The organism is Clostridium sp. (assembly GCF_051650885.1).
GTDB lineage: Bacteria > Bacillota > Clostridia > Clostridiales > Clostridiaceae > Clostridium.
Genome location: NZ_JBOFRG010000268.1, coordinates 1 through 56,002, shown reverse-complemented (window position 1 = coordinate 56,002; position 56,002 = coordinate 1). Strand labels below are relative to the sequence as shown.

The window sequence follows — 56,002 nt, the reverse complement described above, 5'->3', positions numbered from 1 at the left end:
CCTCTTCACTTGAATGAGATTTTAATCCTTTTTTATAAGTTATAGAATATTCTTCATTAAATAAATTTTTTAAAAAATTAGTACTTCTTTTATTTATTTCATTTGTAGACCTATAATTTTCATCAAAAGAAATTTTGATTGGATTAAAGCTTTCAAAGTCTTCTAATATTTCCTTTGGCTTTGCACCTCTAAATCCATAAATACTTTGGAAAAAGTCGCCGCATAAAAGTACATTGTTTCCATAAAAAAGCTTTTTCACTATTTTATACTCAAACATTCCTGTGTCTTGCATTTCATCTATGGAAATATATTTAAATTTCTTTCTATATTTTTCAACAAGTTCTTTATTATCAAAAAGCAATTTAGCATTTAACAACAAATCATTAAAGTCTAACGCCCTGTTGTTTATTAAGACATTATTATAAATAAATACAATTTCATGACCTTTTTTTAAAATCATATTTCTTAAAGTCTGATCATACTCAGTATTATATCCATCCCTATATTCTATTGCCTTTTCCAAATCTTTTCTTAACTCTATATCTTTTTTTATAAGCTCTATAACTTTTTTCAAATCACTTTTACTGTCATCTGTTATAAACTCTTTTTCAACTCTTATTTTTTTTATAAGTTCTATACATTTATAAAGTCTTTCAACATTCAGCTCAACTACATTGCCACTTGAATCTTTCCATATAGTTATTCTTTTTACAAGCTCCATACAATCATCTTTATCAAAAACCAAGAAATCACTAAAAATGTCAGTCTTCTTTTTTGCATGTTCTTTTATTATAGAAAGACAAAAGCTATGAAAAGTTTTTACCGTAATATTTTTCCCTTTTCCTTTTGTTCTATCTAAAACTCTTTCCTTTAGTTCAGTACATGCTTTATTTGTAAAAGTTATACATAAAATATTTTTACTCTCTACTCCTAAATCAAGCATTCTTTTTATTCTTTCTGAAAGAACCATAGTTTTTCCTGTTCCTGCTGGTGCTGTTAAATATATATTTTTATCTAATTCATTAATGACTTTTAATTGATTTTCATTAAATCCCATAATTATTTCCTCCACCATTTTAATCTATATTCTAATTTTATATTTTTATAAAAGAAAAATACAGACAAATTTATTATTGCCTGCATTTTCATATTTTAATTTAAATTTTCTAATATTTTTTCTAATCCTATTAATGCAGCTCCTAAAGCTCCACAGATTTGAGGTTCCTTTGCTATAAATAATTTAGAATTTAACTTCCCTTCTATTTCTTTTATAACTCCCTCATTTTTAGCAACTCCACCTGTCATCATATACTTTTCATTTTTTCCAACTCTGTCTACTAAAGCTACTGTTTTAGTTGCTATTGATTTATTTACTCCATGAATTATATCACGTCTCTCTTTATTATCTGCAATTAATGATACAACTTCTGATTCTGCAAAAACTGAGCATACACTTGTTATTGTAATATCTTCATTAAAGCTTAAACCTTCTTTTGACATTTCCTTTAAATCAATTTCTAAGGTCTTTGCTATCATTTCCAAAAATCTTCCTGTTCCTGCTGCACATTTATCATTCATTACAAAGCTTTTTACATTTCCATTTTCATCAATAGATATTGCTTTACTATCTTGTCCACCAATATCTATAATAGTTCTTACATCAGTGTTAAAGAAATGTGCTCCTTTTCCATGGCAAGTTATCTCTGTTACATTTTCATCTACAAAATCAATATTATATCTTCCATATCCTGTTCCAACAATTAAAGATAAATCTTCTTTTTTAAGATTTGCTTCTTTTAATGCCTCTTCAAAAGCTTTATTTGCAGAATCCATAGCACGAGCTCCAGTTCTAACTATTACACTACTTAAAACATTTTTATCTTTATCTAATATAATTATATTCGTTGAAGTAGAACCGCTATCTATTCCCATAGTATAGATTTTATCTTTATTTTCTATAGCTTTCATTTTAAACTTTCCTCCATTTAATTGCTCATTAAAGGCTTCTATTCTAGTTTTTATCTGTCCATTACTTTGATTTGTTAAATCTGACTCTATCTTTATTATTGGGATATTTCCTTTATTAAGGCCCATATACTCAAATGAATAATGATCACAAAACTTAACTGTATGATAAATTATTCCTTTTAAATTTGGATCTTCTATAAGTTCCCTTCTGTTAGTTGTATCAGCCATTCTCATACATGGAGTTCTACTTAAAATTTGGTCTGAGTAATATTCTGCAATACCTTCTATATTATCAAATGCTCTTACATTATCTACATAATGCTCTTTTGAGCAGGTTTCATTTATTAATGGATAATCTAAATTATCTTCTATTTTATGAATTAAATCTAAAGATGCCTTTGCACCAAGTAGCATTATATAATCTTTTTTATCTTCTCTCTTTGGATTTTGGTATTTATATAATCCCTTATTAAAATCTTCAACACTAAACTTTATTCCCTTATATTTTTCATAAGCTTCTATAAATTTTAATATTTCTTTTTTTAGCATTTCCTTAGAACAGCAACTATTTTTTCTAGGTAAATCCATCATATAAACAAAGTCTATTTCATCCATTTTTTCTAAAGTATCTTTCAATCTTCTTATAGAATCACAACAATTCACTAAAAATACTTCTTTTATTCCTTTTAAAACCAATGTATCTAATAAAACTTTACTATAAGAACACATTGTAGGATGCAAAAGAGTTTCTGATTTACTAAAACCATCTATATCACTATTTATTATTTTCCCCGTTTCTTTAAATCCTTCAAATACTCCAAAAGGGCTATATTTACACATACATCCTATCATTAGTTTCTCTCTCCTCTGCTTTCTAACATTTCAATAAAAGCTTCTAATCTTGTTTTATTTTGTCCCTCTTGACTGTTTCTTCTATCTACTGCATCACCATCTAAGCTAAGCATTGGAATATTATTTTTCTCTAAGATATCCTTTAAAATTAATGAACCACCACTAGACTGCTTGCATCCGAAGTGACAAAAGTTAACTACTCCATCTGCTTTTAAATCTTTAGCTAATTTTAAAATATTATTTCCACGTCTTTCATAAGGTCCATTATATGTATTTAAAATAAGCTTTTTCGCTATACTTCTATAAATATTTCCCTCGTCAATTTCTTCTAGTGAATCTGCATTCATATCTGACATTAATAACTGATATTCCTCATTTTTATCTAAATATTCTCTTAATGAATCACTATAAAAAGGAAGTAAGTGAGCCCATAATATTTTTTTCTTTGGCTCCTTATAAGGATAATTTTTAATATCTTCTAAAAGCATTTCATAAAACTTTAAAGTATCTTCTCTCCCTATGAATGGATGGGTAACAAAAACCTTAAACATCTCTAAAGTCAGTGTATTCGGAAAATATTTTTTTCCAAGTAATTTTAAATATTCTTTATAAAGTCTTAAAGATTTATTTTCTCTTTTTACGGCTTCTTTTAATTTTTCATTATCAAGCTTTCTATCTAAATGCTTTTCCATAAAGCCTACCATTTCATGTAATTGATTTTCTACATAGTCAATCCCTTCCTCAGAACATTCATAAGGTATATCTAAAACAAATGAATCTATTCCATATATACTAGAAACAAGCTTAAATGTATTTACATTTCCATCACAGGCTGTAGATGTTGTAATTGCAAATCTTGGTTTCTCTAAAACATTTGATATAGCTCCTCCAATAAATGTTTTATGATAAGAACATAAGCTATCAGATATTCCATTGCTTTCTGCAATATCTATCAACGTATCTTCACATCTTGTTCCTGATATATATGAAGAAAAAGCTTCTATAAGTTGTGGATGCACTCCAAATGCATGAAGAAAAGCACCTGGTACAAATACATTTATAAAAACTGTATTTTCTGGTTCTTTCAAAGGATTTAATGTGAATTTCATACAAAGTTCAGAAAGATAATTAAGTGATTTTGGAATATCTTTTTCTCCTACAAGCTTAAGTCTTAAATATTCAAAATTATATCCAACCTTAAGCATCTTTCTAAACTTTTCTGGCTTCTCTATTCTATTTTTTATCATGTCACTATAAATTTTTATAATATCCATAAAATTACCCCTATTTTTTATTTCCCTTTTTTCAAGGTGTTTTTCTATTATACATTAAATATTCTTTCCTATTTTTGATTTTTTGTAGCTATATAATTAATAATTTGAAAATATTACTTTATGAATATATCCTTTTTCTTTTGGAATACTATCTTTTGTAAAGGAGGTTTTTTTATGAATCAAATTTTTATATTATCAGCAGCTGCTGTTAGTAATTTTGCATCCCATTTATTAAAAATAGTTGTTGCACTTATTCTTTTATGGATTGGTTTTAAAATTATTAAAAAACTTACAAAAATGCAATTTAAAGTTTTAGATAAACATGGCGTTGATGGAACTGTTAATAATTATTTAAGCCACGCTTCTAAAATTTCTCTTAAAATAATTCTTATTATAGTTCTTTTAAGCTATGTTGGGATTTCAGATGCTACTCTTGCAGCCCTTTTAGGTGCTTGTGTTTTAGCAATTGGATTATCCTTAAAGGGAAGCCTATCTAACTTAGCTGGTGGTGTAGTTATATTACTTTTCAGGCCTTTTAAAATAGGAGATATTATAAGAACATCAGAAGGTGATGGGCAAGTTGAAAATATTACTCTTTTTTATACCTACATAATAACTGCTGATAACAAAGTAATTTATGCCCCTAACGGTAAGCTTTCTAGTTCTAGTATTACAAATCTTTCAACTAAAAATTTCAGACGTGTTGATTTAGATATTCCTATAGCTTCAACACAAAATACAGAAAAAATCAAAGGTATTTTACATACAATAATATTAAGCTCTGAAGAGATATCAAATGATTATCCTATATTTTACGGTGTAGTAGCACAAACTGGTGCCACTACAACTTATGGAATAAGAGTGTGGTGTGATGCAAATAATTATTCTAAGCTAAGAAATAATCTTTTAGAAAACATCTCCAAATCCTTTGATAGTGGTAATTTCATCTAAAAATAGGCAAGGTCTAAGACCTTGCCTACTTTCTATATTATAATTTTATAATTTCTAAAAATTTCTTTCTTTTAATAAGCATTCTGTAAAGTGGATATCCAATTACAGTAACTGCAATAAATTCTCCTAAACAGAATCCAAGTAAGCTAAGCCAGAATGGTAAGCCTGAAAATATGTGTAAAAACCAAACTACTGGTAAACAAAATATTGTTGGCCAAAGGCTTGCAATAAACATATTTTTACTTTTACTTGCACAGTAAGTTGAAAATAATGTTCCAAGTGTTCCAAATATAACATCTGCTGGACCAAACGGACTCATTAAGTTAGCTATAAGACATCCTAATGTTAAGCTTATTACATATCTTCTATCAAAAAATGCAAGAAGAACTAGAACCTCTGATAGTCTTATTTGAAAAATTCCATATCCAATAGGTGCAAGCCCTATTGTAAGTCCTGCATATAATGCACAAACAATAGCAAGCTTTGTTATAAGAAGTGTTCTACTTTCCCTCATTTTCTTCACTCCCTACCCCTAAGTCTGTGTTATGGAATAAAACTTCGATATTTGGATTATTCTCTAAATATCTATATTTTTCTTCAAACCATTTTACAAGCTCTTCATCCCTTTTTAAACTTGTTGTATTTTCAACATATACATTTATACATCCAAGTTTAAAATGATTTTCTACAATTTGAACATCTCTTTTTATCATCTCTTTAGTTTGTCCTTTTACTCCAACTAAAAGACAGATAGAATCGAAATATTTGTTCACTTCTGTATAGTCTTTAAAATTTGCCCCTTTATTAAAGAAATTCATTCTAAAATCATTATCAAATGTTTCTATTCCACATCTAAAAACAATTTCAATTCCAAAGAAATCTCTCATTTCTTGAAGTCTATTTTTATAAATCCAATGACATTCAACAAATAATTTTTCAATTCCTTTTTCTAAAATAATCTCCTTAATTTCTCTAAGGGTTTCGTCTGGTACTTCAAATATGCTTCCAGAATTTATAACGTCTAAAACCTTATATTCTCCTGTTACATTTTTAAGTACTTCTTTGTTAAACTTAACAATTTCCTCTTCGTTTTTTGAGTTATCTTCGATGTAATCACAAAAAGTACATCTTCCCCATTTACATGGAAAACCTTTAAGCATTACCATCTCTCTTTCATTTTTACCAGATATTTTACTATATCTTTGCATAAAAAATTCATCTCCTTAATTAAAGGCAACAAATTAAACTTTCGTTTAAAATGCCTTAGTTTTTTTTATAGACAGGAGGCTTTCGAACTGTCTATTTTTTTACTTTCCTATTATACAAGGTATCCTATATTAAAATCAAGCTTTCAATTTAGTATATACTTATTTTTTTATGCTATACTTTTATAATGTTTTATTAATCAAATACAAAAGTAAACATTTTCATTGTTTTATGTAAACATTTTCTATATTTATATTTTTTTAATTTTATTCATCTTTTTTTAACTTTAAAGCGTATAACATACTCTTTTATTTGGAAAACTGTACTTATGTAAATAGTTTCTGTACTTTTTTATTAACTATTTATTCATTTTACCATTATTAACATACTCTATTTTTCTTTAAATTACTTTTTTGTATTTATATTACATTGTTTTATAGATAATTTCACTATAAACTAAGGTCATCAAATAATAAAAACTCACATTTTTATATCTCAGGAGGTATTATATGATTAACGCATTTAAAAAGTTTTCAACCTTCCACAAAATATATTTTATATTCTTTTTTGTGGTTAATATAATCTTTTTCTTTAGTCCACTTTATACTGGAGGTTCTTTAAGTCAAAGTTTATCTTTACTTGCTATAGCAGGTTTAATTTCAACATTAACTGGTCTTTTTGCAGCAATTTATACTGCTCGTGCTGAAGCTGCTGCTTATGCTTGGGGAGTTGCAAACACAATTTTCTATATTTTTGTTTCTCTTTCTAGACATATGTATGCAGAGGTTATACTTTACACTTTATATATGTTACCTATGAATATTTATGGTTTCTTCGCTTGGACAAAAAGTGCCAAAGAAGCTCATCAAAAAGATTCTTCAACTTCTACAATTGAAGTTAGAAGTTTAAAAGCAAAACAATGGATTGGAATAATAGTATTTATAGTTGTAGTTTGGTTATGCTACTCACAATTTGTACATCACTTACCAAACATTTTATTCGATTTATTCGGACTTAAAATACCTTATGATACTGCTTACTTAATAGATTCCTTTACAGCGACTGTAACAATTTGTGCTGTAATAGTTTCTACTCAAAGATTTAAAGAAACTTGGTATTTCTGGATTTTATCAGATGCAGTTGGAATATTCCTATATCTTCACTCTTTACTTGCAGCACCTGAATTCTCACTTGCAGCTTTATCCGGAGCTTTAATGTGGGTTCAATTCACAGTAAATGCTGTATATGGATTGATAACTTGGAAGAAAATTGAGAAAAAAGAAGAAGCAATTGATGCCGCTCTCGAAAGGTAATCTAGTTTTTTAATTCTCTTATAGATAATACAATGCTGAGGAAACTTGGCATTGTTTTTTTATTTTCATCACTCTAAAAACTTTCAATTTTTATTATTATAATATGGTATTATAATAATAAGAAAAAAATTAAACAAAGGATGTGAAAAAATGAAAAAATTTATAATTGGTATAATAATCTTTTTAGCCGTTGCATTACTAGGAATTTTTGCTGTTTATGAAATTTCCTTTAAACCAGAAGTTCCCGTTACTCCTATCAATTCTACTATTTCATTAACAGAATGGAATTTAACTAAAAAGTTTTTACCTAAAGATATTGATTTATCTTTATCTCAATTATCTGCTACATCGGATACTAACTTCTCTAGTGGAGAATTAACTGAATTATTTATCGCTGTTGTTCAAAAAAATCCTGAACTTTCAAAATACGTAACTGGACTTAGCGTTAAAGTAAATTCTAATAATACTATTGATTTATATGTAAATTTAGTTTATAAAAATATTCCAGTACAAGCACACTTACTATTCTCTTGTATTGCTGTTAACGGGCAAGGAATTTTACATTATACTTCAGGTAATGTTGGATTTATTTCTATCCCTAAAGAATTATTATTTAAGTATGCTGAAAATAATGATATCTTCCAATTCAATAAATCTGAAGGAGATATTATTTTAAGCTTTCCTTCTATAAAATATTTAGATGTACAGGCACTATCAACTTCTGATGATACTTTAAATATTAAATTTAATCTAACAGTTCGTTTTTGGGATTGGCTTAAGAAAAATTAAAAAGTGTTGCTTCAAACTTTGAAGCAACACTTTTTAATTTTTAAAATCTTTTATAACATCTTCATCTATTTCTATTTCATCTAGATTTATCTTATCAGGATTTTGTAATAGCTCATACTCTCTAAGCCACAAATTGCCTTCATGCTTTATTGGTTCTGTTATTTTCTTATCTTTATCAAATTCATTTACTTCTTCAAGCTCTTTGTACGGTGTTAACACTAGGATTCGTCTACAAGCTTCTTCATATTCACTATATATATTAAAAAATCTATTATAATTATCAAACTCTCCCATTGAAACTACCATTTTTAAATATAGTCCATACTTTTTTTCAATTTCTGCTTTTTTCATTTCTCCACTTCCTTAATAAATAAAAAACTTCCCTACATTAAGGAAGTCTTTTATATGTATTATCTTTCTGCATGTATGTTGTCTATTATAGCTTTTCTTTCTTCACCTAATACAGTTTGAAGCTTTACTGGCATATGTCCTTCTTTATCATAAATAGCATCACCATTTGCATCTATCATCTTAACTACTCTAAGCTTTAATTTTTCTTCTGTCATTAAATCATCTAGATATAAATCTACTAAGTCCTTTAAGCAGCTCGCTAATTCTTTTGGGTTTTTATAAACTGATTTCATCTCTAAACTCCTTTAGTATAAAAATTATTTTACATACGTATATTATATATTCTTATGTCACTTTATACAAATATTTATTCTAAAGAATATTTTTTTTCATTTAGTTTAAACTATTTCATATAATTATTTAGTTTAGGAGCAATATTTTATGATAAAAAAACTTATAGCACATTCAAATCTTAATGTAAAAAATATGCTTAAATATGGTACAATTGCTACAGTTTCAATGATAACTATAATCTTCTTTTTTGGTATTGAAAATGGAATGCTTGCCTTTCCTATTGCCTTAACAGCAATCTCTTTAGCCTTTGAAGATATTCATGTTAAAACCCTTAGAAAAACTGTAAAACTTCTTTTTTTAGATACTCTTATTGTTACTTCTGCTTATTTAGCTTCATTAAACCCTTACACTGGAATTTTAATTAATTTCATAACAGTTTTTTTAATAGCCTATTTTCTTACTGCTAAGTTTAACCCTAAAATTTATAAACCATTTATGATGCTTTTTGTTTTTACAAGCTTTTCTCCAACAGATTTCCCCGATTTTATAACTAGAATAGAATCTGTTATATTTGGTGTTCTCTTTGTAATAATTTTAACCTTTATAACCTCTAGAAAAACATATAAGTCTCTTATTAAAGAAGATATTTATATGCCCTTTTCCATATTGAGTCACAATTTAGATTCATTATTAAAAGGTGAAGACTTTAAAAAAGGCTATAAAAGCTTTTCAAAATCAATGAGAGCCCTTTGCTATAAAATTTATGTTACTCGCTACAGAAGTTATCTAGCTACACATATTGGTAAGGTTGAATTTGATATTTTTCTTTCTCTAGAAAGGCTTAATATTCATCTTAATGATTTAGCCTCTAAAAAAGATTTAAGAAATAATAAAACAATTCTTTATTTAAAACATGCTATAGACCATAGCTTAGAAATATTAAAAACTAGCAATAATACAGACGAAGTAATATTCTCCCTTCATTCCTTTGTGGCTTTAACTTCAAATGAAGAAGAATTTAAAACTCTTATAGAAATAATCCATCTTCTTTCCATTTCTATATCTAAATTAACTAAAATTAAACCTAAAGAAATAAATAAGCCCTATGAATCTTGGCATATGCCTAAAGTTAAAGGTCCTTTTAGTTTCAATAGAGAACATTTAACCTTTAGCTCCATTAAAGTAAGATTTGCATTAAGAATTTCTATAGCTCTTACATTAACTGTATTTTTAGGTCATATAATTTCTCTTTATAAATTTATTTGGGTAGCTATAACCGTCATGTCTGTTATGCAACCCTATTATGAAGAAACTCTCTCTAAAGCAAAAGAAAGAATTATTGGGAACTTAATTGGTGTTACAATAATAATAACACTTCTACATATTACTAAAGATCCAAATGTTGCAATAGTGGCTTTAGTAATCGCTCTTTATTTTACATATGGATTTAAAGAATATTACAAGCTTTCTATTTTCACTTCAATCGCCTCAATTTCTATGGCTTCATTAACAACTGGACTTACCGAAATAACTATTTCAAGAATTTCTTTTATAGGTATTGGTATAATAGTAGTTTTTCTCTTTAATAAATTTATCTTTCCATACAATATACAATCCGGTATTAAAACATTAACAGGAAAGCTTTTAAAATATAATACTACACTCTTAACTGAATATATAAGCTTTAAAGAAAAAAAGCCAAACTTTGATTCATTAGCTTTTAGAGATTTAGTTATTTTAACTACCTTAAATGCTGAAAAATTAGTTCTTAGAAATAGTATTTTAAAATCAAAATATATTGATAACATTGTAGAACTCAACAATAACTTTACTATAAATTTAGCTTTTAATACGTTAATTAAAGATATTGAATAATAGGGTATATCCATCTTGGGTATACCCTATTTAACAAAACTTTTCTTTATATTCTTCAAGATTTCTAATTACATCTAACTCGCTATCCTTTTTCATATACTCTATAAAAAAGTCATTTAGTTCTATAGCCTTTAGTACATCTTTTAGTGCTTTCTCCTTTTCCCCTATAAGTGCATAAAAGCATCCTCTATTGTAATATAGAAAACCTTCCTCTTTATTGTTTTCTATCCCTTCTGTTATAACTTCAATCGCCTTTTTATAATTTTCTTTTTCTCTATAAATCACACCTAAATTAAGATAACTATACGGATACTTTTCATTTTCCTCTATTGATTTTTCATAATATTTTTTGCTTTCTTCAATCTTACCAAGTGCTTTTTTTATTACTCCTGCATTAAAAAGAACCTTATATTCACTATCACTTAATTTTAATGCTTCTTCTATAAAGCCTTCTGCCTTCTCATATTCTTTTTTCTCTTCATAAATACAAGCCAAGTTTACAAAAGCAAAAAGATATTGATTGTTTATTTCTATTACCTTCTCATAAGTTTTTATAGCCTCTTCTACATTCCCTTCCTCATCATATATGTTTGCTAGAAAGAAATAAGCATTATCATATTTTTCATCTAATAATATAGCCCTTTTATAAAACTGCTTTGCATTCTCATATTCTTTTTCTTCATCATATATAGTTGCAAGCCCATAATACCCCCTAGCATCTTTATTATCTAAAGAGATACTATATGTGTACATTTGCTTTGCCATAGAATACTGTTCTATTTCATGGTAAATAAGTGCCATATCTAAGACTAACTCTATATCCTTTTTCCCTTCTTCAGTGTTAAAAGCCCTTTTAAAAAAGCTTATTGCCTTTAACTTATTACCATGGATTTTAAATTCTTTACCTAAATTTAAATAATTATTATATGTATATTCTTCCATCTTATCACCCTTCATTTTTCTCTAAAAAGATTCAGATCTTTAATATTTGATCTGAATCTTTTTTTTATCTTCTATGCTTTCTTTTATGTTTTCTACTGCTTCTACTTCCATCCTCGAATTCATCGTATCCATTATACCCATTATTCATGCCATTCATATTATTCATGTTATTCATATTATTCATGTTATTCATATTATTCATGTTATTCATATTGTTAATGTTATTCCCACTATTCATGTTGTTGCCATTATTCATAGCCATTAACACTCTATTTAAATCTTCATTACTAATATTATTTAAATTATTTCTATCTATCCCTAGATTATCTAATGTTCTCATCAAATGATTCATTTTTTCATTTATTTCATTCATATTTCCATTATTCATAAACTCTTGTGGGTTCATATTATTTAAATTTCTATTATTTCCTCCATTCATGTTATTTAACAACATACTCATTAATGGATTTCCATTCATGTTTCCCATATTCCCCATATTCATATTATTTATATTAGGATTATTTAAATCATTTACGTTCATTCCCATATTGTTTAATAGCATATTAAAAATTGGATTATTATTCATTCCATTACTTCCTGAAAGTTTACTCATTAAAATAGACATTAAAGGATTCATTCCATTCATATAACACATTCCTTTATATTATTATTTATTATATTCTATTTTACACCTTTCATTTTGTGACTACCTTTTTAAAATTTTCTATTTATACTCTATATTATTTTTTATACACCATTCTTCTGCTATTCTTTTTTCCCTCTCTTCTCTATAATCATACCAACTTATAAGCATTCCCATATCTTCAATTTTTTCTTTTAATCTTCTTAAATCTAAATCATTAAATTCTTCTTTATTAGCTTTGTTTACTTCTAGAAATTCTCTCATCATCTTTTCTTCATCAATTTCTTTTCCTGTTGGCAGACTAACATATTTTTCTCTATTTTCCTTGAAGTCTTTTAAAACTAAAAATAATTCTTTTTCCCAGTCTTCTAATCCTTCTTCATCCACTCTATTAATATATTTATTTTCACTTTCATTTTCTACATAAATTATTATTCCCGACTCTTTATTGTAATAATGTTTTAATTCATCATTTTCAAATTCTATAGCTTCTATTACATCTTCTAAATTTATCATTTTCGCACCTCATTTATTTTATCTATTTACTATTATAACCCATATCTTTATATTTTAAATAAAAAAACTGCCATACTTTATTGTATAGCAGTTTTAATCCTAAAAGTTTATTATTTTTTTAATACTTCTAAAACTTCATCATAGTTTGGATGATCTGATGCATCTTTCATGTAATCAGCATAAATTACAGTATCATTTTCATCAACAATAAATACAGCTCTTGTTAATAATGCAACTTCTTCTATAAATACTCCATAGTTTCTTCCAAAACTTCTTTTATTATAGTCTGATAAAGTTACTACTTTATCTACTCCAGCATTTCCACACCATCTAGCTTGTGCAAATGGTAAATCTGCTGATACTGTATATATAGTAACATCTCCTAAGCTTGTAGCTTCTTTATTAAATCTTCTTATTTCCATATCACATACTGGTGTATCTACTGATGGTACTGCTAAGAAAACTCTTTTTCCTTTTGTATCTTTTAATGTTACCTTTTGCATATCGTTGCTTGTTACTTCAAAGTCTGGTGCTTTTTGTCCAACAACAACCTCTTTATCTTTTAATTCAAATTCTGATCCAGCAAAAATTACTTTCATTTGGTTTCCACTCCTTCTTACTTTCCTTACCACTATTGTTATTCTTTAATAAGGATTCTTCTCTATTTGTTTTTATTATATACCTGTAATTCTTATCATTCAACTCGGAATTGGTTAACATTCTGTAAACACTACTTTTTTCTTATAGGTAATATTATTGTAAATTTACTTCCTACTCCCACTTCACTTTCTAAATAAATTTTTCCATGATGAAGCTCTACTATATCTTTTACTAAATTTAATCCTATTCCACTGCTACAATGTTTACTTGAAATTCCTGTTTCAAGTGTTGCAAATCTATCAAATATAATACTTCTATGTTCTTCTGCTATACCTATTCCACTATCTTCAATAACTATCTCTACATTTTCCTCTTGTTCTTTTATAGATATATATATTGTCCCCTTTTCTGTGAATTTTATAGCATTTGATATAAGATTTATGACACATCTTTCTATATCTATTCTAGAACAGTCTATTTCCTTTTCTTCTATTTCTGGATCTATTATAAGCTCTAGTCCATTTTCTTCTATATAACTTTTCATTGATAGTGCTATCTCTTCTACTAAATACACAATATCAACAGTTTCATACTTTAATGAATATACTCCTGAATTTATCTTTGATGAATCAATTAAATCATTAATAACCTTTAATAATCCATTTGAATTCTTTTTTATTATTCCCATATATTTTTGTAACTTTGACTTATTTATTTTATCTTCTTCATTTAATTTATTTATAAGTTGCTCACTAGATAATATTACATTTAAAGGAGTTCTTAACTCATGCGATAAATTAACTAAATATGCATTTCTAAACTTTTCAATCTTTAATAATTCCTTATAAATTTTTTCTTTCTCATGTAATTCATTATTCAACTCTTTTGTTCGTTGCTCTACTAAATTTTCAAGTATTATTACTCTATTAACAATCAAATATATTACTAAAATTACTATTAAAAAATATATAATATATGCAATATCTGACTCGTACCACGGCTTTTTTATTTCTATATCTATGCTTGTTTCTTCACTTACTTCTTCTACCCCAAACCTTGCTCTTACCTTAAAAGTATATTTACCTGGAGAAATATTTGTATATCTTGCTAAATTTCTATTTTTAGAACTTATAAAATTTTCATCAAAGCCCTCTAGCTTATATTCATAATTCCAATCTCCAAATTTTGAATAGTTTGGCATAAAGAACTCTATTGAAAAGGTGTTTTCATTATGATTTAAAATAAGATTATCCTTTGCTAATTCCTCACCCTTACTAAATACTTCAACATCTCCTATTGAAACCTTACTATCTTTTATAGGATTTTCTTTAAAATCTTTTGGATTAAAACTATTCATTCCATCAGTTCCACCAAAAAACATTTCTCCATTTTTCGTTTTAAATTCTGATGTTCCATTAAATTCATTTCCTTGAAGCCCATCTAAAATAGTATAGTTTGTAAATACACTTGTCTTTTGATTAAATTTTGATATTCCTCCATTTGTACTAATCCAAAGATTATTTTCATCATCTACTAATATTCCATATGCAAAATTATTTATAAGTCCATCTTTCTCACTTAATCGTTTCATTTTATTTTCATCTGTATTTATTTTATTTATTCCTTCAGATGTAGTTATCCATATATGTCCATCTAAATCTTCTGTTATTCCTTTTATTGCATTATTGCTTATAGAATTCTTATCATTCTTATCACTTTTATAATACTTAAGTTCCTTAGTGTTAATATCAATTTTTACAAGACCACCATTCCAGCCCATTCCAATCCAAAAATTATCTTTGCTATCTTTAAAAATTCTTCTTATAAAATTTTCTCCTACATTTCCTTTAGTTAAAATATAAGTTAAATCTATAAACTCTTCCTTTTCTATATCTAATATGTTCAGTCCATTTCTAGTTCCTATCCATAAATATCTATCTTTATATAAATATAATGCCTTTATATCACTACTCACTAAAGAGTTCTTTTTATCTTCTTTATAATATTTCTTTATTTCCCCTGTTTTTTTATTTATTCTATTTAATCCATTTTTCGTTCCAACCCAAATATAATCCTTGTTCCCTGTTATCTCATATATAGTATTGCTTGATATTGAATTTTCTTTTCCTTCTTCTAATTTATAATGAGTATATTTCCCTGTTTCTCTATTTAGTCTATTTAATCCGTCATTAGTAGTTCCTATCCACATCTCTCCATCAGTATCTTCATAAATTCCCCCAATGGAATTAGAGCTTAATGAATTTTCTTCTAATGGATCTTTTTTATAATGTTCAAACTTTACATCTGTATTTAAGACACTTATCCCATTATAAGTTCCTATCCACATTAATCCTTCCTTGTCTCTATAAACACTTTGTACAGAATCATTTACTAATGAATCTAATTCATAATATTTATTTTTATATTTTTTTACCTTCTTATCTTTTTTAGAGTATCTTATTAATCCACCCTTACTTCCAAACCATATATTATTTTCTAAATCTTCATATATACTATTTATTGCATATTTTTCATATCCAAAATCTTCATTTATTTCTTTAACATCTTCAAATTTCTTCTTACTTCTATCGTACTTAATAATTCCAGCCTCTTGAGTTGATATCCATATATTTTTTTCCTTATCTGTATAAACCTTTACTATATTATTGCTTTTAAGTACCTTTGTAGTTTCTTTTTCTACTCTTATAACTTCGCCTGATTGTTTATTTAATATATTAAGTCCATCACTTGTTGCAATCCAAAACTCACCTTTTTTTCCTTCTGTAATACTATTTATAAAATTATTGCTTAAAGAATCTTTTTCGCTACTATTAAAAAATTTTTTAAAAGTTTTATTTTCCTTTGAATAAAGATTTAATCCATCTTCTGTGCCTATCCATATATCTCCATCTGAATCTTTATATATATCTAAAATATGACTATTTGATATTTTCTTTTCATCTTCTATATCACTTTCAATCCTTGTAACTTCTAAACTTTTCCCATTAACTTTATTTAATCCACTGCTTGTCCCTACCCAGATTTCACCATTATCATCTTCTATTAGAGAACCTATAATTCCACTATAAATCTTACTATTATCATCCTCACTTCCTTTTAAAATTTCAAAGGAATATCCATCATATCTATTTAATCCATCATTTGTTCCAAACCACATATATCCGTTGCTATCTTGTAATATTGAATATACAGAGCCTTGAGATAGTCCATCACTAATAGTAATATTTTTAAATCTTATATTTTCTTCTTCTTCAATTGCATTTGCTATTAAGCTATTTCCAATCCCCAAATTTATTCCTAATATAAAAATTAATAAAGTAACAATTATTTTTTTAGTCATATTTTTCCCTCTTTTTCTACAATATATTACTATTTTCTCATAACTATAAAATATTGTCAAAATGTTAATTTAATTAATATTTAGTTAATTTAAAGGCATATTTAATTAAACTAATTTCTTATTTTTTTAATTTCTATTTATCTTTTTAGAAAAAAGCTTAAAGAGGAACCCCCCTTTAAGCTTTTCTTTTCATGTTTTCTTTTTTAAATTTGTAATACTTACTAAGTATATCTTTCTTATTTTCTTTTATAATGTTTGTGAAATCAAATTCACCTAATTTCTTTTCAATAAGAGTTCCTATAACGTAATGATTTTCTAAAAGCCCTTCCTTATTTTCCTTTTCAATTTGCACTATCATTCTTTCTCCATTTTCCCTATACATTTTAGCTAAATCTCGTTTAGCATCTTCTATAGAATATGGTAAAACAAATTTATTAAATATTACACTCACTAATACCCCTATAAGTATTAAAACTATCCTTGATGCTACCATTTTAAAAGTTCCACCTAAAATAAGTGATGAACCTACTGCTGAAATTGTTACATAAATCATCTTTTCTTTATATGTTTTATGATAACAATCTAAATATCCTACAAACATTACTATATATGATTGAATCATAGGATTTTGTACTACTGTGAATATTATTAAGGCAAGTACTGCTCCTATTAAGCTTCCTTCTACTCTTTGCTTTGTTTTAATCATCCCTTGCTCACTATATGGTTGAATCAACGCAAAAATCGTAAACAATATCCATTTTCCTTGAAATATATTAAAATATTGTACCAATGCACCTACAATCCCTATACTTAATCCTAATTTCATAGCATATCTAAATTTCATAGAATTCCTATTTAAATGCTTTTTAAATTCTTTAGTTCTAGAAATTTGAATCCTATCTTTTTTATCCACATCTCTTTTATTAAGTTTTAATCTTTCTAAAAGCTTGCAAATAACCTTCAAATCTAGGTTATTGTCTATATATCTGTTCTCTAAAAGAATGTGAAACTCTTTATTCCCATTTAAAAACTCTTCAATTTCTTTCAAAACAATTATTTTTTCTTCACAACTTTCCTTTCCTTCTTCCCTAGATATTATATCCTTCAAAAATAATATAATATCTAAAATCGCCCTCCCATTACTTTCTATATAAAATTCTTCTTTTCTGCTATTATACACAGTCTCTTTAAGTCCTATTGATATTTTATCAAAATTATCAATTAAGCTTTTACATTTCTTATCATCTTTTTCTATTAATATCTTTCTAGCTAGTCCAACTAATTTTTTAAGTTCTCTATCTCCACTCTTTTTAAGCATATCTTTATTAAAAAGAATTTGAAGCACCATTATAAATATAGCTCCAAATATAAGAGATAATATCCTATTGTTCATTCCTGACAATTCTACTGGCACTGCAAGCATAAATACATACTGTAATCCAAATGGAACATACATATTAGCTCTAACTTCATATGAAAAAATATATCCTATAAAGAACATGGCTATAAAATTGCATATAAACCCTAGAATAAAATTTATCCCTGCAAAATATGCTAAAAATCCTAATGCTACATTTACTACTATTAATTCAAATAAATATTTAAAAGGTCTTCTTGCTAAATTTCTTTCTAAAAATAATAAAGCTCCCGTTATTGTAGTAACACCAATCAATGTGTTTTCTGCTCCAAAAAATCCTTTAAATAACAGTATAAAAATAAATATTAATACAAATGTTATTGTTTTTGAAATTATAAATTTTACTTTCTCTTCTTTCATGTTATACCCTTCTTTTCCTTATATTTACTGTAGAGGATTATATCATATTTAAATATATACTACAAATCGTCACCTAAACTTAATAAAAGCATTCCTATTAAGAAATGCTTTTATCATAATTATTTAAAATTTTCTTCAATTACTATACTCATATGCTTTTCATTATCTTCCTTAAACTTAACTACAAAACCCATCTCCTGTAAAAATTTTGCTACTGATTTTAATCGTTCATTGTAAATCTTCTTATTTTCTACTTCTTTTATACCTTCCCCTGTAATTATTCCTCCACCTACTATATCAAAACCATCTACTATTACAAATCTTCCTGTAGCTTCTATTTTTTCAAACAAATCAAAGGAAATTTCCTCTTTTGTTTTTATAATTATTTCTCCAACACTATTTTTTTCTAAAATCTTTCCTCCTTCTAAAGTTGCTGAATTCACAACTTTCTTTATTTCTATTACTTCACACATAACCTCATTTGTTGTAATTTTTAATTTATACTCTTTATTTTCTATTAAAGGTTCTTTTCCCATCCAAAATATACTTGCATGGACTATTTTTGATTCTTTTGGACTATTGCTACTATGTGCAATAATATCTCCTCTTTTAAAATAAAATTCATCCTCTACTATTATACCTATCGATTCTAGCGCCCTAGCCTTTAATTTTTTCTTACTTTCTTCTGGCCATACCTCTATACTCTTTATAACTGTTTCTTTATTAGAAGGATATATTTTTATTTTATCTCCTACCTGTAAAGTCCCACTTTCTATTCTTCCACTAATAATTCTTCTATTATCAAATTTATATACATCTTGTATTGGCATTCTTAAAGGTTTTGAATTTAGTCCTTCCTCTTTTACTAATAAATCAATTTGTTCTACCACAGAATGTCCCTTGTTCCATTTCATCTTATCTGAATTCCTTATTAAATTTTCTCCTTCAAATGCACTTATTGGAACATAATCTATTGGAAATACTCCTATTTCCTTTAAGAAAATACTATATTCATCTTTTATCCTATTGAATTCCTCTTCACTATATTTTATTAAATCCATTTTATTTATTATTACAATTACTTTTTTAATACCTAATAAGGATAAGATATATCCATGCCTTTTACTTTGTTCTTTTACTCCTTCATTACCATCAATTAAAAGCAATGCTGCTTCTGCATTTGAGGCTCCTGATATCATATTTTTCAAAAATTCTTTATGTCCTGGTGCATCTATTATTATATAATCACGTTTTTTTGTTTTAAATCTTATTCTAGTTGTATCAATAGTTATTCCCTGAGTTTGTTCCTCTTCAAAAGCATCTAAAAGATATGCATACTCAAAGGCTTTCCCTCTTTCTTTTGATAATTTTAAAACTCTCTCAACTTCCCCATCTAAAAGTGATTTTGTATCATATAACAATCTTCCTATTAATGTTGATTTTCCATGATCTACATGTCCAACTACAACAATACTCATTTCTTCTCTTTCCATAATCTCACCTACATATACCCTTCTTTTCTTAATTTCTCCATAGCATAAGCCGTCTCATTATCTTGCTCTCTTCCTGATCTTTCTCTTTCCGTTGTATTTTTCAATTCCTCTATAATTCCATCAATATCTATTGCTTCCGATTTAATTTTTTTCGTACACGGTGCACATCCTAATGAACGATATCTCTCTCCATCCTTTGAAAAATATAAATCTATTATAGGAATATTTTCTCTCTTTATATATTCCCAAATATCAACTTCTGTCCAATGTAAAATTGGATGTACTCTTATATGATTTCCCTTTTTAAAATCAGTTTTAAATTGATCCCATAGTTCTGGGGGTTGGTCTACATAATCCCATGTACTATTTTCATCTCTCTCTGAAAAAACACGTTCCTTTGATCTTGATCCTTCCTCATCTCTTCTTATTCCTAAAATCAAGCCCTCAAATCCATAATTTTTAACTACTGCATTTAAACCATCTGCTTTAAGTGCCTTGCAGCAAACCAACCTTCCCATATCTGGTCCCATTCCAAGCCTTAATGCTTCTTCATTTTTATGGACAATCAAATTTAAACCATACTCCTTTGCAATTCTATCCCTATACTCAATCATTTCCTTTATTTTATAGCTTGTATCAACATGAATAAATGGAAATGGTGCATATCCATAAAATGCTTTTTTAGCAAGCCATAATAATACTGTAGAATCCTTTCCTATCGACCATAGCATTCCAAGTTTCCCAAGCTTCCTATAAGCCTCTCTTAAAATATAAATACTCTGTGCTTCTAATAAGTCTAAACGATCCATAATTACTCCCCCTTATCCTATTCCATATTTTTCATTTATTTTATTTTCTAAAAATTCAAATACAAATTTATTTATAAGAACACCTATCACTATTATCAAAAGCATAATCCACAATATTCCTATAATATCATTTTGTTTTTGTCCACTTTTTAGTAACAATCCAATTCCAATTGTAGAGTTTATAACCTCTCCAGACATTAATGCTCTCCATGCGAAACTCCACCCAGTTTTTAAATATACAATAAAATTAGGTATCGCTGCCGGAATTATAACCCTTCTATATAGCTTAGCTCCAGTAAGACCCATAGTCTTTCCAACTTTTATATAGATTTTATCCACACTACTTATACTATTTTCTACCCCCAATGCTATTCCAAAAGCGGTTCCTAGCACTATTAAAATAATAATCCCCTTTTCTGATGCTCCATACAAAAGACTAACTATTGGTACTAAACAAACATTTGGCAAAGTTTGAAATGCTAAGAATGGTCCCTTTAAGCTATTTGCAATTCTTTTATTTTTCACCATAATTCCACCTAATACGATACCCACAATACAAGCTATCAAATAACCCCCTATTAATCTAATTAGAGAAATTCCCATAGCTACTTCTATTCCACTCTCTAGCATCACTCTTTTAAATCCATCTATTATGTCTAGAATTACTGGAACAACTTTTCCATATAATATAGCTTCTCCATCATATTGATTATAAATAATACTCCATATCATCAGAAGGATTATAAAAAATATCATTTTCTTTACTGTTAAAATCCGAATCATATTCTTTTTCAACAATCTTCATCACCTCCTCCTTCAAATCTTTTTGAATTTCTACTACATATTCACTAATTTCTTTATTCACAATTGTTCTTGGTCTCGGTAATGCTATCTCATATATCTTTTTCACCCTTCCTGGATTTGATGAAAGAAGAATTATTCTATTAGATAGCATTACAGCCTCCTCAATATTATGTGTTACAAATATGAAAGTCTTTTTTGTTTTTTCCCAAATCCTTTGTATTTGTAAAAGTAACATATCTCTTGTTTGACTATCTAAAGCTGAAAAAGGCTCATCTAAAATTACTAAATCACACTCATACGCTAATGCTCTTGCAAGTGCAACTCTTTGCTTCATCCCTCCTGATAATTCACTTACCTTTTTAAATTTAAATCGCTCTAAATATATCATTCTTAAATATTTTTCAACTTCAATTTTACGTTTCTCTTTATCTTTAATCTTATCTTTCAGTGCAAACTCTACATTCTCATATACGTTTAACCAAGGTAGTAATCCACCTTCTTGAAACATTACACAAGTCTTCTTAAATTTATTTTCACAAGTTCCGGTATACTCTTTATTTATTCTAGCTATTATATTCAAAAGAGTACTTTTTCCACATCCTGATGGACCTAATATAGATACAAACTCCCCTTCTTTAACTTCTAAATTTATATCCTTTAAAATTATCTCCCCTTTTCCAAATTCCTTTGTTATACCATTTAAAATTAACATTCAAATCATCCCTTTTATTAATACTTATTGCTTTCTTTTCTACTTGTCTTAATTGAACACGTTTCATCTCCAGTTTTAATTATCCATATAATTTCATCCCCCTTATTTTCTATTTCTATATATCCTCCCTTTCCTCCTAATTCTTTTGGTATATACATTTGTATAGCTCGTACGCAGCATTCCTTCATACATGCCCCACAACTCCAACAATCATTTTTATATTTCATAATTGCTTTCCCATCTTCCATATAAATCAAATTTCCTGGGCAAATAGCAGAACATTTTTTGCATCCTATACACTTTTCTTTATCTATTCTTATACTCAAATACCTCGCCTCTCTTCACTATATCTCGTCTTATCATTTTTATTTTTCCTGATTTCCATATAGAGTTTACATAACATAAATATTCCTGCTTTTCTTCTGTATAATCGAGGTTTTCATTGTATACATGAATCCTTCTTTCCTTTCTCTCTTTCATATGATTTATCAACACTTTGCACACATATAGCCTGTCTATTAACTCTCTAAAAAAAAGAAACTGATGAAAATTATCTATCCTTATGTTTTTTGTTTTTTCTATTAAATCATCAATCTCTCTCTCCCCTCTATCTAGTCCATCTTCTGTAAATCCATATTTTTTTTCTTTTCCTCCACAATACTCTTCCATTACTCTTTGCATCTTTTCTTCTAATTTCTCAATCTTTAGTTTCTCACCATTTAAAAATACATCTTCTATTTTTTTAACTAACTTATTTTCTTCTTCTTCCTCCAAAAATATTTTATTTTCTATTAACTCTGCACTGGCAGTCTTAATTCCTATTTCGCCCTCAACAAAAGCACCAGTTACATATTTTTTTCCTACACCTCCAGCCACATCTCCAATTGCATATAACCCTTTAAGGCTAGTCCTCCTTTTTGTATCGACATAGTAACCACAAACACTATGTCCACCTACTATATAGGGCTCTGTTCCTTCAATTTGCACATTTTCTTTTTTTATATCAATCTTATTATCCTTCCAATATAAAACTTGAATTGGAGCCATATTTAAATATGCTTTATTTAATTCCATTTCTACATCTTCGCCTATTCCTTCTGTCTTTATATAGCATGGTCCATTTCCTCTTAAAGTTTCTTGTATGCTTCCATATAATCGTCTTACAGTTTTTTGCCCCTCATATCTTTCCTCATAATTTTCCTTTAGCTTATTTATCATCCTTCCCTTTATCCCTTGTGCTATAGTTCCAGTGGGTGCTACTGTATCTTTTATTCTTAAAGCTACAAACCGAATTTCAAAGGAAGTCATCTCTGCTCCACTTCTAATTCCCATAGCGAGTCCCGCTCCTGTGTTAAATGGACAATACCACCCATGGTTTCTTCCTTCTGAAAATCCTCCTGCTGGTTTATATAGTCCTGAACATCCACCAGTTGCGCATATAACTGCTTTGCTATAGATAATATAAATATCATTCTTTTTTATTCCTGTTCCAACTGCTCCAATAACTCTTTCATCCTTCAAAATATAATCTATTACATTCACATTATTTAATACATTTATATTTTTTTGTTTCATCACATTCTTATATAAAATTTCTTTTATATTTTCCCCATTTATCTTTATACTTCTCTTTCCTCTCCTTACATAATGTCCATTTTTATCTTTTAAAATAGTTAATCCCATATCCTCAATATCTTTTGTTACTTTATATAAATTTTCGCCTATACTTTTAGCTAAATCTTCTCTTACTATTCCATTAAACTCTGATGAAATATTATCTATATAATCATCTACTGAATCTTCTTTATCTAAAAATGCATTTATTGCATTTATCCCAGCTGCTAAACAACCACTTCTCCGTATATTAGCTTTATCCACTATCAAAACAGCTTTACTTTTTTCTTTTGTCCCTGCAAAAAGTCCTGCTGCACCTCCACCTATAATTAAAATATCTGTTTCTATCCTCTTCACATTAAACATAGCCATTTCCTCTTAGATATTCTCTTATAAAACCTACACTCGTTTCTAAATCATAAACGCTAGTATCAACTTCTAGCTCTGGATTAAGTGGAATCTCATATATTGAATTTACTCCGGTAAAATTTTCTATTTTTTTCTCTTTAACCTTTTTATAAAGTCCTTTTACATCTCTTTGTCTACAAGTTTCAACATCACATTTTACATATACCTCTAAAAATTCCTCTTTAAATTCCTTTCTTAACTCTTCTCTCATTTCAATTTTAGGTGATATAAAAGAGCATATTGCTATCACGCCAATATCTGAAAGTATTCTGCAAATCTCCTTTGCCCTCCTAATATTTTCTATCCTATCTTCATCTGTAAATCCTAAATCCTTGTTTAAAGTCAATCTTAAATTGTCCCCATCTAAAAAATATGTTAGATACCCATCCTCATATAATTTTTCTTCTAACGCCTTTCCTATAGTTGATTTACCACTTCCAGATAACCCTGTAAGCCAAATTATCTTTCCTTTTCCTTTCAATAATTTTTCTCTTTTATCTTTTGTTATAAAAGATTTTTCTTTATGCACATTTTTCATCCCAACTCCTTTCCCGACTATTTCTATCGGAATACTAATATTTTCTATATCTTATATTTTTTACCTTTTATTGTCAATAGTTTTATTCAAAAATATTTTTGAACGCAAAAAAGAGTATCGACAACAGTCGATACTCTAAAATATATCTTTTTAAAATTAATCTAATTTATAAGCCATTTCTAAAGCAACTTTCATCATGTTTGTGAAAGCAGTTTGTCTCTCTTCAGCACTAGTTAATTCCCCAGTGAATGGACAATCTGAAATAGTAAGCATACATAAAGCATTTACTCCAGCTCTTGCTGCATTCATGTAAAGTGCTGCACTTTCCATTTCAACTGCTAATGCACCCATTTTTTGCCATGATTTTAAAGTGTCTAGTCCACCTTCTCCGTAGAATACATCACTTGAAAGAATGTTTCCTACTTTTGCTTCTATGTTTAATTCTTTAGCTGAATTTACTGCACCTTCTACTAATTTGTAACTTGCAATTGGTGCAAATGTTCCTGGTAAGTTGTATTGTGATGCAAAGTTTGAATCAGTACAAGCTCCCATACCTATTACGATGTCATGTAATTTTAAGCTTTCATCAATAGCTCCCGCTGAACCTATTCTTATAAGGTTTTTAACTCCATAGAAATGAATTAATTCATATGAGTAAATTCCAATTGAAGGAATTCCCATTCCTGTTCCTTGAACTGAAATTCTTTTCCCTTTATATGTTCCTGTGAAACCTAACATTCCTCTAACAGTATTATATTGAACTGGGTTTTCTAAAAAAGTTTCTGCTATAAATTTAGCTCTTAATGGATCTCCAGGTAATAATATTGTTTCAGCAATGTCCCCTAATTGTGCTCCTATATGTGGTGTTGGTACTCTTTTTTCCATAAAATCATCCTCCTTGGTTCTTATATATGCATTATAGCATAATTCTAAAAATTATGTAAGCCTTTTCGTATACTTTTTGTTAACGTTTTCTAAAGTTTAGAATTAATTATATAAAAAAATAAAAGCTCAAACAAATGAGCTTTTATTTTTAACGTTCTCTATTTTTATCTAAATCAACATCTAATAAAGATACCATTTTAGTTTTATTTTTAATTTTATAAACTATTAATATAATTAAGAATAATGGAATTCCTATGTACGATGAAATGAATCCCATCCACTGTATTCCACTAGAAGTTACATAAGTTACACCTTGCCCTACTATAACTATTGCACAAAGTACAACTGCCATAATTGGTCCAAATGGATACCATTTTGCTTTAAATGGTAAATCATCTAAGCTTCTACCTTGTGCTATATAAGCTTTTCTAAATCTATAGTGACAAACTGCAATTCCTAGCCATGCTATAAATCCTGCAAGTCCTGATGCTGCAACAAGCCATAAGTAAACTTGATTTTCTGAATAAAGTCCTGTTAGGAAACATGCTGATGCAATTATTGTTGTTAAAATTATTGCATTTACAGGAACACCTCTTTTATTTGTTTTCCCAAATATTTTTGGTGCCATTCCTTCATGTGCCATTGAATGAAGCATTCTACTTGATGCATACATTCCTGAATTTCCTGCTGAAAGAACAGATGTTAAAATTACTGCATTCATTATAGATGCTGCCCCTGCTATTCCTGCTTTCTCAAAAACCATAGTAAATGGACTTGTTTCTATTCCTGCTTGTTTTGCAGTTAATATACATCCTATTACTAAAATTGTTCCCATATAAAATATAAGAATTCTCCAAAATATTGTATGAACTGCTTTAGGAATAGTTTTTTCTGGATTTTCTGATTCCCCAGCTGTAATTCCTATAAGTTCTGTTCCTTGGAATGAAAATCCTGCAATTAAGAAAATACTAATTATTGCTTTTCCTCCACCTACAAAAGGTCCTCCGTCTGCAAAGAAGTTTTTAAATCCTATAAATGGTCCATTCATAATTCCAAGTATGATTAAAACTCCAATTACTATAAATATAATTACTGTTACAACCTTTATACTTGCAAACCAAAACTCTGATTCTCCATAAGCCTTTGCTGATAAAAGGTTTAATAAAACTATTATAGTTAAAAATAATGAGCTCCAAATAATTGCTGGTACATGAGGAAACCAAAATTTCATGACTAATGAACCTGCAACCATTTCTGTTGCAATAGTTATTGCCCAGTTATACCAATAGTTCCATCCCATTGCAAATCCAAAGGCTGGATCAACAAATTCTGTTGCATATACTCCAAAAGATCCTGAGATAGGCATAAATGTTGCCATTTCTCCAAGACTTGTTATTAAGAAATATACCATTATTCCAATTGCTCCATATGCAACTAATGCACCACCTGCACCTGCAGTATGTATACTATCTCCCATGGCTAAGAATATTCCTGTTCCTATAGCTCCACCCATAGCAATCATACTAATATGTCGTTCTTTTAGCCCTCTTTTTAATCCTTCGTTTGTTTTTTCTGCCACGTTTTATACACTCTCCTTAATTTAACTAACGCAATAAAAGCCCTGAGGAAATACTTCACTCAGGACTTTTTAATCGAATGTAAATTAATTAAATTACCTTTAGTGATAGCTCTCCACAAATATTTTGTGACAGTTGTATACATATTATGTATACAACCAGCATTATAAATTAAAGCAATCTTTATAACACTTCGGCAATTTTACCTTTTAATATAATCCAATCTGCTTATAAGACTATATCTACTCTTTAAACTTGCGCCTCTACCTCATCCTATTTTGCTATGCTCTTATTATGTATTCTTACATACTTTTTTTCAATAGCCTTTATATATTATTCACTCTTTATTTTCATTTTGTTAATTGTTTCTAAAAATATTTCTAATACTTTAGGATCATATTTTCTACCAGAATCACTTTTCATTATTTCTAAAACTTCATCTTCTGTTAATCCATTTGTACTTCTTTTATAATAATCATAACAATCAAGAACTCTAACAACTCTTGATTCTATTGGTATATCCTCTCCTTTTAAACCTAAAGGATACCCTTTTCCGTTATAGTACTCATGATGACTTAGCACTATCTTACTTATTTTTGCTATTTTAGGATACATTTTTATTATTCTATAGCTTTTATCCACATGCCTTCTAAGTATTTCCGCTTGTTCATTTGTCAGCTTGTGTATTGGCGTATCTATTATTTCATCTGGTACTGCTATCATTCCTATATCATGAAATTTCAAAGCCAAATTTATATTTTCAACTTCCTCTTTTGAAAGCTTTAATTTTTCTCCAATTTTCTTTACTATATCTTCACTTGCCCATGCTCTATTTTCATTTTCTAAAGTCTTTAAATAAACCTTCTCTTGGATAAACTCTAAAAATTCTTCCTTTATTTTTTCACCCTTAAAAACCTTTTCTTTGTATACTATTTCTTCTGCTACATTTAGCATATCTTCGATAGTTTTGTTTACTTCATTTTTTATTGAATAACCAACAGAAATGCTTATAGGTGCACCATCTTCACTATAAACTTTGCATAAACTGCTTATTTTCTCTTTTATTTTTTTCCCTATCTCATTTGTTCCATTTGGAATTAATACTATAAATTCATCTCCACCCCATCGTATTACATCCCCTTTTCCATCTACAGCCTCTATTATTATTTCTCCAATTTCTCTTAGATATCTATCTCCTTCAAAGTGGCCTAATGAATCATTAACCACCTTTAATCCATCAGCATCTCCCATTACAAGCAACAAATCTTCTTCATAGTGCTTGTTTAATTCCTCACTTATCTTTTCAAAGTAATTTCTATTATACAATCCTGTAGCTTTATCTCTATAGGTTGCTTCAATAATTTCATTTTGAATGATTTTATTTTCGCTAATATCTTTAGATATTCCAAGTACTCCAACTATTTTGTTTTTTTCATTTTTTATAGGATACTTTAAGACCTCCATTACATTTTTATCACTATACATTATTTCATAGGATCTCGGTTCATCTTTCCCCTTAAATCTAGCATCTCTCTTTTGTATTTCTGTTACTAACTCATTCCCTTTAGTCTTTTCTAAATATCCAGTTCCAATAAGTTCATTTTCTTCTACACTTAAAAATTCTTTAAATGCCTTATTACATCCAACTAAATTTCCACTTAAGTCTTTATAGGATATAATATACGGAATAGTATCTATAACTTTTTTCAAGTAATTCATCTCTGGATTTCTTATTATACCAACTGCACCTATTAAATTCTCTTCTCCATCTTTTATTATTATCTTTTCCGCAACACATATGAAATCTTTCCCATTTATTTTAATACCTATATGATTATCAACATTAAATCCTTCCATTCTAAAATCATACTTTTTAACAATTTGGCATAAACTTGTTCCTTTTTCATCTTTTATTTTTAATGCATCCCTAAATCTTAAATTCATTAATTTTATCTTTCCATTTTTGTCTTCTATCCAAATTCCTAATGGTATATTTTCTATAATCAAACTTATAAAATCCAAATTTTTTTCCTCCATCATCGTATTGCTTCGTTTTACTCTAGTTAATATTTTACTCCTCATTTTACAATTGCTAAATAGTATTCCATTAAAATTTACAATGATTTTTTATTTGTAAACAAAAAAGTGACTCCCTTTAATAAGGAAATCACTTCTTTTATTTGTTCTTTGCTATAAGAAATTTTGTTTTTATACCTTGCTCTGTAAACATTTTTTCATGCTCTGTTTTTACATTATACTCAAATCCACTATTATGTAAATCTCTAGTTATATATTCTATTTCTAAATTTGCTTCATTAAAATATTCTAATGATTCTTCAAAAAGGTCTGAATCATCAGTTTTAAACCAAATTTCTCCTTCTTTAACTAAAAACTCTTTATAATGATTAAGTTGTCTTGTATGTGTTAATCTTCTTTTTTTATGTCTTTCTTTAGGCCATGGATTACAGAAATTTATATAAATTCTATCTACTTTATCTTTTTCATCTAACATTTCATCAATTAAAGCAATTTCTTTTGCTAAAATTTTCACGTTATCAATATCTCCTGCTTCTTTTTTAGCAAATTCTTCTTCGATACTTCTTTTTGCTAAAACTAAAACCTCATCTTTTATATCTACAGCAATATAATTTATATCCTTATTGTTTGATGCATGCTTTGCTACAAATCCACCTTTTCCGCATCCTAGCTCTAAATAAAGTTTATTTTCTTTATTTTTAAAACTCTCTCTCCATTTTCCTTTTAGCTCATTTGGATTTATTACAAAAAATTCACAAGCTTCAAGTTCCGGTCTTGCCCATGGTTTCTTTCTTAATCTCATAAGTTTCACTCCGTATTTCAAAAATTTCAATACCTATTATACAGTTTTCTCTCTAATTTAACAAGATACCTTATTTCTTTCTTCCCCAATACTCAAACAAGTTCAACTTAATATCTTTAAAAGATTTCCCATATTTTATGGATTTTACATTTGGAAATGCTCTTAAAATTCTTTTTTGAACTGCTGAATTCTCTTTTAAATCTTTTATTTTACTATAGAACTCCTCTATCTTTCCCTTTACATCCTTGCCATCTTTCTTTTCTTTTAATTTATAAAAACTCTTCTTAAATTCACTTTCATTAAATTTCTCAATAGTTACTTCTAACAATTTAAATTCATCTTTAATCACACATAATCTCTCTAAAACATTTTTCATATTTATAAGAGATAATAATGTAATTACAAAATCAACTACAAATATTAAAGTTAATGCTATTACTAAATAAATTCCATATTCTATTTTAGCCACTTCTACAAACTCTTTAATAAATGGTTGTATAAACTTAACTAAAACCACAGAACCTAATCCAAATAATACCGAGTTCAAAAGACATATACGCCCTTTGTAATTAAATTTATAAGTAGAATAATCCCACCATTTTAAATTAAACATTTTTTCTAACGCAACTGCTGTTATGTATTCCACTATGGTTGTCACTACTACTGCTACTAAAAATAATACTACTATATTATTTTTGAATCCACTAAGCCCCCATACTACACAGATAGACCCAACTCCATAAACAGGACAAACAGGTCCATTTAAAAATCCTCTATTTACCCAAACTTTATCAATAATTGCACAGTAAATGCATTCAACTATCCATCCAATAAAACTATATATCGTAAAATATAAAATAAACTCTTCCACTCCACATCCCCCAATTTCCAATTAATAATTAAAAATTAAGAATTATAACTTTTAATCTTTAATTATTTCCATTTATTTGTAATTGTATCATATTTTTATGTGCTTTTGTGATATTTCTTATGTTTCTAATAATATCATCTTTTTTCACTATGTGTGTCTGTTACTTAATAATTTTAAAAGCACCAAAAGAGAATGCTTACGCATTCTCTTCTAATATACATATTCCAAGTGCTCCTGGACCCGTATGTATTCCCATTGCTGCACCAATTTGTTCTAATGATATGTTTGTTATATTTTCACTATCTTTAACCTTTTCTAATAATTCTTCTGCCTCTTCATCAGCTGCTCCACTTAATATCCAAACTCTGCACTTTCCTTTTTCTAAGTACTCATTTAAAATATCTCTTATTTTAGAAATAGCTTTTTTTCTTCCACGAGTTTTGGTATAAGTGTATAATTCTCCATCTTCATCAGATGATATAACCGGCTTTAAGTTTAATATTTCTCCTATAGTTCCAGCTACTTTACCTATTCTTCCACCTTTTTTTAAGTACTCTAATGTATCAAATGTTATAAATCCGTGCACTCTTTTCTTTATATCTTCAAATCCATCTACTATTTCTTCTGGAGTTTTTCCTTCTTTTAAAAGTCTGTCTACTTCTAATACTATAACTCCTTCTGGATATCCTAGTGTCTTTGTATCTAAATAATGGAATTTTAATTTTGATTTTTCTTCACAAACTAATCTTACACTATTTAACGTTCCAGAAAGTTTTGTTGATACACATACAACCATTACATCTGTATAACCATCTTCAATAAGCTTGTCTAATACCTTCTCTGTGTTATCTAAGTCTGGTAATGATGTTTTTGGTATCTCATTTTTTAAATTTGCATACAATTCGTTAGATGTAATAGTTATTTTATCTAACACCTCTTTGTCTTTATATATAATTCTAATTGGTAACATATTTATATTATGTTCCTTTATTGTTTCTAATGATAAATCACAACTGCTATCCGTTAATATTGCTATCTTTCTCAAAATTAAAACCCCCTCGTCTTTCATTAACTAAATGATAACATAATGTTCATACTTTATCAATATTATTTTTATATTTTTTATTTTATTTTTTTAATTTTATTTAATTTAACATAAAAATAGATGTAAAAAAGTATATAAAAAGACGTGATTTAAAAAAATCACGTCTTTTTATATACTTTTGTTATTTAGTTATTTTTAATAATATTGAATCTAATTCATCATTAATTTTAAAATACCCCTCATCATAAAAACTTGAATAATTAAAATTTATTCCATCATCACTTATTAGACTTGAATTTTTAAGATACATAGGTGCTTTGTTTAATGTTATTTTTCCAGTGCTATACATAAATATACTTTTTCTCATAGCTAAAAACTGATAAAAAATACGTGTCCATACATTTCCATTTATATTTATATCTCCATTGTTTATAAGAGCATATCCATTTTGAACCTTTACTAATATCCCAATGTAATTTTTTAAATTTATCTTACCTAAATCATTTTTATCTATTCTTACTACGGTTCCTGTTTTATTAAATAAAATCATATCAGTTCTATTTAAACTTTCCTCATAATAATCTAAATTATCTTTTGACCATGAAAATTTAAACCATCCTATAATAGGTTCTCCACCTTGATTTAAGTTAAGAGTTCCCTTTCCTAATGCTAAATCTAAGCCTTTTATTTTAGGTACATTTTCTAAATTTCCTACATTATCTATCGAATAATCATTTCCACCTAAATTATTCCACGCCATATTATTTAAATATGCACTATTGTATCCATTTGCAGCCTTTATATTAGCATATGTATTGTTTAAATAAAATTTCGTATCTATCTCATACCAACTAGAGTAACCTAGTATGTTTACACCATTAGAGAAAGTTGTTAATGATGAATTATTTTTTATAAAATTATTTACCTTTCTTATAATTTTATCTCCCTTAAATGTTAATGCTAGACTTCCAGTCATACTGTAGCTTACATTTTCATAAACTGTGCTACCTGTTATTTTATACACTTCATTTTGAAGCTTTTCTATTACCACATTTCCAGTAGTCCCAAACATATTATAATTCAAGCTTTTTACTGTTCCTACCGCCTCTTCTTTATACTCTTTATTATTTTTAAGTATATTGTTTTCACCAAAGCTTATCTCTGACTTTAAAATTGCATTTGCATTTGATTTATTATACAAATTAACATCTATCTTTTGGCTATTCATAACAAAATACATTATCCCAGTTCCAACTATTAATAAGACTGTACTTATCATTAACACCCATATTAAGGCTATTCCCTCTTTTTTCTTTTTCATTTTATCACCTATTGCTATTTTCTATAACCGCATAGTTTTGATTTAAATTATCTAATTGAAATATAAAATTAAACTCTTCTTCCATTCCATTATCATTAATAAAACCATTTAAGCTTAAAAGTTTATCTTCTAAAAGATAATTATATTTTACATTTTCTAAATTTGTAGCCACCTTTACCTTACTACTGTAAGATAAAAGTTTTTGATGTCCGTCCTTACTTGTTTCAATACTTCCATTTAAAAATTCATATATTACTGTTTTATTAGCTTCTTTTTCTTCACCTAAATAAAAATTTTCATTTTTACTATTTACTCCACTAACATATAAAATAGCATTTTTACCATTTTCTGAATCTACATATCCATTAGTTGGATTCTCTATAGTTGATACACTATTTTTTTGAGAAAATATATTTTGGAGTTTTTCATAATTTTGAACATAATTATTTTGAAGCTCTGTTTTTAATTTTGTCTTATTATTTACCGTATTTGCACTAAAATATAAACTAAATACAACTGATAGAATAACTGTAGTTATTGCAAGTGCTGCCATTGTTTCTACTAGGGTAAAACCTTTCTTTTTCATTCTATTGTTCTCCCCCCTGTAAGTTTATACATTGTATTAATAGACTTAAATTATCTAACCTTCCATTCTTCTTTGCATATTCTATTGGATTGTTTGACCTTTTTGTATAAGCTTTTCCTTCTTTTAATGTGTATAATTTTATATTTACCTCATAATAATTTTTTTCTTTTTCTACAGTATTCAAAGCTAGTATATAATTTATTTTTCCATTTGTATTATTAAAAAATCTAGTTTCTCCATTCATATTTCTATTTAAAACATTTACTAAACTTAAAAGATTGCTTCCTTGTATAACTATATTTTTATTTAATAAATTTTCCTCAAAATAGTTTGAATTTCTTTCTGCATATAAGAAATTTTCAATACCTTGTATAGTAGTAGCCTTTTTTATAGTTTGAAAGTTTTCATTTGAGACATTGTTTCCTGTCATAATATAAGTGTATACTCCTAAAAGTAATATACTTAAGATAGCAAGTGCTGCCATTGTTTCTACCAATGTAAATCCACGTTTCTTACTACTCATTTTCATTCCCTTTTGTATTAAGTGCAAAATAATTTAAACTAATATCTCCACTATAATCCTTCACGCCTTTATTTATATTTACTTCCTTTACCTGTAGCTTTCTATTATTTTCCTCTAACAACTTAACAAATTCTAAAATATTTTCATAGTTTCCTGAAACGCTTATATTTGCTCCATATATATTTAAACTACCATCTTCACTTTTTCCATCCTTTGTAAATGAAGTTTTTATCATTTTCACACCACTACCCTTTTCCATATTAATAATGCTATTTAGCAATGTGACTTGCTCTTCACTTTTGGGTACTTCATTTTTTAAATTTGCCAACTTTTCATTTGCATAATAAATATCTTTTGCCACTTTATCACTTTTCCCACTTTTAACTAATAAGCTATCTTTCTGCATTTCTAAATTTTTAATATTTTTTTCTGCATTAATTCTACCTTTTTCTATTGGGCTTAATGCTCCTATATAAAAAATCAAAAATAAAAATAACACTACACTTATAGTTAATATTATTTTTTCTCTTAATGATAAATCTATTAAATAGGTTATATAACCCCTTCTCTTAGTTTTCATCATTTCCTCCACTTAAACTAATAGTAAAGTTATATTCATTACTATTATCTTTTCCCTTAGTTACATTTATAAGATTTAATTCTACATTCTTATATAATTTATTCTGCTTTAAATTTTGCATAAATACAGATATAAGATTTTCTTCCTTTGTTGTTCCTTCTATATTTATAATACCTTTATTAAATAAAACATTCTTCATCTCTATGCCTTCTACATCTGCTTCATTTATTCCATTTAAATATTTATAACTATCAAAACTCTTTATACTATTTTCTAAAGTTTTTATTTTTTCATTTTTTTCATTTAAGCTACTGTTTAAATTACTATTTAAATCTCCTGTATCTAAATTATTTACTTCTGTTTGTATAGTAGCTTCTGTATTTTTTATTTTATGTAGCTTTAAAGCTTCATTTGCTGTGTATATACAAAGTATGACTGCAACTACTATTATTATTGATGATAATATTATTATATCTTTATTTTTTTCTTCCCTTTTTAAACCTTTAGGATTTAAATTAATGCTTTTCTTCATACTTATCTCCTTAGTAATAATCCATAAAGTGAAAGATATTTAAACTCCTCTTCATTTTGAAGTCTAACTTTCATTCCTAAATCCATTGGACTTTCAATATATCTTACCTTTATACTTAAATACTCCTCTACATACTTACATATCTTTTCTTCTAATTTCACCTTTGAAAATACTAATATCTCAGCTATATTATTACTTCCTCTTCCTGCATTATAAAATCTCATTGTTTTTGAAACTAAATCTAGAAAGTTATTTATAAGTTCTAAAATTCTTGGATTATTTTCTTTTAACTTCTTTAAATACTCATCTTCCTTCCCAATCTTTTTTAAAAACATTTCATAATCTATATTTTCATATTCTAATATACCTTTAAGTTCTTTTAGTATATTATTAATTCCAAAAGGAATAGTTCTCTCAAGCTTTAAAATACCATTGTTCGCAATAGATATATTACTAAAATTATTACCTAAATAAAGCATTGTAATATTTCTATTATCATAATTTACATTACTATTTATTAAAATCTTATTTAATGTGTTTGTTAAAACATCTATTTTATCTACTTCTTTTCCTAGGCTTTCTGCTACCTCTACTAAAAGGTCAATCTTTTTCCTTGAACATCCTACAATTAATACTTCACATTTTACTATTTTCCCATAATCATTCTTTATTTCTCTTATAACTTCATAATCTAAATAATATTCTTCTCTATTTTCTATAAGCTCATCTATCTCAAATTGTATATTTTTATGAAACTGGTTATTTTTCATATAAGGAACTTCTATATTTCTTGTTATTATATCTCCTCCAAAAACTACAAATGAAATATATTTTAAATTTATATTATGCTTTCCAAAATACAAATTTAAAATATCAACTATCCCTTCTACATTTTTAATATATCCTTCAACACATAGCCCTTCTTTTAATTCTACGCTTCCCTCAAAATCTATTTTTTCTTTATTTCCAACTAAAATATCTATAGCTTTTTCCTGAATTTCCAAAACTATATTCTTTCGTTCCCTAAACAACATTTAAAATTTACCTCCTTTAAAATAAAGCTAAATACCACCCTAATAGAATATTTCCATACATTAAACTTATAAAAGTTCCTATGGCTATAAATGGAACAAACGGAATCCTTTTACCTCTAATTCCCTTTAAAATATATCCCATACTAAAAATCCCACCAAGTATTATTGAAATAAATATACTTACTAAAACCTTTTCTGGTGTCATATATAAGGATATCATTATAAATATCTCTAAATCACCAAGACCAAACCCATCAAACCTTTTACTAATAATATAAATAACTCCAATTATAAAAATAGGAATTCCTATTGATATTAATATATTTAATATATTATTTCCTTCATACATGCTAATAAATGAAAAAATTATTCCTCCCACTATTCCAACTAAAGAAACCTTAAAGTATACTTCTTTAGTTTTAAAATCTATAGCCCCTGAGATTATTATTATAGACATTAAAAACATATATTTTATTGTTTCTAAACTAAATCCAAACCTTAGAAATATTAAAAGATAAGTTATACCAGTCACTAATTCAATTAATGGATACTGAACACTTATCTTTCTTTTACATTTCATACACTTTCCTCTTAAAAATATCCAACTAAATATTGGAACAAGTTCATACCCCTTTAAAGTTCTATTGCAACTAGTACAATGTGACCTTCCCTTTACTATTCCTTCTTCTATTGGAATTCTGTATATGCATACGTTAAAAAAACTTCCAAATATTGATCCTATGAAAAATACAAATATATCCGAAATCAAATATATATTTTGAATCATAATTTTTCTCCTTAAAAATATAGCCCTAGAAAAGATATAATATCTTTTCTAAGAGCTTTTAAACTTTAACGTGGTGATATTCCTGTTGGTACTACTACAGATCCATCTTGATTAAACTTCACGCTATCTTTACTTTCATTCATAATTGCTGATAATTGAGTCATTGTATAAGTTCCTGGAATAACTGTATCATTTGGTGCTTTTGTAAATAATTTTGCTGGTACCTTTGATACTTGTAAGCTATCAAATTGAGTTTTATCTGTAACTCCTTGTAATGATCCATCTGTATATGCTGCTGTTGCTGCATTATAGATAGTTGCTGCTTCTGTTTGTGCTGCTACTGATTTAGCATTATCAATGTATTTTATTACATTTGGTACTGCTATTGCTGCAAGAACTGCAAGTATTGCAATTACTGCTATAAGTTCAACTAATGTGAACCCTTTTTTCTTTTTGTTTTTCATTTCTATTTTCTCCTTTGTGTGTATCTTTATTTATCAAAAGATATGAAATCTTTTAATTTCAGTTATTATTTATATTAATTTCCTATTGCATTATACATAGAAAATATAGGCAACATAATTGAAACAATAATAAATCCTATTAGTAATGATAGTATTATTATCATTATTGGCTCTATAAGCTTTGTTAATCTATCTAACTTAAAGTTTGCTTCTATCTCATAATAAGCAGTTGATTTTCTTAAAATCTTATCTAATGAACCAGATTTTTCGCCAACCTTTATAGTTTTTATCATCATACTCGGTAAAATATTATAAAATTCTAATGCTTCCCCAATAGTTCCACCTTTATTTATAATCTCTCTTCCTTCTAATAATTTTTCTTTAAAATAAGTATTTCCTATAACATTTGCAGTTACTTCAAAGCATCTTATTACACTTACACCTCCACCAAATAAGGCTCCAAAAGTTCTTGAAAACCTTGCTGTTAAAAGAAGTGTTGTTATCTTACCAAAAAATCTTGATTTTAAAATATATTTATCTCTCATATATTTATACTTATATGATTTATTTAAAATTAATTTTTTAAATAAAATTAATATTACAATTGCAATAATTATAATTAGACAATTATTTTCTATAAATCCACTTATACTGATAACTATTTTTGTTGGAAGAGGAAGATTTCCTTTTGCTTCTATTAAATTAGATACAAGCATTGGCACTATATATACTGCTAAAAATCCTACCACTATAAGTGAGAAAAAAATTAAAAACTTAGGATATAATACTGCATTTTTTACTTTTTTATTTTGTTCAAATTGCTTTGTATAATAATCCCCAAGTTCCTCCATAATGTCATCTAAATTTCCTGTTTCTTCACCTACACTTACCATACTCCATAAAAGATTTGGGATTTCCTTATGTTTTTTTAAAGCTTCTGATAAAAGCTTTCCACCTTTTACATCAACATAAACTGCTTCCATAATAATGCCCAGCTTTTTAGAGCCTCCTCCATCTTTCACCATTTCAAGTGTTTCTAAAATGCTTACACCAGCTTTTAATGAAAAAGACATCTCTCTACATACATTTGCATAATTTGAATCTTCAACTTTCTTTAGTTCACCTAAATCTATATTTAATCCCTTAGATTCTCTATATACATTTGTTACATAATATCCTTTATTTTTCAGACTTCTTCTTAGCTCTATCTCATTTTCAGCTTTTATCTTTCCTTTTATCTTTTTTCCATCTAAACTTTTTGCTTCATACTTAAATAAAATCATCTTTTATCTATCCTTTTATTAAAGTTGCACTTAAAACTTCACTTAAACTTGTTTTTCCTTCTTTAACTAATCTACATCCACTTTGGAACAAAGTTTTAAATCCCTTTTCCTTTGCATTATTAAAAATAGTATTACTATCCTTTTTCAAGTTTATAAGCTCCTTTATTTCTTCATCTATTTCTAAAATCTCAAATAAAGCACTTCGCCCTCTATAGCCTGTTCCATTACATTTTAAACATCCTTTAGGCTCATATATTTTTATATCTTCAAAGTCTGATGCTTTTAAAATCTTTCTTTCAGCCTCTGTTATATTATGTGAACTCTTACATTCATCACAAAGATTCCTAACGAGCCTTTGACTTATAACTCCTCCTAATGAAGCTCCTATAAGATATTCGCTTATTCCCATGTCCATCAAACGAACAATTACTCCTATAGAATCATTAGTATGAAGTGTACTTAAAACTAAGTGCCCTGTTATAGCAGCTCTTATTGCCATAATTGCTGCATCACTTTCTCTAAGTTCTCCTACCATAATTACATCTGGACTTTGCCTTAAAATAGCTTTTAGTCCTGCTTCAAAGCTTAAATTTGCTTTTTTATTTACATTTACTTGAACAAGTCCATCTAATGTATACTCAACAGGATCTTCAATAGTTATAATATTTTTTTCTTCAATATCCATATCACTTAAAATCGAATATAAAGTTGATGTTTTTCCACTTCCTGTAGGCCCTGTAACTAAGACCATTCCATAAGGATTATTAACTATTCTTTTTACTTTTTTTAATTCATCTTCTCTAAGCCCTAAATTATTTATATTTAAATCAAAAGCTTTTTTATCTAAAATCCTTATTACTATATTTTCACCGTTTATAGATGGCAATATTGATACCCTTAAATCAATTTCTCTATTATCAATGTTTATTACTATCTTTCCATCCTGAGGCACTCTTTTTTCCGCTATATCCATACCACCTAGAAGTTTTATCCTTGTTATCATTGAATTAAATGGCTCTTTTGGAGCTTCAAATTGTTTTTTAAGTCGTCCATCTATTCTATATCTAATTATTATTTTATTTTTTTGCGGCTCTATATGTATATCACTTGCTTTATTTCTAACTGCATTTTCTATAATAGTATCAATAAGCTTTATTGCTGGTGATTTTTCTTCTTTTTCTAAGGATTCCTCAAATATCTTTTCTTTTTCCTTAGACTCCATTTTAAGAGCTGCATCCTCCATATATTTTTTAGAATAATACTTTGATATTGCTTCTCTTATCTCTCTTTTAGGTGCTATTCTTATATCTAACTTATAACCAGTTGAAATAGATACATCTTCCTCTGCAAAAATGTTTAACGGGTCTGCCATTGCAAGAACAAGTTTTTCACCTTCGAATTTAATTGGTATAACATCATACTTTTTAGCTAAAGATTCACTTATGCTAAATACAGCCTCCACATCAAATTCTATATTTTCTAAATAAGCTCTACTTATTCCAAGTTGAACTTCTAATATTTTCAATAAAGTATCTTCTTCTATCAAATTTCTTGCTACAAAAATTTCACCTAATCTCTTACCAGTTTCCTTTTGATACTTTATAGCCTCTTCTACATCTTTTTCACTTATGTACCCAAGTTCAACTAATAAATCACCTAGTCTTTTTTTCATCCTCATCTCTTATCACCACTTAAAAATAAAATTTTACCAAAGCCCATTATACGCTAAGTTTTTGTCTTAAATTTACTTTTCAAAATAAATTGCCAATTTATTTACAATCTATTAATTTATTGTACTGTTAATTGAATTTTACTAAATAAATACTACTGTCTATCACTAAAATATATAATATTTATATATTTTGGTGTTCAGGTTTAGTTTACTCTTTATTTTTCAAATAAAAAAACTCGCCTAAGCGAGTTTAAATATATTTTTAAATTACCAAGCAAGTATTTCTACTCCTGTTTCTGTTACTAATACAGTATGTTCCCATTGAGCTGAAAGAGAACCATCTTCAGTAAGTGCTGTCCAATCATTATCTGCATCTACAAACACTTCAAATCCACCTTCATTTATCATAGGCTCTATTGTAAATATCATTCCTGGAACTAAAACCATTCCCTCACCTTTATTTCCTATGTGAGCTACAAATGGATCTTCATGGAATTTAAGTCCTACTCCATGTCCTCCAAAATCTCTTACAACAGTGTATCCATTTTCATGAGCATAGCTTCCTACAGCTTCACCAATATCACCTAAGAATCCCCAAGGTTTTACTGCTTCCACTCCTCTTTTTAAACACTCCCTTGCTACATCAACTAACTTTTGAGCTTCATCAGTAGTTTTACCACCAACAACATACATTCTTGATGCATCTGAGAAATATCCATCCTTTATAGTAGAAACATCTACATTTACTATATCTCCATCTTTAAGAATAACATTATCTTCTGGGATACCATGACATACCTCATCATTTATAGATACACATACACTTTTAGGAAAACCATCATAATTAAGTGGTGCTGGAATAGCTCCATGAGACGTTGTATAATCATACACTATCTTATCAATATCATTCGTAGACATCCCTGCTTTAATATTTTCTGAAACTAAATCAAGTACACCATTATTTATCGTAGCACTCTTCTTAATCATTTCAATTTGTTCTTTATTCTTAACTAAATTACGGTCTGGCATAATGCATCCACTTCTTTTCATGAACTCATACTTTTCATCAAATTCCATGTGACATTTCTTATATTTCTTTCCGCTTCCACACCAGCAATCATCATTTCTATTTATCTTCATTAAATTTCTTCCTCTTTTCTTAAAATCATTCTCTACTCATTATATTCTTAAACTTAAATTTTTTCAAAGATTTTAAAAATTAGTTTACTATAAATCATCCAATCTATCCTAAGTTAATTTTTCTATTATCTCTTTGTGCTCTGGATACATTTCTAAAAGTTCCTTTCTTTCAAACAACTTAAAATCCTCAAAAGTAAATGCAGGTGCAACCATGCATCCAACTAAAGAAAACCCTTCCTTGTTCATAGCAGAACCAAAAATATATCCCTTAGGCACTAGCACCTGTGGACTCTCACCTTTTTCAATATCAAGCCCCAACTGTTTAGTTATAAGTTCACCACTTGGTGAAATCATATAAATAGTTAATGCCTCACCATCATGGTAATACCACATTTCATCAGCAGTTAATCTATGAAAATGAGATACCTCACCTGTTCTTAAAAGAAAATATATACTGCTATATAACTTTTTATCTTCATTAAAATTATCCTCAGATAAAACAGTTTCCTTATAATATCCTCCCTCAACATGTGCAATCATCTCTAGTTTTTCTATATAATAATTTGAATCCTTCATCCTTTGCCTCCTATTTAAAACATTTTACCTATATTATCTCACATATAAGTAAAACCTCAATATTCTTTTATTTATTATAGCTTATTTTATAAATAAAATTACTTATAATATGCTTCACCACACCGCAAGTAAAAAAGCTTAGACTTTCACATATACAATATAATTAATATTATTTCAAATTTGCTCTTTCATGAAGTTACATTTCTCGGATGCATACTTTCACAGCATAGTATCTACCTATGCTGGGCGTACAATAATCCAGCTCTAACTAAAATACAATCTCCTGCTCTAATTTTATATTATTCTCAATCATAAACTGAAGCACCTCATGATATTCTTTAAAGTTTTCATCCCTAAGCATTTTTTCTATTTCCTTCTTGTCATAAAGTTTTAACTCGTTGCCATAATCAATATTATTCATTAATATATCAATATCCATATTAAGAGGAATAAATGGTATGCCTGTTTTTCTTCTAAGATGATTTAAAATCTTAAAGCCACCAACATCAATATCACCACAATGATAATATTCTATTTCCCTATTAATCTCATAAATTTTTAGTAATAATTTTTGTCTTACAGTATTATGGTAACCTCCAAGATAAATTGTTCCATTAGCCTCTTTATAATTATTAAAAGATGTTAAATTTTCAATAGTTACTAATTTATTTGATCTTACCTTTATTCCCTTAATGTTTTCAATATCTTCAGAACTTAATGCAATACCACCTTTAAAGTCTAATACATCTATAGTAGAATTCTCCATTTTCATTTCTATATCACCTTTAAAATGAACATAGGTATAGTTTTTTAAAATATTATATTCTTCTATAGTCCATTCCTTTGAAAAGTCTCCAATTATTTTAATGACTTTTCCTTCTATAGCTTCATATCTTTTAGAATTTCCATAAACTCTTATAGAAAATGTTCTCCTAAAGATTTCATAATTTTGCGCTAAGACCTCTTTAACACCCTTTATAATATCTTTACATTCATTTAAATCATCTATATCAAGGTATTTTTTAATTGACTTATTACTTTCTATCATTTCAAAGGCGAATTTTGAAAACTCTCCAAGACAATCTTCCCTTTTAACATTTTCCTGTAAAAGCTCTAATACCTTTCCTTCTTTATTTTTCTTTTCTTTCCTACCTAAATATTTATATATTGACGGAGTATTTTCTTCTCTTAACTCCACTTTTAAAATATTATGATTACTAAACCCTTTGCCCCAATGTATTTTTATAAAATCTTCATTTTCTAATTGCTCACAGGATATATCAACCTCTTTTTTCTTAGTAGCATCATATTCATCATAATAATCACTTATATTATTTTCACTAAACTGAAAATATATCTTTCTATTTGATGCTCCATCCGCTTTGTACCCTTGACTATTTTCATACTTATCTAGAAGCTTACCAAGTATTAATTTCTTATAGTTCATCCTGTTTCAACTCCTCTATCACACTAAACTTTCCAACTTTCATTGCTAATAATGTTGTATTAACATATGGTGCAATTGCCTCTATCTTTTGTGGCGGTGATGCTATTATTACTTGTAGTTCTAGATTTTTAAAGAATTCCATCATAGCAACTATTCTTGCATCATCCATTTTGTCAAAGGCTTCATCAAAGAGTATTAAACCAATAGTTTCTCTGCCTGTTGACGACTTATATAATTGTAAAAATGATGCAGCTATTACAACATAGTAAGGAGTTTGTGTTTCTCCCCCACTTTTTTCTCTACTTACCTTTGAAAATAATGCATGGGATCCATCCCTATAATTTATCTTTATATCATAGTCCATGTAATTTCTATAATCAGTAAATTTTCTAAGTTCTGCTTCACTATTACCATCATCTAAAGTTAACTTTTCAAATAACTCATCTAAAAGTTCCTTATATTTTGACTGATACATTTCAGTAAATAGATTAAATCCATCTGCTATATTTTCTTCATCCATAACCATATCGTGATATTTATTTAACTCATTACTCTTGCTTATTTTAAATTCATAGGCCTCATTTCCAAAGAAGATGCCTTTAAGCCCCCTGTCTAACTCTTTAAATTCAGCCTTTGCACTATCTATATTCGCCTTAAGCTTTGCTATAAAATGATGCTTAAACTCTTCTTCTGCATTTCTTTTTGCATCCTTTACTTTTTCTTCATATTCTATTACCTTACTTTTTTCTAAATCATCTAAGGCTGCTAAGAATTTATTTATACCACCTACGCCTATTTCTGCGCCTAGGGAATATGCATTGTTATACTCCCTCATTTTATCCTTTAAATCTTCTTCTGTATTTTTAATCCTTGTAACAGTACCTGCTCTAGTATTATTAAAATTATAAATAATATCTCCTAAGCTTTTAGCTGCTCTTTCCTTACCTAATTTTTCTTCTCCCTCAATGGCTAGCTCTTCTATTTCTTCTTTGTATTTATGACTTTGAATTCTTTTTGCTTTAATAGAACTTTCAATATCATTTATATCTCTTTCCACTATACTGATATTTGTACCGATTTCAACTCTAGAGTCGTTTAACTTTCTTAACTTATCAGCATAATTTTTTAGTTCTTTATCTATCTCATCTATCTTTAGTTTAAGCTCCATGAAACTTGAATTTTTAATAAACTCTTTTCTTTCCGCTTCCTTCTTTTCTAAATCAATCTTGTTTTCATAAAGCTTTTTTAGTATTCCTTGCTTATCCTTTAAACTTTCTATTTTAAGCCCGCTTAAAGCATTGATATAACCTTCTACACCACTTATTTCATTGTTTTTACCCTTTAATTTTCCTGTTAATATTTCATAATTATTTTCTTCTGATTCAAGCTGCACCTTGTAGGCCTCAGATCCTATATATGGTGTACCATGAATTTTAGGATCTATTGCTCTTGCTACATTATTTTTATATACCATGCAAGTTGGTGTTATTGATGTTTTATAGTTTTTTAATTCCTCAACATTCTCACATCTAATTACCTTACCTAATATAAAGTTAATAAACCTCTTGGCCTCCTTACTCTTTGATATAACAATATCTGCTAAGGAGTTTTCTTCACATTTATCATACTTTTCAAGACCTGCTACATTTATTATTCCTACATTATATATGTTGCTTTTCTTTCTATATCTTTCATATATCCTTAAAACTCTATCGAACTCATTTTTCTCAACTAAAAAGTAAAACCTTTGGGTATTTAAGTAACCTTCAATTGCATTAGTCCATATAGGATCTGTTATTTCTAGAATCTCACAAATTATTTTAGGATTTATTTTTTTGCCATTCTTTTGACTTTCTTCTATTATAATTTCCTTTAACTCCCTAACCCCTTGAGGATATTGTAGATTTCTTTTCTTTAATTCATTGATTTTTGTTTTACTTTCATCTAACTGATACTTTAATTCTTTTTGCTCTAATAATAAAGTTGCTTTTTTCTCCCTTAAATCTTCATCTTTCCTATTTGTGTAACTTTCCATTTCATTTGATTTAACTACAAACTCATCTAAATTTTCGTGTGTTAAATTTCTTAAAGCCTCAAAATACTTCTTATAAACTCCGTCCTCATCATAATTGATCCCTAGTAATTTAAAATTATTTTTTTGAGCTTCTAAAAGTTTTTTAAAATCATCTTTCTCCCTAACTAGCTCTTTATGTTTCTCTTTTAATTCATTTATTTTGACCTCTAATCCCATTACTGATTGATAATCTCCGTCAGATTTTAAGTCTACTACTATATTCGATTTAAGTTCTTCTTTATCACCTTTGGATTTTTCTACTTTATAGAATTTTTCCTCTACAGTTTTAAGTTTTAATCTATGCTTTTCTAGATTTTTTTTAAAATTGTCTAAATCAAATAATAGCTTCTCTTCTTCAGATCTCAAAATAATATATCCTTGTAACTTTTCATTTTTTATATGGTTTTGATATTGATTATACAAATCTTTCATATCTTCTAATTTAGAAATCTTTAATTTAACCTCTTCTAATAATTCCTCAAACTCCCTATACGTTCTTATATTTTGGCGTAAATCATCTATATTAACTTCTTTTTCATCTAATATATAAGAATATACAAACTCCTTTACATTTCCTATAGGTTTAAACGCTAATGCCTTTGGTAATAACTCAAAGAACTTTTTATTAAAATTCCCTAATCTATTTGTAAAGTCTTCCTTTGCCTGTGTTGGATTGTTAAAACTTTGAATTTTCAAATCTCTTCCATATACTTTGAATTTAAAAATATCTTTTGGAGTATTATTCTTTTCTAAAAACTCTATACCATCTATTTTTTGCCCTTCTATTCTATAAAAAAATGATTTTGATGAAGTTTCTGAAGCAGAATCAATAACTACTCCCATAACCGAATACTCTCTTTTTCTTTCCTCATAAAATTCTAACGCTACATGGGTAGTTACATTTCCTGTTCTTTCAAAGGCTTTTTCTTCCTTACCTGTTTTATACCTAACATATCCCTCTAGGTTTCTTTTCGATGAATCATTTGCAGCTTTATTAAAGTTCCTTTTATCACAAGTTAAAACATATTGAATTGCATCTAATATAGTTGATTTTCCTGCACCATTTTCTCCTGAAAGCATTACTGAATTATGTATATGAATTGTTTCATTTTGAAATGCATGCCAATTTACAAGCCTAAGCCCCGTCAACTTCTTCATTATCTTCACCAGCCTTTCCATTATAGCTTTGTAGCCTTTCATATATAGTATCTATATTCCCGCTTCTTACTACCATTTGAATTGTAGGATAAATAATTACTCTTGCATCACCGGCTGTAACGTCTCTATCAAGAGTTTCTATAATATTAAATTTCTTTAGTCTTTGTAAGGTATTTCTAAGCTGTGTTTTATCCATTTGTTTATCTCTGAACCCTAATGCTATAAACTTATTGTGAAGCTCATCAACCTCTATTAATACATGTTTACTTAATGTAATCTCTTCCATTTTTTCTTGATAAAGTATTCTAAATATCAACAAGGTAATACTTTCAATAAGATTAAAATTCAACTTGTTTGTTCCAAATTTATTTATTAAATGAGCAACCTTTAATGTCTTATTTACTTCAATCTCAAACCCTAAAATTTCCAAATATTCATTTATAGCTTCCGTATTATTTTCTATAAAATAGTAATCCTTTTTATTGTTTTCCTTATGTTTTGTAATTAAAGAATGGCTTAAAAGTATATTGCATACTCTTTTAAATTCCTCTTTTTCCCTAGAATTCAGTTCCTCAACTCTCACTTTTATTCCTCCAAATCTCAAAATCCCTATATGAATACCCACTTTTACAAACTACTGTATCTTTTCTTTCTATATTGTATTTTGTAAAGCTACTATTTCCATAGATCCTTATATAAATTAGCTTCACATATTCCTCTATTGTATTTATTTTTATTTCACTAGCATTTATTTTTTCTCTATTGCCTAAGATTTCATTTACTATTTCATTAATCTTTTTAGGAGAATACCTTTTTTCTTGATTTTTCTTAAACTCCCTCAGCCTATTCCCCCTATCTTCCTCTGAAATATTAGACACTTCTAAACTCTCTGGCTTAAATGATTTCTTTCCTTCAGCCATTACATATAGTGAAGTTTCATCACAATACCCAAATGTATCTATTGTAAAAATATCACTTAACTCTTCTAAGTAGTCCCCTGACAAATTAAGTTCAAGCTCCTTATACTTTAAGCATGTATATTCTAATATATTTTTAAGAAGCCCCACTGTATCCTTTGAATTATTAAGTAGGAATTTTGCCCTAGTTACAGATGCTCTAATATATTTTGAATTTTTAGCATCAATTTCAGCAATAATATCATCCATATCATTAAATGCATTTATAACTTTAGTTATTATATTGCATACCTCTTCCCTTGCCTCTTCTTCTTTTACTTCCTCATCCTCATTTTTATAAAAGATTGCTGCTTCCATCAAAAACTCCTTATTATTTAATAGACCTTGTAGTGATTCTATAATTCTTGGACGATATCTAGATACATTTTCTGAAGTTTTTAGTCTATGATATGCCTTATCTAAAATATCCTGTGTGTATCTCCCAAATAGTTCTTCTAGTATATCCTCTGGTGTCATTTTTTTTGTTATGTTATCCATATACTTTTTTATATTAGCATTAAGAGTTTTTAAAGCACTCATTATACCTCTTGTATTTTCATGAACCTGTTTTATTATTATCCCTGCATTTTGCTTTTCTTTTGTGGTAAGTAGGGTATAAATAGTAATTATATTACCTTGATACTCTAGCTTTTCTTTTTGTATTATCTTTAATAGAGCCTCTATTACAGTTATTGAATAATCATTGAAGTTTATTATCTTTTTATAATCGCTAGTTGTTTCAGTATAAATCCAACTATACTCCTCTAACTTTCTAATTAATATGTTTGCTTTGTCTCTATTGCTATTCCCCTGCTCCTCATCTTCTGTTTCTAAATCTATTGAATCTGAGTATAAATAGTCTTCTATCTCTGATATGAATATCTCTTTTTCTGCTCCATAGGACAATCCACTTTCTACAAGACTATATAGTAAGGATATAATTTTTATGTAAACCTTTTTATTTTTACTAGCTAGGGGAATAAAAAACTGTTCTGGTATACTGCTAAATATATCTATGTCTTTCACTAATATTTCTCCTATAATATGTTTATTTGTATTTATTATAACATTTTATTTAATATTTTACATTTTTCTTTACTGGAAATATGTTTTTATTTTTATGATATGCAATTTGAGTATATAAAGGATTTTTGCACCGAAAATATATTATATTTATAAGACTTTTATAATCATTCCTATTGTTAGTTTGACCTTTTTACTTTTCTTCTGTACCATTATCCATATTTCTAGTATTTATATTAATTCTAAAATACCTTCTAATAGCAACTGTGCTTTAACTATAGAAAATCCAATTTTACTATATTAAGAAAGATATATTTTCTTATTAGAAATTATCAAAGTTCTAATATCCCCAAATTTAATTCCTTATCTTTATTCTTATTTATTTGCCTAAAATTTACTTACATTTACTATAATTAATAACATACTTAATATCATTATCTTAACTTAAAAATTCTAACATGGCTCCTTTGATTTTGATTCTCCAGATATACCCTTCTCCGTACCGTAACCTACGGAGCACGTTTTTTATATCACTATATATTATCTCTTGTACTTATAAATGATTTATTTTTTTCCTCATAAATATCCATTAACTTTTGTATACGACTAATAAGCTCCTTATCTATCCATCCACTTCTATCTAATGATTTTGCTTTAAATTCCCTATGTTCCAATGTTGATTCTAATACCCTAATATTTGAAATTCTTGATAATTTAAATACTCTAAAATCTTCTCTTAAAATACAATATCCTTGTAAATACCAATTATTATCTTTCAATATTAACTTATATGGCTCTATATGACGATTAGATTTATTTCTATTAGGACCATAGTATTCAAAAGATAAATGTATTTTACTACTATACTATCTAATTCTACTGAGCACATTAGATGTACTGGTGCCATTATTAGAAAAAGTGATTTAACAATTTTTTACTTAAAAGATGAATTCATAAATAAAATACCTGCTTATGAAATTACTATAAATGAAGTTGGAAATTATTTATCTCTTTATGAAATTCACTTTAATGAAGTTACCTTTACATTAAATTGTAATAAAAGTAAAATTTTAACTTTATAACACAACTAAATCCAAAGATATAGTAACTATCTTTGGATTATTTTATATTAGTTATAAAATACTACGCTTCACATTATACTCATTGCTTTCCTCTAATGCTTGAGACATTTTCCCACCCAAATACCCTCCTACACCACCTATTCCTACTACCCCTATGTTTTTCACTTTTACTCCTTCTCAAAATATGAATAGAATTTACATCATATAATTCATTCTCAATGTCCTAACATATAGTAATTTTCTTCACAGACCTATCCATCTTTTCTATAATATCATCAATGCCAGTTATATTCTTTTAACTTAATTACACCTATTCCTAATATTTCATTACATTTATTTTTTTCTTTTGCTTCTTTCAATATATTACACATATTTAAAAATTCATTTTCTCTATCATTAGGTATTTTTAAATCACAGTTATATGTTTCTAACATTTCTTCTTGAGTTACTATTTTGAACTCTCCATCTTTGTATATATTAAATAATAATTTATTACACTTTTCGTTATTAAACTTTTCCCACATTCCCTCTGAAGATATGAGAAATCCTCTTTCAAAGACAGATAACGTTGTATATCCCATTGACATTGCCTCATATAAATTTTTATTGTTGTAATTAAAGTCCTCTAGTTTATCTGATAAATATGATAGACAACAATCTCTATTTGATAAGTATGCAAAATATTTACCTTTAGCATTTCCATCAAAAGGATTCTCCCCACCTTCCTTAGGATAATTCGTAAAAATACCCATTTATACCTCCTCTAAATTTTAATTTTATCTTATACAGTTACAAGGAAACTTATTAGAAATATCTCTTGTTGCAGTTACTGATGCACCTTTTATAAATTTGCAGCTTGATGAATTATGATAGTATCTATTACCTGCTGCTACATAATATGTTTTTCCATTTGAACTTTGTGTATTATTCGAAGGCTTTTTATTTGCAGCTTCTTGCTGTTTTTTTAATTCTTCTTTTTCTCTCTTTTCTCTCTTTTCTCTCTCAATTCTTTCTCTTTCTGCTCGTTCTTTTTCCTGTTCAGCTCTTTTTCTTTGTTCTTCAAGTTTTCTTTCTTTTTCAAGCCTTTTTTTCTCTTCTTCTAATTTTCGTTCTTCCTCAAGTCTTCTTTTTTCTTCTTCAAGCTTTTTTTCTTTCTCAATCATCAAATCAAGATTATTGTTAATTTCTGTTAATCTTTCTTTTTGTTCTTCATCTATTTCTTTATCTAATAATTCATTAATTTTTGTTTTAGCTGAATCTAACATTTTCTCGTCCATTAACTTAGTTACTTCATCTATTTCTGTATCTATCTTTCCTTTATAAATTAACTTTTCTTCAATGTTTGCATTAAGAGTTTTTATGTCTTTTTCTATTTTATAATTCTCATAAGATGCATGAATTCCATTTAATCTTTCTTTTGCTATCTCATATCTTTTATTTTCAAAATCTTCTTTAGCTTCTATATAATGTTCTACCATATCACATAAAATTTTTGCTTCACTAACATCTATATCACTGTTAAGTTCTGGCTTTAAAAGTTCTAATACATTTTCATATTTTTGCTTATTTAAAAGCTTCTTAGCTTTTTTAATTTTTTTATTTAATTCCTTAATTCTTTTTTTCTTTTCTTTTTCTGCTTTTCTTTCTCTCACTTCTTCATTTTGCTCTGCTTGTACCTCTGCATTTGCTGTTGTTGTAGTTCCATTTGAATTTACTATTACTACTGCACTCCCCATTAAAAATATTGCTATTGCTAAATATTTTATAACCTTCTTTTTCATTCTTTTCCCCCTAGATAGTTCATTTTACAATTAGCTATAATAATATTTCATATAAAATATTAAATAGATTCTTGTATTTTTCTTTAGTTATTTTATTATAGCATGTTCTTAATTTTTCATTAACACTTTTTTAACTTTTTATTCAAATTTAATATAAAAAAATGGAAGCACTCAATCCATTTCAGATTTTCCTGCTTCCATTTTATTTTTACACTTTATTCTATTTTCTGTATTCTCTACTTCTTTTACTCTTATATCCTGAATTTTTTCTTCCGCCTTTAAATTTTGGTTTGTAACTATCTCCTCTAAAGAATATATGCTTTTCTTTACAAGGTCTGCATCTTTCACTTGGGTAGTCCCATGCTAGTTTTTTTCCGCAGTCTAAGCATACTCTTTCATGCTGTAAAAGGCTTGTTAATAATAATTCATTTATTTTATTTGCAGTATTTTCTTTTTCTTCGCTTATATATTTATTGTCTATAAATAATTTAAAGTTTTTTGCAAATGAATAATTAAGCTCTAATGACTTATAGTAGCTTTCTAGTTCATCTAGTTCTTTTTTTGCATTTACTATTTCTTTAAGTTTTGGTTTTTTTAAGTTTACTGCACCTTTGCTGTACATAATGCAGTATTCTTCCCATAGTACCATTACTTTTTTATTGTTTTCTTCAAATGGAATTGTTGCCATTTTTAGAAGGTCTTCTTTTGATGCATTAACTTTAAGTTCTTTTAATCTATTTAATAAGAATATTATTGTTGTAACGTCTGGCTTTTGGAAGTACCCTTTAGCTTTTGAAATACTCCACATCTTTAATGATTCTATTATATCTATATCTAATTCTAAAAGAGAGTCTGGAATTTCGATGTAGCATTTTTCTAATTTTTTTGTTCTTGATTTTAAGGCTGACCTTATTAAATCTTTGTCCGATACAGTTGCTACATACCCTTCTTCATAAATTCCTTTTCTTCCTGCTCTTCCTGCTATTTGTTTTATCTCTGGAATTCTTAATCTTCTTTGAGATATTCCATCAAATTTTCTTGTTTCTAAAAATACAATACGTTTTATAGGTAAGTTAACTCCCATTCCGATTGCATCAGTACAAACTATAACTTCACTTTCTCCATCTAAGAATCTTTCAAACTGTTTTTTTCTTGTTGAATATGGAAGTGAACCATATATAATACTTGTTTTTATATTGTTACTTAAAAGCTCTGCTGAAACTGCAAGTGCTTTCTTTTTACCAAAAACAACTAAGGCATCCCCTCTTTTAATATCCTTTTTAAGATTAAATTTATTTTCTTCAAATATTAAATCAGTATTTCTCTTATGCTTTATTATTTCATAAGTATCATTACAGTCTTTTATAAGCTTAATTACAATATCTTTTGCTTCTTCTGCCATACAGATATGAATTTCTTCTGAAAGAACTCCTATTATAGCTCTTGTCCAAGCCCAACCTCTTTGTTTGTCTCCAATCATTTGAGCTTCATCAATAACACAAATATCATAAGGAACCCCTAATTGAAGCTTTTCTATTGTAGATGAAACGTGTGAGGCATGATTTTTTACATCCTCTTCTTCTCCTGTTAATAATGAGCAACGTATATTTTCAGCATTTAACTTATCTTGGATTTCTAAAGCTAGTAATCTAAGTGGTGCTAGATACACTCCTGTTTCTGCATCCATAAGTCTTTGGATACTTGAATATGTTTTACCTGTATTAGTTTCTCCAACATGAAGATAAAAATGCCTTTTCATTTCTCTAGCTTCTTTATATTCATCTATTGGATTATCTAATATTATTTCTTTTAATTCATCTTTAACATTGCTTTTTACATATACATTTTCGGCCGTCCAAAGCAATCCCTTAACACAAATCCATATAGTACACTCTTCTTGCAGTTCCATATCTTCAAGAGTTGGCCCTTTAGGATTTTTTTCTAGATAATCCTTATATAATATATTTTCAATTATAGCTACTCTTTCAATCAATTCTTTTATCTTATATTCTTTCTCTCTAAATTCTTTATTTGCCCCTGTTAATTTGATACTTTTATAATAACCAAATATCATTTCTCTAGCTTCATTTAAGAATGTATTCATATGTTCTTTTCTTTTATAAACATTTGTATTAATAAGATTATCTATATATTTATCAAAAGAATTGACCACTTTAAGTTTTAATCTATTTATTCCTTTTGAAGACTTTGTAGCTTCCCTACAGTTTTCTGTCATAAGATCGATTAAATCTTTTTCTTCCTTACTGTTATCCCTCTCTACAACCTCTTGTAGATGTTTATTTTTATCTCCAAGTAAAGCACAGCCTTCTTGGTAAATATCTAATAAAAGTTTATTTTCAAGAGAAACTACCTTTTGATATGTTTCATTTCCCCATCTTGTTTTATAAGCATTTCCTACTTCAGTCCTTATTATCTCTTCTAAGCTTTTCTTTTTGTTTTCATCTAACTCCTTTAAATCTATATCAAGATAAACTTTTCCATCTCTTGAACGCTTATACCATCTAACACTATTAAAAAGAAATTCTTCATTATATCTGTTTTTAAACTCTTTATATAATTCTCCCTTTCTTTTTTCCATAGTTTTTTGAACTTTTTCACATAAAACTGTAGCTATATCCTTTGGAACATATTTATAATAAACATCTGAATCCTCTGTAATCTTAGCTGGAATATATTTAGATCTTCCTTTAGTATTTGAATATTCACTTTCATTTAACTCTTTTATATAATTTCCTTCCCAAGATAATTCATATAAAAAGTCTTTTACGTACATATAATCATAAACATCAAAAGCTCCATCTTCATTTAATGAAACTGTAGATTCTGGATTCTCTTTATCAAAATTAGAGTCATCAATTTTAACCTTTAAAACAGTATCTATATAAATTTTTATCTCTTTTATCATTTCAATAATAAATTCATTATCTATGTATTTATTTATATCATTTTTAACTTCTTTTCTTAATGTGCATTTCTCTTTGCTCATACTATCACTTCCTTTATTATTTCTAACTATACTATAATAATGATAATTTACAAAGTTTAAAAATGTTTTCTATGCAAATTTTAAACTCACTTGTTTTTATGTATCTATTTTTCGTATTTATTTACAGTTTATTATTTTTATTGACATTTCGTTAAAATTATTATATATTCTCACTAATAGGATACCTTTAAGATAGTTCAGAGAGACTATTAAGGCAAAACATATTTACCACACTATTATTATGTTGTATTTTACCTTAATGTCTATTTTTAAAGATATTAAGGTTTTTTTTATTTCGGTGTCCTATACACTAGGTATTTATTAGGGGGACATTATGAAAAAAAATAACACAAATTCATTGGCATTAAAAATGTCAATAAGCTTAGGACTTGGATTATTATTGGGAGGTATATTTATATTTTTAAGAGAGTATCTACTAAGTAATGACCAAGGCACATTATGGACAAGTATCAATAATACTTTATTTCAAGACATATCAAAACCAGAAGGTAAGAACGCTCTTGGTTTATTCTATATAATAGGACAATTATTTATTAATTCACTTCAATTAGTTATAGTTCCTATGGTCTTTACTTCAATAGCTTTAGCAATGTGTAAAATTACAGATACAAAAAAGCTTGGAAGAATCTCAAGTAAAACACTTTTAGG

Annotated in this window: 52 protein-coding genes and 1 riboswitch; of the genes, 6 read left to right on the top strand and 46 right to left on the bottom strand. The window is 27.5% G+C overall.

Annotated features, from left to right (window positions below; genetic code table 11):
- The 3 genes from ACRC28_RS13020 to ACRC28_RS13010 form a co-directional block, all read right to left on the bottom strand.
- A partial coding sequence (locus tag ACRC28_RS13020) for a UvrD-helicase domain-containing protein (protein WP_438543881.1) occupies positions 1-1,057 on the bottom strand: 1,057 nt, incomplete at its 3' end.
- A gap of 95 nt (positions 1,058-1,152) precedes the next feature.
- A complete protein-coding gene (locus ACRC28_RS13015; RefSeq protein ID WP_438543880.1) occupies positions 1,153-2,820 on the bottom strand; it encodes an acyl-CoA dehydratase activase in 1,668 nt (555 codons plus the stop codon).
- A complete protein-coding gene (locus tag ACRC28_RS13010; RefSeq protein ID WP_438543879.1) occupies positions 2,820-4,094 on the bottom strand; it encodes a 2-hydroxyacyl-CoA dehydratase subunit D in 1,275 nt (424 codons plus the stop codon). The genes ACRC28_RS13015 and ACRC28_RS13010 overlap by 1 nt, the downstream gene beginning before the upstream one ends.
- 174 nt (positions 4,095-4,268) lie before the next feature.
- Between ACRC28_RS13010 and ACRC28_RS13005 the strand changes: the two genes are divergently transcribed.
- Entirely contained in the window at positions 4,269-5,045 is a 777-nt protein-coding gene (locus ACRC28_RS13005) for a mechanosensitive ion channel family protein (protein ID WP_438543878.1), read from the top strand.
- Between the two features lie 37 nt (positions 5,046-5,082).
- On the opposite strand, the gene ACRC28_RS13000 is transcribed toward ACRC28_RS13005, so the two are convergent.
- Together ACRC28_RS13000 and ACRC28_RS12995 are read right to left on the bottom strand one after the other, a co-directional pair.
- Entirely contained in the window at positions 5,083-5,559 is a 477-nt protein-coding gene (locus tag ACRC28_RS13000) for a QueT transporter family protein (protein ID WP_438543877.1), read from the bottom strand.
- Positions 5,546-6,253 (bottom strand): radical SAM protein, encoded by a 708-nt coding sequence (locus tag ACRC28_RS12995; protein ID WP_438543876.1) that lies wholly within the window; start codon positions 6,251-6,253, stop codon positions 5,546-5,548. Before ACRC28_RS12995 ends, ACRC28_RS13000 begins: the two co-directional genes overlap by 14 nt.
- A gap of 507 nt (positions 6,254-6,760) precedes the next feature.
- On the opposite strand from ACRC28_RS12995, the gene pnuC reads away from it, so the two are divergent.
- Complete coding sequence (gene pnuC, locus ACRC28_RS12990) at positions 6,761-7,564, top strand: nicotinamide riboside transporter PnuC (protein ID WP_438543875.1); 804 nt, start codon at positions 6,761-6,763, stop codon at positions 7,562-7,564.
- A 150-nt stretch (positions 7,565-7,714) separates the two neighbouring features.
- A complete protein-coding gene (locus tag ACRC28_RS12985) occupies positions 7,715-8,353 on the top strand; it encodes a hypothetical protein (RefSeq protein ID WP_438543874.1) in 639 nt (212 codons plus the stop codon).
- A 33-nt stretch (positions 8,354-8,386) separates the two neighbouring features.
- Here the strand turns inward: ACRC28_RS12985 and ACRC28_RS12980 are convergent, their stop codons facing one another.
- On the bottom strand, positions 8,387-8,704 hold the full coding sequence (locus ACRC28_RS12980; protein WP_438543873.1) for a hypothetical protein: 318 nt from the start codon (positions 8,702-8,704) through the stop codon (positions 8,387-8,389).
- 59 nt (positions 8,705-8,763) lie between these two features.
- The gene (locus ACRC28_RS12975) at positions 8,764-8,997 is read right to left on the bottom strand and encodes a TIGR04540 family protein (RefSeq protein ID WP_438543872.1); all 234 of its coding nucleotides are present in this window, start codon (positions 8,995-8,997) and stop codon (positions 8,764-8,766) included.
- Positions 8,998-9,145: 148 nt separating this feature from the next.
- On the opposite strand from ACRC28_RS12975, the gene ACRC28_RS12970 reads away from it, so the two are divergent.
- Entirely contained in the window at positions 9,146-10,873 is a 1,728-nt protein-coding gene (locus ACRC28_RS12970) for an FUSC family protein (RefSeq protein ID WP_438543871.1), read from the top strand.
- Positions 10,874-10,903: 30 nt separating this feature from the next.
- Here ACRC28_RS12970 and ACRC28_RS12965 read toward each other — a convergent pair whose 3' ends face one another.
- The 36 genes from ACRC28_RS12965 to ACRC28_RS12790 all read right to left on the bottom strand — a co-directional run bounded on the left by ACRC28_RS12965 (position 10,904) and on the right by ACRC28_RS12790 (position 50,263).
- Positions 10,904-11,830 (bottom strand): tetratricopeptide repeat protein, encoded by a 927-nt coding sequence (locus ACRC28_RS12965; protein WP_438543870.1) that lies wholly within the window; start codon positions 11,828-11,830, stop codon positions 10,904-10,906.
- A 49-nt stretch (positions 11,831-11,879) separates the two neighbouring features.
- Entirely contained in the window at positions 11,880-12,461 is a 582-nt protein-coding gene (locus ACRC28_RS12960; RefSeq protein WP_438543869.1) for a hypothetical protein, read from the bottom strand.
- Between the two features lie 78 nt (positions 12,462-12,539).
- Positions 12,540-12,974, bottom strand: a complete 435-nt coding sequence (locus ACRC28_RS12955) for a hypothetical protein (RefSeq protein ID WP_438543868.1) — start codon at positions 12,972-12,974, stop codon at positions 12,540-12,542.
- Between the two features lie 110 nt (positions 12,975-13,084).
- Positions 13,085-13,573, bottom strand: coding sequence for a thiol peroxidase (tpx, locus tag ACRC28_RS12950; RefSeq protein WP_438543867.1), 489 nt, complete (start codon positions 13,571-13,573; stop codon positions 13,085-13,087).
- A 131-nt stretch (positions 13,574-13,704) separates the two neighbouring features.
- Positions 13,705-16,935, bottom strand: a complete 3,231-nt coding sequence (locus tag ACRC28_RS12945; RefSeq protein WP_438543866.1) for a ligand-binding sensor domain-containing protein — start codon at positions 16,933-16,935, stop codon at positions 13,705-13,707.
- Between the two features lie 175 nt (positions 16,936-17,110).
- Entirely contained in the window at positions 17,111-18,712 is a 1,602-nt protein-coding gene (locus tag ACRC28_RS12940) for an FUSC family protein (RefSeq protein ID WP_438543865.1), read from the bottom strand.
- 119 nt (positions 18,713-18,831) lie between these two features.
- Complete coding sequence (locus ACRC28_RS12935) at positions 18,832-20,205, bottom strand: sulfate adenylyltransferase subunit 1 (RefSeq protein ID WP_438543864.1); 1,374 nt, start codon at positions 20,203-20,205, stop codon at positions 18,832-18,834.
- 8 nt (positions 20,206-20,213) lie between these two features.
- Positions 20,214-21,014: a sulfate adenylyltransferase subunit CysD gene (gene cysD / locus ACRC28_RS12930; RefSeq protein ID WP_438543863.1), complete on the bottom strand. Its 801-nt coding sequence runs from the start codon at positions 21,012-21,014 to the stop codon at positions 20,214-20,216.
- A 12-nt stretch (positions 21,015-21,026) separates the two neighbouring features.
- Positions 21,027-21,746, bottom strand: a complete 720-nt coding sequence (locus tag ACRC28_RS12925) for an ABC transporter permease (protein ID WP_438543862.1) — start codon at positions 21,744-21,746, stop codon at positions 21,027-21,029.
- Positions 21,724-22,530, bottom strand: a complete 807-nt coding sequence (locus ACRC28_RS12920; RefSeq protein WP_438543861.1) for an ABC transporter ATP-binding protein — start codon at positions 22,528-22,530, stop codon at positions 21,724-21,726. The genes ACRC28_RS12925 and ACRC28_RS12920 overlap by 23 nt, the downstream gene beginning before the upstream one ends.
- Before the next feature lie 17 nt (positions 22,531-22,547).
- On the bottom strand, positions 22,548-22,856 hold the full coding sequence (locus ACRC28_RS12915) for a 4Fe-4S dicluster domain-containing protein (protein WP_438543860.1): 309 nt from the start codon (positions 22,854-22,856) through the stop codon (positions 22,548-22,550).
- Positions 22,837-24,510: an adenylyl-sulfate reductase subunit alpha gene (locus ACRC28_RS12910; protein ID WP_438543859.1), complete on the bottom strand. Its 1,674-nt coding sequence runs from the start codon at positions 24,508-24,510 to the stop codon at positions 22,837-22,839. Before ACRC28_RS12910 ends, ACRC28_RS12915 begins: the two co-directional genes overlap by 20 nt.
- Entirely contained in the window at positions 24,503-25,090 is a 588-nt protein-coding gene (gene cysC / locus ACRC28_RS12905; protein ID WP_438543858.1) for an adenylyl-sulfate kinase, read from the bottom strand. The genes ACRC28_RS12910 and cysC overlap by 8 nt, the downstream gene beginning before the upstream one ends.
- Positions 25,091-25,246: 156 nt before the next feature.
- A complete protein-coding gene (gene deoD, locus ACRC28_RS12900) occupies positions 25,247-25,975 on the bottom strand; it encodes a purine-nucleoside phosphorylase (protein ID WP_438543857.1) in 729 nt (242 codons plus the stop codon).
- Positions 25,976-26,123: 148 nt separating this feature from the next.
- Positions 26,124-27,497 carry an amino acid permease gene (locus ACRC28_RS12895; RefSeq protein ID WP_438543883.1) on the bottom strand — a complete coding sequence of 458 codons (1,374 nt, stop codon included), beginning with the start codon at positions 27,495-27,497 and terminating at the stop codon, positions 26,124-26,126.
- 155 nt (positions 27,498-27,652) lie between these two features.
- Positions 27,653-27,826: riboswitch (Lysine riboswitch) on the bottom strand.
- Positions 27,827-27,885: 59 nt separating this feature from the next.
- Positions 27,886-29,574 carry an HD domain-containing phosphohydrolase gene (locus ACRC28_RS12890; RefSeq protein WP_438543856.1) on the bottom strand — a complete coding sequence of 563 codons (1,689 nt, stop codon included), beginning with the start codon at positions 29,572-29,574 and terminating at the stop codon, positions 27,886-27,888.
- A 154-nt stretch (positions 29,575-29,728) separates the two neighbouring features.
- Positions 29,729-30,391: a tRNA (guanosine(46)-N7)-methyltransferase TrmB gene (gene trmB / locus ACRC28_RS12885; protein WP_438543855.1), complete on the bottom strand. Its 663-nt coding sequence runs from the start codon at positions 30,389-30,391 to the stop codon at positions 29,729-29,731.
- A 70-nt stretch (positions 30,392-30,461) separates the two neighbouring features.
- Entirely contained in the window at positions 30,462-31,262 is an 801-nt protein-coding gene (locus ACRC28_RS12880; RefSeq protein ID WP_438543854.1) for a putative ABC transporter permease, read from the bottom strand.
- A gap of 196 nt (positions 31,263-31,458) precedes the next feature.
- Positions 31,459-32,307, bottom strand: a complete 849-nt coding sequence (locus ACRC28_RS12875; RefSeq protein WP_438543853.1) for a DegV family protein — start codon at positions 32,305-32,307, stop codon at positions 31,459-31,461.
- 181 nt (positions 32,308-32,488) lie between these two features.
- Positions 32,489-33,628, bottom strand: a complete 1,140-nt coding sequence (locus ACRC28_RS12870; RefSeq protein ID WP_438543852.1) for a hypothetical protein — start codon at positions 33,626-33,628, stop codon at positions 32,489-32,491.
- Positions 33,629-33,632: 4 nt separating this feature from the next.
- Entirely contained in the window at positions 33,633-34,214 is a 582-nt protein-coding gene (locus tag ACRC28_RS12865) for a PilW family protein (protein ID WP_438543851.1), read from the bottom strand.
- Between the two features lies 1 nt (position 34,215).
- On the bottom strand, positions 34,216-34,737 hold the full coding sequence (locus ACRC28_RS12860) for a prepilin-type N-terminal cleavage/methylation domain-containing protein (protein ID WP_438543850.1): 522 nt from the start codon (positions 34,735-34,737) through the stop codon (positions 34,216-34,218).
- A complete protein-coding gene (gene pilO, locus ACRC28_RS12855) occupies positions 34,730-35,317 on the bottom strand; it encodes a type 4a pilus biogenesis protein PilO (RefSeq protein ID WP_438543849.1) in 588 nt (195 codons plus the stop codon). The genes ACRC28_RS12860 and pilO overlap by 8 nt, the downstream gene beginning before the upstream one ends.
- On the bottom strand, positions 35,307-35,849 hold the full coding sequence (locus ACRC28_RS12850) for a PilN domain-containing protein (RefSeq protein ID WP_438543848.1): 543 nt from the start codon (positions 35,847-35,849) through the stop codon (positions 35,307-35,309). The genes pilO and ACRC28_RS12850 overlap by 11 nt, the downstream gene beginning before the upstream one ends.
- Before the next feature lie 2 nt (positions 35,850-35,851).
- A complete protein-coding gene (pilM, locus tag ACRC28_RS12845) occupies positions 35,852-36,883 on the bottom strand; it encodes a pilus assembly protein PilM (RefSeq protein WP_438543847.1) in 1,032 nt (343 codons plus the stop codon).
- A gap of 16 nt (positions 36,884-36,899) precedes the next feature.
- A complete protein-coding gene (locus tag ACRC28_RS12840) occupies positions 36,900-37,670 on the bottom strand; it encodes a prepilin peptidase (RefSeq protein ID WP_438543846.1) in 771 nt (256 codons plus the stop codon).
- A 65-nt stretch (positions 37,671-37,735) separates the two neighbouring features.
- Positions 37,736-38,134, bottom strand: coding sequence for a prepilin-type N-terminal cleavage/methylation domain-containing protein (locus ACRC28_RS12835; RefSeq protein WP_438543845.1), 399 nt, complete (start codon positions 38,132-38,134; stop codon positions 37,736-37,738).
- 74 nt (positions 38,135-38,208) lie between these two features.
- A complete protein-coding gene (locus ACRC28_RS12830) occupies positions 38,209-39,417 on the bottom strand; it encodes a type II secretion system F family protein (RefSeq protein ID WP_438543844.1) in 1,209 nt (402 codons plus the stop codon).
- A gap of 7 nt (positions 39,418-39,424) precedes the next feature.
- Positions 39,425-41,089 (bottom strand): GspE/PulE family protein, encoded by a 1,665-nt coding sequence (locus tag ACRC28_RS12825; protein ID WP_438543843.1) that lies wholly within the window; start codon positions 41,087-41,089, stop codon positions 39,425-39,427.
- A gap of 267 nt (positions 41,090-41,356) precedes the next feature.
- Positions 41,357-42,229, bottom strand: a complete 873-nt coding sequence (locus ACRC28_RS12820; protein ID WP_438543842.1) for a methionyl aminopeptidase — start codon at positions 42,227-42,229, stop codon at positions 41,357-41,359.
- Positions 42,230-42,337: 108 nt separating this feature from the next.
- The gene (locus tag ACRC28_RS12815) at positions 42,338-42,805 is read right to left on the bottom strand and encodes a cupin domain-containing protein (protein WP_438543841.1); all 468 of its coding nucleotides are present in this window, start codon (positions 42,803-42,805) and stop codon (positions 42,338-42,340) included.
- A gap of 268 nt (positions 42,806-43,073) precedes the next feature.
- Positions 43,074-44,252 (bottom strand): Wadjet anti-phage system protein JetD domain-containing protein, encoded by a 1,179-nt coding sequence (locus ACRC28_RS12810; protein ID WP_438543840.1) that lies wholly within the window; start codon positions 44,250-44,252, stop codon positions 43,074-43,076.
- Positions 44,242-47,484 carry an ATP-binding protein gene (locus ACRC28_RS12805; RefSeq protein ID WP_438543839.1) on the bottom strand — a complete coding sequence of 1,081 codons (3,243 nt, stop codon included), beginning with the start codon at positions 47,482-47,484 and terminating at the stop codon, positions 44,242-44,244. The genes ACRC28_RS12810 and ACRC28_RS12805 overlap by 11 nt, the downstream gene beginning before the upstream one ends.
- On the bottom strand, positions 47,462-48,067 hold the full coding sequence (locus ACRC28_RS12800) for a DUF4194 domain-containing protein (RefSeq protein ID WP_438543838.1): 606 nt from the start codon (positions 48,065-48,067) through the stop codon (positions 47,462-47,464). Before ACRC28_RS12800 ends, ACRC28_RS12805 begins: the two co-directional genes overlap by 23 nt.
- The gene (locus tag ACRC28_RS12795) at positions 48,057-49,466 is read right to left on the bottom strand and encodes a Wadjet anti-phage system protein JetA family protein (protein WP_438543837.1); all 1,410 of its coding nucleotides are present in this window, start codon (positions 49,464-49,466) and stop codon (positions 48,057-48,059) included. The genes ACRC28_RS12800 and ACRC28_RS12795 overlap by 11 nt, the downstream gene beginning before the upstream one ends.
- Positions 49,467-49,996: 530 nt before the next feature.
- Positions 49,997-50,263, bottom strand: coding sequence for a WYL domain-containing protein (locus ACRC28_RS12790; RefSeq protein ID WP_438543882.1), 267 nt, complete (start codon positions 50,261-50,263; stop codon positions 49,997-49,999).
- A 48-nt stretch (positions 50,264-50,311) separates the two neighbouring features.
- Here ACRC28_RS12790 and ACRC28_RS12785 point away from each other — a divergent pair, with 48 nt between their 5' ends.
- A complete protein-coding gene (locus ACRC28_RS12785; protein ID WP_438543836.1) occupies positions 50,312-50,545 on the top strand; it encodes a hypothetical protein in 234 nt (77 codons plus the stop codon).
- Positions 50,546-50,820: 275 nt separating this feature from the next.
- Here the strand turns inward: ACRC28_RS12785 and ACRC28_RS12780 are convergent, their stop codons facing one another.
- The 3 genes from ACRC28_RS12780 to ACRC28_RS12770 all read right to left on the bottom strand — a co-directional run bounded on the left by ACRC28_RS12780 (position 50,821) and on the right by ACRC28_RS12770 (position 55,333).
- The gene (locus ACRC28_RS12780) at positions 50,821-51,297 is read right to left on the bottom strand and encodes a hypothetical protein (RefSeq protein ID WP_438543835.1); all 477 of its coding nucleotides are present in this window, start codon (positions 51,295-51,297) and stop codon (positions 50,821-50,823) included.
- A 24-nt stretch (positions 51,298-51,321) separates the two neighbouring features.
- Positions 51,322-52,326: a hypothetical protein gene (locus ACRC28_RS12775; RefSeq protein WP_438543834.1), complete on the bottom strand. Its 1,005-nt coding sequence runs from the start codon at positions 52,324-52,326 to the stop codon at positions 51,322-51,324.
- 220 nt (positions 52,327-52,546) lie between these two features.
- Positions 52,547-55,333: a helicase-related protein gene (locus tag ACRC28_RS12770; RefSeq protein ID WP_438543833.1), complete on the bottom strand. Its 2,787-nt coding sequence runs from the start codon at positions 55,331-55,333 to the stop codon at positions 52,547-52,549.
- Between the two features lie 334 nt (positions 55,334-55,667).
- Here ACRC28_RS12770 and ACRC28_RS12765 point away from each other — a divergent pair.
- Positions 55,668-56,002 (top strand): cation:dicarboxylate symporter family transporter (locus ACRC28_RS12765; RefSeq protein WP_438543832.1); only part of this gene is annotated, 335 nt, incomplete at its 3' end.

Bases quoted from the DNA above. Each gene is read 5' to 3' on its own strand.
- ACRC28_RS12995 (WP_438543876.1), bottom strand. From the start codon at position 6,253: ATGCAAAGATATAGTAAAATATCTGGTAAAAATGAAAGAGAGATGGTA.
- ACRC28_RS12925 (WP_438543862.1), bottom strand. From the start codon at position 21,746: ATGATATGGAGTATTATTTATAATCAATATGATGGAGAAGCTATATTA.
- ACRC28_RS12785 (WP_438543836.1), top strand. From the start codon at position 50,312: ATGTATTTTACTACTATACTATCTAATTCTACTGAGCACATTAGATGT.
- ACRC28_RS12810 (WP_438543840.1), bottom strand. From the start codon at position 44,252: ATGAACTATAAGAAATTAATACTTGGTAAGCTTCTAGATAAGTATGAA.
- ACRC28_RS12960 (WP_438543869.1), bottom strand. From the start codon at position 12,461: ATGAATGGAATGAATCCTTTAATGTCTATTTTAATGAGTAAACTTTCA.
- pnuC (WP_438543875.1), top strand. From the start codon at position 6,761: ATGATTAACGCATTTAAAAAGTTTTCAACCTTCCACAAAATATATTTT.
- ACRC28_RS12815 (WP_438543841.1), bottom strand. From the start codon at position 42,805: ATGAAGGATTCAAATTATTATATAGAAAAACTAGAGATGATTGCACAT.
- ACRC28_RS12830 (WP_438543844.1), bottom strand. From the start codon at position 39,417: ATGATTTTATTTAAGTATGAAGCAAAAAGTTTAGATGGAAAAAAGATA.
- ACRC28_RS13015 (WP_438543880.1), bottom strand. From the start codon at position 2,820: ATGATAGGATGTATGTGTAAATATAGCCCTTTTGGAGTATTTGAAGGA.
- cysC (WP_438543858.1), bottom strand. From the start codon at position 25,090: ATGAAAAATGTGCATAAAGAAAAATCTTTTATAACAAAAGATAAAAGA.
- pilO (WP_438543849.1), bottom strand. From the start codon at position 35,317: ATGAAAACTAAGAGAAGGGGTTATATAACCTATTTAATAGATTTATCA.
- ACRC28_RS12860 (WP_438543850.1), bottom strand. From the start codon at position 34,737: ATGAGTAGTAAGAAACGTGGATTTACATTGGTAGAAACAATGGCAGCA.
- trmB (WP_438543855.1), bottom strand. From the start codon at position 30,391: ATGAGATTAAGAAAGAAACCATGGGCAAGACCGGAACTTGAAGCTTGT.
- ACRC28_RS12985 (WP_438543874.1), top strand. From the start codon at position 7,715: ATGAAAAAATTTATAATTGGTATAATAATCTTTTTAGCCGTTGCATTA.
- ACRC28_RS12770 (WP_438543833.1), bottom strand. From the start codon at position 55,333: ATGAGCAAAGAGAAATGCACATTAAGAAAAGAAGTTAAAAATGATATA.
- ACRC28_RS12775 (WP_438543834.1), bottom strand. From the start codon at position 52,326: ATGAAAAAGAAGGTTATAAAATATTTAGCAATAGCAATATTTTTAATG.
- tpx (WP_438543867.1), bottom strand. From the start codon at position 13,573: ATGAAAGTAATTTTTGCTGGATCAGAATTTGAATTAAAAGATAAAGAG.
- ACRC28_RS13005 (WP_438543878.1), top strand. From the start codon at position 4,269: ATGAATCAAATTTTTATATTATCAGCAGCTGCTGTTAGTAATTTTGCA.
- ACRC28_RS12920 (WP_438543861.1), bottom strand. From the start codon at position 22,530: ATGTTAATTTTAAATGGTATAACAAAGGAATTTGGAAAAGGGGAGATA.
- ACRC28_RS12955 (WP_438543868.1), bottom strand. From the start codon at position 12,974: ATGATAAATTTAGAAGATGTAATAGAAGCTATAGAATTTGAAAATGAT.
- ACRC28_RS12965 (WP_438543870.1), bottom strand. From the start codon at position 11,830: ATGAAGGGTGATAAGATGGAAGAATATACATATAATAATTATTTAAAT.
- ACRC28_RS13010 (WP_438543879.1), bottom strand. From the start codon at position 4,094: ATGGATATTATAAAAATTTATAGTGACATGATAAAAAATAGAATAGAG.
- ACRC28_RS12980 (WP_438543873.1), bottom strand. From the start codon at position 8,704: ATGAAAAAAGCAGAAATTGAAAAAAAGTATGGACTATATTTAAAAATG.
- ACRC28_RS12840 (WP_438543846.1), bottom strand. From the start codon at position 37,670: ATGATTCAAAATATATATTTGATTTCGGATATATTTGTATTTTTCATA.
- ACRC28_RS12820 (WP_438543842.1), bottom strand. From the start codon at position 42,229: ATGAAGATAAATAGAAATGATGATTGCTGGTGTGGAAGCGGAAAGAAA.
- ACRC28_RS12835 (WP_438543845.1), bottom strand. From the start codon at position 38,134: ATGAAAAACAAAAAGAAAAAAGGGTTCACATTAGTTGAACTTATAGCA.
- ACRC28_RS12895 (WP_438543883.1), bottom strand. From the start codon at position 27,497: ATGATTGCTATGGGTGGAGCTATAGGAACAGGAATATTCTTAGCCATG.
- ACRC28_RS12975 (WP_438543872.1), bottom strand. From the start codon at position 8,997: ATGAAATCAGTTTATAAAAACCCAAAAGAATTAGCGAGCTGCTTAAAG.
- ACRC28_RS12935 (WP_438543864.1), bottom strand. From the start codon at position 20,205: ATGGAAAGAGAAGAAATGAGTATTGTTGTAGTTGGACATGTAGATCAT.
- ACRC28_RS12805 (WP_438543839.1), bottom strand. From the start codon at position 47,484: ATGAAGAAGTTGACGGGGCTTAGGCTTGTAAATTGGCATGCATTTCAA.
- cysD (WP_438543863.1), bottom strand. From the start codon at position 21,014: ATGGATCGTTTAGACTTATTAGAAGCACAGAGTATTTATATTTTAAGA.
- ACRC28_RS12970 (WP_438543871.1), top strand. From the start codon at position 9,146: ATGATAAAAAAACTTATAGCACATTCAAATCTTAATGTAAAAAATATG.
- pilM (WP_438543847.1), bottom strand. From the start codon at position 36,883: ATGTTGTTTAGGGAACGAAAGAATATAGTTTTGGAAATTCAGGAAAAA.
- ACRC28_RS12910 (WP_438543859.1), bottom strand. From the start codon at position 24,510: ATGTTTAATGTGAAGAGGATAGAAACAGATATTTTAATTATAGGTGGA.
- ACRC28_RS12870 (WP_438543852.1), bottom strand. From the start codon at position 33,628: ATGAAAAAGAAAAAAGAGGGAATAGCCTTAATATGGGTGTTAATGATA.
- ACRC28_RS12850 (WP_438543848.1), bottom strand. From the start codon at position 35,849: ATGAAGAAAAGCATTAATTTAAATCCTAAAGGTTTAAAAAGGGAAGAA.
- deoD (WP_438543857.1), bottom strand. From the start codon at position 25,975: ATGGAAAAAAGAGTACCAACACCACATATAGGAGCACAATTAGGGGAC.
- ACRC28_RS12865 (WP_438543851.1), bottom strand. From the start codon at position 34,214: ATGAAAAAGAAAGGTTTTACCCTAGTAGAAACAATGGCAGCACTTGCA.
- ACRC28_RS12940 (WP_438543865.1), bottom strand. From the start codon at position 18,712: ATGAAAGAAGAGAAAGTAAAATTTATAATTTCAAAAACAATAACATTT.
- ACRC28_RS13000 (WP_438543877.1), bottom strand. From the start codon at position 5,559: ATGAGGGAAAGTAGAACACTTCTTATAACAAAGCTTGCTATTGTTTGT.
- ACRC28_RS12780 (WP_438543835.1), bottom strand. From the start codon at position 51,297: ATGGGTATTTTTACGAATTATCCTAAGGAAGGTGGGGAGAATCCTTTT.
- ACRC28_RS12825 (WP_438543843.1), bottom strand. From the start codon at position 41,089: ATGAAAAAAAGACTAGGTGATTTATTAGTTGAACTTGGGTACATAAGT.
- ACRC28_RS12945 (WP_438543866.1), bottom strand. From the start codon at position 16,935: ATGACTAAAAAAATAATTGTTACTTTATTAATTTTTATATTAGGAATA.